59 protein-coding genes and 1 tRNA gene (2 of these 60 only partly in view) are annotated in these 55327 nt (G+C 61.6%); 16 read left to right on the forward strand and 44 right to left on the reverse strand.

Features of this window, described 5'->3' with window-relative positions; genetic code table 11:
• The 17 genes from HZC36_04460 to HZC36_04540 all read right to left on the reverse strand — a co-directional run.
• Positions 1-107, reverse strand: the 5' end (the start) of a protein-coding gene (locus tag HZC36_04460) for a hypothetical protein (protein ID MBI5706223.1). 637 nt of this gene lie to the left of the window's left edge; 107 of the gene's 744 nt are visible here — the first part of the coding sequence; it begins with the start codon at positions 105-107; its stop codon lies beyond the left edge, outside the window.
• A gap of 203 nt (positions 108-310) precedes the next feature.
• Complete coding sequence (locus tag HZC36_04465) at positions 311-2899, reverse strand: hypothetical protein (protein MBI5706224.1); 2589 nt, start codon at positions 2897-2899, stop codon at positions 311-313.
• Positions 2889-3530 (reverse strand): hypothetical protein, encoded by a 642-nt coding sequence (locus tag HZC36_04470; protein ID MBI5706225.1) that lies wholly within the window; start codon positions 3528-3530, stop codon positions 2889-2891. Before HZC36_04470 ends, HZC36_04465 begins: the two co-directional genes overlap by 11 nt.
• 88 nt (positions 3531-3618) lie before the next feature.
• A complete protein-coding gene (pilO, locus tag HZC36_04475) occupies positions 3619-4236 on the reverse strand; it encodes a type 4a pilus biogenesis protein PilO (GenBank protein ID MBI5706226.1) in 618 nt (205 codons plus the stop codon).
• Positions 4233-5531, reverse strand: a complete 1299-nt coding sequence (locus HZC36_04480; GenBank protein MBI5706227.1) for a PilN domain-containing protein — start codon at positions 5529-5531, stop codon at positions 4233-4235. The genes pilO and HZC36_04480 overlap by 4 nt, the downstream gene beginning before the upstream one ends.
• Positions 5528-6769: a general secretion pathway protein GspK gene (locus HZC36_04485; protein ID MBI5706228.1), complete on the reverse strand. Its 1242-nt coding sequence runs from the start codon at positions 6767-6769 to the stop codon at positions 5528-5530. The genes HZC36_04480 and HZC36_04485 overlap by 4 nt, the downstream gene beginning before the upstream one ends.
• Positions 6766-7545 carry a prepilin-type N-terminal cleavage/methylation domain-containing protein gene (locus HZC36_04490; protein MBI5706229.1) on the reverse strand — a complete coding sequence of 260 codons (780 nt, stop codon included), beginning with the start codon at positions 7543-7545 and terminating at the stop codon, positions 6766-6768. The genes HZC36_04485 and HZC36_04490 overlap by 4 nt, the downstream gene beginning before the upstream one ends.
• Entirely contained in the window at positions 7542-7919 is a 378-nt protein-coding gene (locus HZC36_04495) for a hypothetical protein (protein MBI5706230.1), read from the reverse strand. Before HZC36_04495 ends, HZC36_04490 begins: the two co-directional genes overlap by 4 nt.
• A gap of 32 nt (positions 7920-7951) precedes the next feature.
• Positions 7952-8548 carry a hypothetical protein gene (locus HZC36_04500; protein MBI5706231.1) on the reverse strand — a complete coding sequence of 199 codons (597 nt, stop codon included), beginning with the start codon at positions 8546-8548 and terminating at the stop codon, positions 7952-7954.
• Positions 8535-8966: a type II secretion system major pseudopilin GspG gene (gene gspG / locus HZC36_04505; GenBank protein ID MBI5706232.1), complete on the reverse strand. Its 432-nt coding sequence runs from the start codon at positions 8964-8966 to the stop codon at positions 8535-8537. The genes HZC36_04500 and gspG overlap by 14 nt, the downstream gene beginning before the upstream one ends.
• A gap of 103 nt (positions 8967-9069) precedes the next feature.
• Entirely contained in the window at positions 9070-10278 is a 1209-nt protein-coding gene (locus HZC36_04510; GenBank protein MBI5706233.1) for a type II secretion system F family protein, read from the reverse strand.
• Positions 10279-10366: 88 nt separating this feature from the next.
• Positions 10367-11935, reverse strand: coding sequence for a type II secretion system ATPase GspE (gene gspE / locus HZC36_04515; GenBank protein MBI5706234.1), 1569 nt, complete (start codon positions 11933-11935; stop codon positions 10367-10369).
• Between the two features lie 47 nt (positions 11936-11982).
• Positions 11983-13920: a glycoside hydrolase family 127 protein gene (locus tag HZC36_04520; GenBank protein ID MBI5706235.1), complete on the reverse strand. Its 1938-nt coding sequence runs from the start codon at positions 13918-13920 to the stop codon at positions 11983-11985.
• A gap of 177 nt (positions 13921-14097) precedes the next feature.
• Positions 14098-16077, reverse strand: a complete 1980-nt coding sequence (locus HZC36_04525) for a glycoside hydrolase family 15 protein (protein MBI5706236.1) — start codon at positions 16075-16077, stop codon at positions 14098-14100.
• 43 nt (positions 16078-16120) lie between these two features.
• Positions 16121-16207 (reverse strand) — tRNA-Leu (locus HZC36_04530).
• A gap of 127 nt (positions 16208-16334) precedes the next feature.
• Positions 16335-16691, reverse strand: a complete 357-nt coding sequence (locus tag HZC36_04535; protein ID MBI5706237.1) for an RNA-binding protein — start codon at positions 16689-16691, stop codon at positions 16335-16337.
• Positions 16692-17150: 459 nt separating this feature from the next.
• Entirely contained in the window at positions 17151-17456 is a 306-nt protein-coding gene (locus HZC36_04540) for a hypothetical protein (GenBank protein MBI5706238.1), read from the reverse strand.
• 109 nt (positions 17457-17565) lie between these two features.
• Between HZC36_04540 and HZC36_04545 the strand changes: the two genes are divergently transcribed.
• Positions 17566-18237: a uracil-DNA glycosylase gene (locus tag HZC36_04545; GenBank protein MBI5706239.1), complete on the forward strand. Its 672-nt coding sequence runs from the start codon at positions 17566-17568 to the stop codon at positions 18235-18237.
• Positions 18238-18381: 144 nt separating this feature from the next.
• Here the strand turns inward: HZC36_04545 and HZC36_04550 are convergent, their stop codons facing one another.
• On the reverse strand, positions 18382-19554 hold the full coding sequence (locus tag HZC36_04550) for a PDZ domain-containing protein (protein ID MBI5706240.1): 1173 nt from the start codon (positions 19552-19554) through the stop codon (positions 18382-18384).
• Positions 19555-19704: 150 nt separating this feature from the next.
• On the opposite strand from HZC36_04550, the gene HZC36_04555 reads away from it, so the two are divergent.
• From HZC36_04555 to HZC36_04575, 5 genes are all read left to right on the forward strand, one after another.
• Entirely contained in the window at positions 19705-20586 is an 882-nt protein-coding gene (locus tag HZC36_04555; GenBank protein MBI5706241.1) for an SPFH domain-containing protein, read from the forward strand.
• Positions 20587-20774: 188 nt separating this feature from the next.
• Positions 20775-20945: an Arc family DNA binding domain-containing protein gene (locus HZC36_04560; GenBank protein ID MBI5706242.1), complete on the forward strand. Its 171-nt coding sequence runs from the start codon at positions 20775-20777 to the stop codon at positions 20943-20945.
• Positions 20946-21118: 173 nt separating this feature from the next.
• Positions 21119-21781, forward strand: a complete 663-nt coding sequence (locus tag HZC36_04565) for a DUF2807 domain-containing protein (GenBank protein MBI5706243.1) — start codon at positions 21119-21121, stop codon at positions 21779-21781.
• A 203-nt stretch (positions 21782-21984) separates the two neighbouring features.
• On the forward strand, positions 21985-23103 hold the full coding sequence (locus HZC36_04570) for a M20/M25/M40 family metallo-hydrolase (protein ID MBI5706244.1): 1119 nt from the start codon (positions 21985-21987) through the stop codon (positions 23101-23103).
• 24 nt (positions 23104-23127) lie between these two features.
• A complete protein-coding gene (locus tag HZC36_04575; protein MBI5706245.1) occupies positions 23128-23769 on the forward strand; it encodes a hypothetical protein in 642 nt (213 codons plus the stop codon).
• Positions 23770-23862: 93 nt separating this feature from the next.
• On the opposite strand, the gene HZC36_04580 is transcribed toward HZC36_04575, so the two are convergent.
• The 3 genes from HZC36_04580 to HZC36_04590 are packed head-to-tail and all read right to left on the reverse strand — an operon-like array spanning position 23863 to position 26057.
• Entirely contained in the window at positions 23863-24591 is a 729-nt protein-coding gene (locus HZC36_04580) for a hypothetical protein (GenBank protein ID MBI5706246.1), read from the reverse strand.
• A gap of 9 nt (positions 24592-24600) precedes the next feature.
• Positions 24601-25269, reverse strand: a complete 669-nt coding sequence (locus HZC36_04585) for a hypothetical protein (GenBank protein ID MBI5706247.1) — start codon at positions 25267-25269, stop codon at positions 24601-24603.
• A gap of 26 nt (positions 25270-25295) precedes the next feature.
• Positions 25296-26057, reverse strand: coding sequence for an FKBP-type peptidyl-prolyl cis-trans isomerase (locus tag HZC36_04590; GenBank protein MBI5706248.1), 762 nt, complete (start codon positions 26055-26057; stop codon positions 25296-25298).
• Between the two features lie 250 nt (positions 26058-26307).
• Between HZC36_04590 and smpB the strand changes: the two genes are divergently transcribed.
• The gene (smpB, locus tag HZC36_04595; GenBank protein ID MBI5706249.1) at positions 26308-26790 is read left to right on the forward strand and encodes an SsrA-binding protein SmpB; all 483 of its coding nucleotides are present in this window, start codon (positions 26308-26310) and stop codon (positions 26788-26790) included.
• Positions 26791-26847: 57 nt separating this feature from the next.
• Complete coding sequence (locus HZC36_04600; protein MBI5706250.1) at positions 26848-27453, forward strand: PilZ domain-containing protein; 606 nt, start codon at positions 26848-26850, stop codon at positions 27451-27453.
• A 93-nt stretch (positions 27454-27546) separates the two neighbouring features.
• Here the strand turns inward: HZC36_04600 and HZC36_04605 are convergent, their stop codons facing one another.
• The 12 genes from HZC36_04605 to HZC36_04660 all read right to left on the reverse strand — a co-directional run bounded on the left by HZC36_04605 (position 27547) and on the right by HZC36_04660 (position 36940).
• The gene (locus tag HZC36_04605) at positions 27547-28338 is read right to left on the reverse strand and encodes a diaminopimelate epimerase (protein MBI5706251.1); all 792 of its coding nucleotides are present in this window, start codon (positions 28336-28338) and stop codon (positions 27547-27549) included.
• The gene (gene hfq, locus HZC36_04610) at positions 28338-28604 is read right to left on the reverse strand and encodes an RNA chaperone Hfq (protein ID MBI5706252.1); all 267 of its coding nucleotides are present in this window, start codon (positions 28602-28604) and stop codon (positions 28338-28340) included. The genes HZC36_04605 and hfq overlap by 1 nt, the downstream gene beginning before the upstream one ends.
• Before the next feature lie 15 nt (positions 28605-28619).
• Positions 28620-29525: a tRNA (adenosine(37)-N6)-dimethylallyltransferase MiaA gene (gene miaA / locus HZC36_04615; protein MBI5706253.1), complete on the reverse strand. Its 906-nt coding sequence runs from the start codon at positions 29523-29525 to the stop codon at positions 28620-28622.
• On the reverse strand, positions 29522-29911 hold the full coding sequence (locus HZC36_04620; protein ID MBI5706254.1) for a hypothetical protein: 390 nt from the start codon (positions 29909-29911) through the stop codon (positions 29522-29524). Before HZC36_04620 ends, miaA begins: the two co-directional genes overlap by 4 nt.
• Before the next feature lie 2 nt (positions 29912-29913).
• A complete protein-coding gene (locus tag HZC36_04625) occupies positions 29914-30435 on the reverse strand; it encodes an adenine phosphoribosyltransferase (GenBank protein ID MBI5706255.1) in 522 nt (173 codons plus the stop codon).
• A gap of 27 nt (positions 30436-30462) precedes the next feature.
• Positions 30463-32484 (reverse strand): DUF2207 domain-containing protein, encoded by a 2022-nt coding sequence (locus tag HZC36_04630; GenBank protein MBI5706256.1) that lies wholly within the window; start codon positions 32482-32484, stop codon positions 30463-30465.
• The gene (locus HZC36_04635; protein ID MBI5706257.1) at positions 32484-33059 is read right to left on the reverse strand and encodes a LemA family protein; all 576 of its coding nucleotides are present in this window, start codon (positions 33057-33059) and stop codon (positions 32484-32486) included. The genes HZC36_04630 and HZC36_04635 overlap by 1 nt, the downstream gene beginning before the upstream one ends.
• 5 nt (positions 33060-33064) lie before the next feature.
• The gene (locus HZC36_04640) at positions 33065-33670 is read right to left on the reverse strand and encodes an HD domain-containing protein (protein MBI5706258.1); all 606 of its coding nucleotides are present in this window, start codon (positions 33668-33670) and stop codon (positions 33065-33067) included.
• Positions 33663-34391, reverse strand: a complete 729-nt coding sequence (locus HZC36_04645; GenBank protein MBI5706259.1) for a hypothetical protein — start codon at positions 34389-34391, stop codon at positions 33663-33665. The genes HZC36_04640 and HZC36_04645 overlap by 8 nt, the downstream gene beginning before the upstream one ends.
• 89 nt (positions 34392-34480) lie before the next feature.
• A complete protein-coding gene (locus HZC36_04650) occupies positions 34481-35272 on the reverse strand; it encodes a hypothetical protein (protein MBI5706260.1) in 792 nt (263 codons plus the stop codon).
• The gene (locus HZC36_04655) at positions 35269-35862 is read right to left on the reverse strand and encodes a sigma-70 family RNA polymerase sigma factor (protein ID MBI5706261.1); all 594 of its coding nucleotides are present in this window, start codon (positions 35860-35862) and stop codon (positions 35269-35271) included. Before HZC36_04655 ends, HZC36_04650 begins: the two co-directional genes overlap by 4 nt.
• A gap of 100 nt (positions 35863-35962) precedes the next feature.
• Positions 35963-36940, reverse strand: a complete 978-nt coding sequence (locus HZC36_04660; GenBank protein ID MBI5706262.1) for a thioredoxin family protein — start codon at positions 36938-36940, stop codon at positions 35963-35965.
• 115 nt (positions 36941-37055) lie between these two features.
• On the opposite strand from HZC36_04660, the gene HZC36_04665 reads away from it, so the two are divergent.
• The 3 genes from HZC36_04665 (at position 37056) to rmuC (ending at position 42399) form a co-directional block, all read left to right on the forward strand.
• Positions 37056-38414, forward strand: coding sequence for a DUF2142 domain-containing protein (locus tag HZC36_04665; protein MBI5706263.1), 1359 nt, complete (start codon positions 37056-37058; stop codon positions 38412-38414).
• A gap of 139 nt (positions 38415-38553) precedes the next feature.
• Positions 38554-40845: a hypothetical protein gene (locus HZC36_04670; protein ID MBI5706264.1), complete on the forward strand. Its 2292-nt coding sequence runs from the start codon at positions 38554-38556 to the stop codon at positions 40843-40845.
• A 258-nt stretch (positions 40846-41103) separates the two neighbouring features.
• On the forward strand, positions 41104-42399 hold the full coding sequence (rmuC, locus tag HZC36_04675; protein ID MBI5706265.1) for a DNA recombination protein RmuC: 1296 nt from the start codon (positions 41104-41106) through the stop codon (positions 42397-42399).
• Positions 42400-42429: 30 nt separating this feature from the next.
• Here rmuC and gcvPA read toward each other — a convergent pair whose 3' ends face one another.
• On the reverse strand, positions 42430-43830 hold the full coding sequence (gene gcvPA / locus HZC36_04680) for an aminomethyl-transferring glycine dehydrogenase subunit GcvPA (GenBank protein MBI5706266.1): 1401 nt from the start codon (positions 43828-43830) through the stop codon (positions 42430-42432).
• Positions 43831-43876: 46 nt separating this feature from the next.
• Positions 43877-44260, reverse strand: a complete 384-nt coding sequence (gcvH, locus tag HZC36_04685; GenBank protein ID MBI5706267.1) for a glycine cleavage system protein GcvH — start codon at positions 44258-44260, stop codon at positions 43877-43879.
• A gap of 133 nt (positions 44261-44393) precedes the next feature.
• Here gcvH and HZC36_04690 point away from each other — a divergent pair, with 133 nt between their 5' ends.
• Positions 44394-45224 carry a hypothetical protein gene (locus tag HZC36_04690; GenBank protein ID MBI5706268.1) on the forward strand — a complete coding sequence of 277 codons (831 nt, stop codon included), beginning with the start codon at positions 44394-44396 and terminating at the stop codon, positions 45222-45224.
• 111 nt (positions 45225-45335) lie between these two features.
• Here HZC36_04690 and HZC36_04695 read toward each other — a convergent pair whose 3' ends face one another.
• The 6 genes from HZC36_04695 to HZC36_04720 all read right to left on the reverse strand — a co-directional run bounded on the left by HZC36_04695 (position 45336) and on the right by HZC36_04720 (position 48354).
• A complete protein-coding gene (locus tag HZC36_04695; GenBank protein MBI5706269.1) occupies positions 45336-45620 on the reverse strand; it encodes a response regulator in 285 nt (94 codons plus the stop codon).
• A gap of 42 nt (positions 45621-45662) precedes the next feature.
• Positions 45663-45965 (reverse strand): hypothetical protein, encoded by a 303-nt coding sequence (locus HZC36_04700; GenBank protein ID MBI5706270.1) that lies wholly within the window; start codon positions 45963-45965, stop codon positions 45663-45665.
• A 196-nt stretch (positions 45966-46161) separates the two neighbouring features.
• Positions 46162-46584 (reverse strand): hypothetical protein, encoded by a 423-nt coding sequence (locus HZC36_04705; GenBank protein MBI5706271.1) that lies wholly within the window; start codon positions 46582-46584, stop codon positions 46162-46164.
• 163 nt (positions 46585-46747) lie between these two features.
• On the reverse strand, positions 46748-46999 hold the full coding sequence (locus tag HZC36_04710) for a hypothetical protein (GenBank protein ID MBI5706272.1): 252 nt from the start codon (positions 46997-46999) through the stop codon (positions 46748-46750).
• Positions 46996-47256 (reverse strand): hypothetical protein, encoded by a 261-nt coding sequence (locus HZC36_04715; GenBank protein ID MBI5706273.1) that lies wholly within the window; start codon positions 47254-47256, stop codon positions 46996-46998. Before HZC36_04715 ends, HZC36_04710 begins: the two co-directional genes overlap by 4 nt.
• Before the next feature lie 165 nt (positions 47257-47421).
• Positions 47422-48354: a Mu-like prophage major head subunit gpT family protein gene (locus HZC36_04720; GenBank protein ID MBI5706274.1), complete on the reverse strand. Its 933-nt coding sequence runs from the start codon at positions 48352-48354 to the stop codon at positions 47422-47424.
• Positions 48355-48435: 81 nt separating this feature from the next.
• Between HZC36_04720 and HZC36_04725 the strand changes: the two genes are divergently transcribed.
• The 3 genes from HZC36_04725 to HZC36_04735 all read left to right on the forward strand — a co-directional run bounded on the left by HZC36_04725 (position 48436) and on the right by HZC36_04735 (position 50710).
• Complete coding sequence (locus tag HZC36_04725) at positions 48436-49167, forward strand: hypothetical protein (protein ID MBI5706275.1); 732 nt, start codon at positions 48436-48438, stop codon at positions 49165-49167.
• Positions 49168-49344: 177 nt separating this feature from the next.
• On the forward strand, positions 49345-50016 hold the full coding sequence (locus HZC36_04730) for a hypothetical protein (protein MBI5706276.1): 672 nt from the start codon (positions 49345-49347) through the stop codon (positions 50014-50016).
• Between the two features lie 10 nt (positions 50017-50026).
• Positions 50027-50710 carry a hypothetical protein gene (locus HZC36_04735; protein ID MBI5706277.1) on the forward strand — a complete coding sequence of 228 codons (684 nt, stop codon included), beginning with the start codon at positions 50027-50029 and terminating at the stop codon, positions 50708-50710.
• Between the two features lie 98 nt (positions 50711-50808).
• On the opposite strand, the gene HZC36_04740 is transcribed toward HZC36_04735, so the two are convergent.
• Complete coding sequence (locus tag HZC36_04740; GenBank protein MBI5706278.1) at positions 50809-51249, reverse strand: hypothetical protein; 441 nt, start codon at positions 51247-51249, stop codon at positions 50809-50811.
• Positions 51250-51422: 173 nt separating this feature from the next.
• Positions 51423-52388, reverse strand: a complete 966-nt coding sequence (locus tag HZC36_04745; protein MBI5706279.1) for a hypothetical protein — start codon at positions 52386-52388, stop codon at positions 51423-51425.
• A 174-nt stretch (positions 52389-52562) separates the two neighbouring features.
• Here HZC36_04745 and HZC36_04750 point away from each other — a divergent pair, with 174 nt between their 5' ends.
• A complete protein-coding gene (locus tag HZC36_04750; protein MBI5706280.1) occupies positions 52563-54872 on the forward strand; it encodes a DUF1592 domain-containing protein in 2310 nt (769 codons plus the stop codon).
• A gap of 240 nt (positions 54873-55112) precedes the next feature.
• Here the strand turns inward: HZC36_04750 and HZC36_04755 are convergent, their stop codons facing one another.
• Positions 55113-55327 carry the final stretch of a PEP-CTERM sorting domain-containing protein gene (locus HZC36_04755; protein MBI5706281.1) on the reverse strand. It continues 463 nt past the right edge of the window, so only the last 215 of its 678 coding nucleotides appear in the window; its start codon lies off the right edge, out of view; the stop codon is at positions 55113-55115.

A 55327-nucleotide genomic window follows, 5' to 3' on the forward strand; every position in this document is an offset into this window, starting at 1 on the left:
CCGCGGCCTTGGCCGCCTCCGCCCCCGCCTTGGGCGGCTGCGAACGCCGCGCAGGCCACAACGGCGATTGCCGCAACGAGCTTGGTCGTTACCATGATCCTGTTCATATGGTGTTTTCTCCTCCGGCCTCGCCATGCCGCCCGATTCGCCACTTGTGCAAACGCGACAGGCAGTTGCCTAGCAAAAGGACTTGACGAACCGTTCTTGGACCCGTTCAGCAAACTTCAGCCAATTTCGACAAGTCGGCCGAAAAAGAACGGGGCCTTCCGATAGGGAAGACCCCGCCCCAGCAAGGCTCTGCACCGTGAAACTAGCCTCCGGAGCCGTTTCCGCCGCCACCGGTCTGCTTGTTTTCGGTGGGTGGGGGCACGTGCTTTTTCACCTGGCCCATCGTAGGCGCAGAAAGCTGCTTTTCATGCTCTTCTCGAAGCTTGCGGGCCTCGTTCTCGTCTCGCACCACGCGCGGGCTCAGGAAGACCATGAGTTCGGTCTTGGTGTTTTCCTTGCTCGTGCTCTTGAAGAGTTCGCCAAGGATCGGAATCTGGCCGATCAGCGGGACCCGTTTGACGGTCGACTTGACCGTGTTGCGGATGATTCCGCCGAGGATCACCGTCTCACCATCCTTAACCGAAACCGTCGTGTCCGCCTCGCGGGTATTGATGATCGGCGCATTGAAGGACGTGAAGCCCTGGAGGTCGTTGGCCGTCTGCGTGATGTCCATCGTTACGTAGCCATTGCTTGTAATGCGCGGAGTCACCGTCAGTACAATTCCGACGTCTTGGAACGCGTAGGTGAAGGTCAGGTTCCCGTTCTGGTCTTCGCGCGTGCTGAGGACGTAGGGGACCCGCTGGCTGATGTTGATCGTGGCTTCCGAGTTGTTGCTCGTGAAGATGCGCGGCGTGGACAGCACCTGAAACTTGTCGTCGGTCTGAATGGCGTTCAGGAAAGCGGTCAGCGCTCCCCCGGAAAGCGTGTAGCGGAATCCCTCGGCGGGCACGGTCTGGTTTTGGAGCGAGAAATTGGTGTTGCCGTTGCCCTGGGTGCCGGGGGTGCCGAAGGGCCGTGTCTGCGAGTAGCTCCATTCGACGCCAAACTTCTGCGAGGCATCGATGTTGGCCTCGACGATGATGGTCTGAATCAAGACCTGTTCCGGGATGCGATCAAGCGAGGCCAGGATTTGCCGGATGAGGTCCATGTTTTCCGGCGAGGCTACGATGATCAGGCTGTTGGTGTTCTGGTCGGGGATAACGGAGATTTGGCCGGCGAGGTCGCGAGCGTTCACGATCCGGCCCTGGGCATCTCGAATCTGCTGGACGGCGGCCGAACCCTGCGTGTTGCGGTTTTGCTGTTGTCCACCACCGCCGCCGAAGATCTGGAAGCCGCCCTGAGCGACGTTGATGGCGGTCATCAGCTCGCCGTAGTTGGCTTCCGAATCTTCAAGCGCGAGGTCCAGCTCGGCGTTGGGGTTCGCCGGGTCATAGGAGGCGGAGGGCTCAGGCTCCCCGCCTCCAAGACCGCCACCAGTACCGTTGTTACGGTTCTGGTTGTTGCGATTCTGATTGTTCCTGTTCTGCGTGTTGGTGCGGTTCTGGTTGTTCTGGCCCATGCGCTGGCCGTTGACCTGACGCTGACCGAACGCTTGTCCCATGATCGTCGCGACGTCCTGGGCGCGCGCATTCTCGAGCGAGAACACCTGGACCATCGGCTCAAACTTGACTTCCACGTCGAGCTGTTTGATGACTTGATCCACCAGCTTGTGGTTTTCTTCGGTGCACGTCACCACGAGGGTGTTCGTGCGGTCGTCGCTGACAACGGAACCGAACGCGGCGTTCGCGTTGCCACCCATGCGGAAGGCTTGTTGAATGCGCTGCTCGAACGGCACGTTCTGGTTGCCGGCGGAGCCCCGGCCCTTGGGCGCGTTGGAGATCAGCACGTTCTGGACTGCAGGAAGCACGTCGTCCGCGATGGAGTACTGGAGCTTGTACACCTTGGGAGTCTGCGGCGTGTCGGTCTCCTTGTCGATCTGCTTAATCAGGCCCTCGACCTGGCTCTGCATGTTGCGCGGGGCGTTGACGATGACGGTGTTGCTATAGTCGTCGGAGGACGCTCGAACTGAAGCGGTGCTGGCCCTGCCAAAGTTCATGCCGCCAAAGCCTCCGCCTCCGAAGCCTCCACGGCCGCCAAAGCCGCCGGTATTGCCGCCGAATCCGCCTCGGCCCTGGTTGTTGCCGCCGAAACCTCCGCGTCCGCCGGTGTTGCCGCCAAAACCGCCTGGCTGTCGGCCGCCCATCGTGGGCATCGAGCCCATGTTGATGCCGCCGCCCATTGAGCCCATGGTCATCATGTTGATCATGTCTTGGATGGGGTCGCCAAACGCGAAGACCTCATTGACGACGCGGGCGATCTGCGAGGCCGCAGCGTACTTGATGGGATAGACCTTGAGGTCGTTCCTCGAGTTCTCCATCATGTCCTGCATGGCCTTCATTGCGTTCGCGTCAAGTACGCCGCCACCCTGGCCGCGATCGCCGCGGTTCTGCTTATTGCGGACAACCATCAGATTGCCTTCCTTCCTCAGCTCGAAGTTCCTCAGGCTGAGGGTGGTGTTCAGAATCTGAAAGGCGTCGTCGAGCGAGATCGGCGAGGCGCTGGTGAGCGTGAAGGCGCCCGTCAAAGCCGGGTCCTTGATGATCGTGATGCCTGAAGCCCGGGTAAACGTTGCCAGCACGGCGTCCACGCTGGCGTTGCGGAAGTCCAGCTTGATCCGAGTTTTCGGATTCAGCTTGAACTGCTTCCAGGCGGATTCGGACCCGCCTCCCACGTCGTTGCCCCACGTGAACTGCGCGCCCGCGATCACGGGGATCAGGGCGATGATGATGAGAATGCCAAGCTTAATTCGCATTGGTTGGCTCCTGAGTGCTGCGTGATTGCGCCGAAGCGCCAGTCCCTTCCGGCCGGATGGCGACGCCGCGGCCAATAGGTCCGCTAAGCGCCGGATTCACCGGCTGATTTCCTCCGGCGCCCCCGGCCGACGCCATTTGCTGAAATTCGTCGATGAGCCGAAGCTCTACGCGGCGCCCGGTGCGCCCGATGAGGGTGATCTTGCCTTCCTCGATTTGATGAACGGTACAGTTCTTCCAACGTTGGCCCAAGGGCACGAATTCGCTCTCGAACGAGACTTTGTTCTCAAGGAGCGCGCTGGCGTGGCCATCGATCTCAGAAGTGCCCGTGAAGACCCAGTTGGGGTCGCCGGCTGCAAAGTCTACGGGAACCACGTCGGGACCCATCAGGTCTTGGCTTCCAGACCGGGCCACGAGCGGAGTGAAGGAGTCCTTTACGCCCTTGTCCAAGCGCGCAAAGTGCGCGCTGTAGTCTTCTTTGGTGAAGAGCTCCGCTTTCTGCTTCTTGCTCACCCGGTTCAACGGCTTAAGGTTGGAACCGCTCTTCTTGCCGGGCCCACCCATGGTGGTATAGGCGGACACTCCGGCCGCGAGCACCAACATGTAGAGGACGGGGCGACTGACTTTAGCCATGGGATTCCTGAAGGGTAGAAACGTGTTCTCTAGTCAATTGTTTACTGTTCTTTAGTTCAGATCAGCGCGAATGGGACCCTTTTCCCGGTCATAGGTCCGTGGGCCGTACGGAAGTCTCCGTTTTTGGCCCGTTCGTCGGCGCTTTCCGGTCGGGAACGGCCGGGTCCTTCTTTGCCGCATTCTTGGTCTCGATCTTCTGGAAAGCGATTAACCCCAGGCTGGCGGCCACGTGGTTGGTTTTTCCGTCCGATGCCGAGATCTGCACCAGCCTTACGGCCAATCGGTTGGCGGGAGTTTCCAGGTCCTGCAGGAACTTTGCGACGTCCGTGAACGAGCCTTCGAGGCTGACCGAAAAAGGCAGCCTTCGCAGGCCCGAATCCTCCGTGCTTTTCTGCGGGCGAAAGGCCCCCAGGCCCACTTCGTGGCTCTTGGCGATCCGCGTCACCATGGCCATCGCCTCGGCCTCCGCCCTCTTAGCGTCCCCCGGCCAGAAGTACTTTGCCGAGAGCTCCTCATCCTTTACGGCCTGGGCCCTCGCTTTCTTGATGTCGGAACGCGTGTTGGCAAGCTCGATTTTCTTTCGTGTCGAGGTCTTCTTGGGCCTGGGCGAGGGATAGAACTGGGCAAAGGCCAGCGAGCCGATCATGACGGCAACGGAGGCCCAAAGGACTGCGTTCCAAGTGGAGAGCTGCGAGGGGTTCTTCATTTCTTTGCGGCCTTGCCCTCAACGATCGGCACGTTGCCGACGGGGAAGAGCTGAATGGAGAAGTTCACGATGGCGGCGTTCTCGATCTTGCCGTTGTTGGCAAAAGCGATCTTGACCTCACGGAAACGCGCCGCGCCGGTCTCCGGATCGCTCAAGGCAGTCAAGGCATCCAGGTATTCGACCACAGCCTCGTTCCGAACGGCGGACCCCCTGACAAAAGAAAGCTTGCCGCGATCGAAGGAAAAGCCCGTGATCCAAACGTCCTTCGGCACCGAGTTCGCCACGAGCCGAAGCACTTCGGATGGGTATTGGGCCGGTTCAAACGCCGACTTCAGGACTGCGGCGGTCTGTCCATGCTTGCGGCCCGACGAAATGGCCGCCGACTTTTCCAGGTTCAGCTTTTTGAGTTGCGTTGCATAAGCCGAGTCTGACTGCTGAACCCTTCGAACCTTGTTCATGCGCCCGGTCACCGCCACCGCGAGGCAAACCACCGCCGCCACCAGGGCCAGCATCGAAAGCCTGGACTTGCGGGCAGTCTGAGCTTGCGACTTGCGGGCCGCGATTTCGGGAAGCTCAAGGTGTACGCCCACCTTCGTGGCTCCACCGGCAGCCAGAAACCCGAGAGGGCTCGCGGCCAGAGAGCGGTCCGCGCCCTCAAGCAGAAGCCCATTGCACGCCACAATCGGTCCGCACTTGATCCCGGCGACGGTGAAGGTCCGGCAGACTTCGCCCTTGATCTCCTCGGGATCCGAAGTGTCGGGAATGACCCGGGTCGCGCGGAGTTCTCCACCAGAAACGATGTCGATGGCGATGCCTTCCTGGGTGCGCTCGACAATGGCGCAATCGGAAAGGCCCTCCGAAGCGGCGATCTGTGCCGAACCGAACGCGGTAGGCACGGCCAAGCTGTGGTGGAGCCCTACGTCGGCAAGCTCGGCGCGCGCCTTCTCCAGGATTTCGGTGGCACATGCGGCGACAATCGCGAGCCGGCCCTCGGCGGTCACATCCGAGGTCAGTCGAAAGGCAAACGTGAGATTTTTGCCCGCTAGGGGAAAAAGCTGGCCGATCTGGAGCCCGATCGCTCGCTGAACTTCGTCCGCCGAGGCGTTGGGAACCCTCAGCGGCCGAATGAACGCCGCTCGCCGAGAGAGAGCCAAGACCACCATTCCCGACTGGGGCAAGCCTGCAAGGGCTCCGACCGACTTCCCAGAGGTTACAGAGGACGCTCCGCCGGCGAAACGGGCGCCGAGTGGAGACCACTCGACGACGGGTTGTTGGAGGTAGGGGTTGCGGCTCATAAGGAGGTCCTAAGGTCGATATCGCTGACGGGTTCCAGGCTCCAATTCCAGAAGCTCCTTGGGTCGGCAAAGGCGGGCCGATTGCGCTGAATGAGGGCCACAGTGCCCTCGGCCACGGAGACCAGTGCCTCGATGGCGGTGCTCGTCCTGCCGGAGGGGCCGATGACGCGCACCAGAAAGGTCTGGGTCGTTGTCGTGAGGATGTCGGCGCATTGGGCGAGCAGTTGCATGGTCACCCCCGGCTGGCTTGCGAATTGGCCGAGGGAGGTGAGCCCCGTTTGTTGCGCCGAAAGCACACCTTGGGTCACGTCCGGCGTGAATCCGGGAATGGTGTTCAGCACCGCTTCGGAAGCCGTGTTGAGGTTGATCTTGCCGTCGCGTGTCGGGTTCGCACCGAACTGGAAGTTATCGAGGAGGATGGTTGCCGTGTTGACGTCGATGCCGGGCACGTTGAAGGCGTCTCCAAGCTTCTGGAACCCCCCACGAGCGTTTTGAATGGCAAGGGCTTGGCCCTGGGGAACGCCGAGCTGCACCAGCTGGACAGCCGTTGCCGTGGCGATGTCGGCTTTTGCGGCGCCGGCGCCGCCAAGTTCCGGCGCCGTGGAAAGCACCGTGACCAGCTGGGCCAGAACGGGCTGCAGCTCCTGCTGGGTGCCCGCCAGGTACTGCGTGTTCACTTGTTCGGTCGGCTGCCGGTAGAGCGTGGGACCCGTGAAACCCTTGATCAGGAGCAGCTCATCTACTGTCTGAAGGTTCGTAAGTGCGGCGTTATAGGGCTCGTAGAGCTGATTGTAGTACTCGTCTCGTCCGCCCTCGGGGCGCGAAGTGTCGTCGTTGGACCGCCAGTCCTGCAGGCTGTCGATCTGTTCGGTCGTGAGCGGCAGGCGGTAAAGCTGGTCTTCGGTGGCCGTATTGAGGTTGACCAGGGAGCAGGCATCGACGATCTCAATTCGGAAGCTGCCTCCATCCATCAGAAAGCGGTTGTTTCCGTATTGGCCGAGCTGCACCCAGGCGTCCTGGGGGGTCGTCGAGGCTGGGTTCTCCATAGGTATCGAGAGCTCGGCCAGCGCGCGCTGCAGCCCGGACTCCGCCAGCAGCTCGGCTCGAAGCTTCTCGACCCGGTTGGTCCGGGCTTTGATCTCCGCCGCTTCGGAGGCGGCAAACGAAGCCACGAGCGCCACCAGACCGGCAAGGATCGAAATGGTCAGGATCATCGCCGAGCCGCGCTGCCGGGTCATTGAGCGCCTCCCATCGTCGCCGCCGGATTCGTCGGGGTCACGTCGCTATGGGGAAGCCTGACCACGAAAGAGCGAACGACTCCGGTCTCTTCGGCCAGTTCGTAGTACACCCGGACCGCGGCCGGCAGCCTGGGAGGCTGCATCTGGCTGGAATCCCACTCCTGAACCCACGTCGTGCCGTCCCAGAACTCAAAGTTCAACCCAACCAGGGCGGCATCGGCTGTCTGCTCCCATCCGCCCTGGGTGGGGTCGCCGTCCGCGGGTCGCTGGGTCCTCAAGAAAGGTCCGGTCAAGTCGCCGGCGTCGCCGACGGGAGAGGCCTCGAATGCCACCTCCAGGACCCCGCCCTGGGGTCCATAGAGCTCATTTAAGGCAGCGAACTCGTCCTCGGCGGCATCGTAGGAGCTGGAATGGCCGACCCCGATAGACGTGAAGACAAGGGTGTCGGAAAGGTCCCCTAGGCCAGCAGTCCAGTTGCTCTCACCGGTTGCCTGAGCGATGAAGTAGGTCGCCGCGGTCGAGGCCGTGTTGGTGGTGCCGGAGCCGGTTTGCTGGGTTGACGCCTGGCCCAAATAGGCGCCTGCTAGGTACTCGCGAAGCTTGCTTTCGACCACTCGCGAACGATCTGCCTCCTCCATACGAGGGCGGACCTCGGTCTGGAACAGCACGGCAGCATTGAAGGAAGAGGTCGCCGCAATGCCCACGAGCAAGAGGATTCCCATCGAGATGATGAGCTCGAAGAGGGTCATGCCAGAGCGCCTGCTGCGTACGCTCATTGGCCGCCCCCCGCACCTGTCGTTTCGGTGGGTGCTTGGTAGATCAGCCCGGTGACCGTCGTGTCGAGCTTGGTGTCTCGCGTGTTGCTGACTGTTACGGTCATCGTCAGGAGGTTCTCCACACCGCTGGGCTCCACGCTGGCGGACCAAGTGTAGTCCGGTTCTCCTCGGTCTTCAAAGGTCCCGTTGAGGGGCGCTTGAGCGTAATCGCCCGTTCCGTAGATCTCGTCGTAGATGTCCGAAGCCATGCGCTGGATCTTTTCGCGTTCGCGAACGTCGACCTCGGTCCGTATCATCCTGCCGATCGCGGCAATCGAGGACGACACGCCGATGACGAGCAGCGCGGCAGCCGCCAGGGACTCAATGATCGTCACGCCTCGGCGGCGCCTGGAGCGAACTCCCAAGGTCAAGGAGTGCCTCCGTTCTGGCCCCGAATTTCAAGTTCACCGGCTTGCCACTTGTCTTCTTGTTCGATCTGAATCTGGCCGTCGGTGACCTTGGCCCTGCCCGTTTTGGGGTCAAATGTCGCGGAGAATGGCTGGTCCTCGCCGTCCCAGAACTCGATCGCGGCTTGATCGCAGGTCCCGTCGGCAAAGAAACGGACCGCCCACAGGTTGGAATCCACGGTCTCGCCCTGAATCTGGAAGTTGCGCTGGCTTACTCCCTCGGGAAGCTGGATCTGGTTCAGCCTGGAAACGGATTCCTCGCCTTCCGCGCCGACCTGGCTTTGACGAAGCTCCAGGCCGCTCTCCGAGGAGGAGATGGCGAGCGTCACGGTTGTGCCTGAGCTTACGGCTTGTTCGCGGCCGAGCAGTGCCAATCGCTTGACGTCGGCTTTGAATGCCCTGAGCTCCTCGCCTCGCTGGGCTGCCGCAATGCTCGCCACCGCAGTCATCGCACCGAGGACGACGATCACAATGATCGCACCCATTTCGATAAAGGTGAAGCCGCGCTGGCGACGCGCAAAGGCGGATCGGTGGGGCTGGGAGTTACCCAGTTCCATGCACGATGTCCTCGTTGTGTCCTTCACCGCCCTCGGCGTTGTCCGCGCCGTAGGACATCACAATGAAACCGTCGTCTCCGCTGGTGGAATACAGGTATTCGTTGCCCCAAGGATCGAGAGGGATATCCCCCTGAACATAGGGTCCTTTCCATCCGTTGACGTTGCCCGGGTCTGAAAGAAGGGCCTGGAGCCCCTCATCGCTGCCCGGATATTGGCCGGTGTCCATGCGATAGGTCTGGATCAGCTTGCTCATCGTGGCCAGATCGTCGGCGGCTTTGGCTCTCTTGGCATCGTCGATGCGCGCAAAATACTGCGGCACAATCATCGCTGCGAGAACAGCAAGGATCAAGATGACGACGAGAAGTTCAATAAGCGTAAAGCCTCTTCGCTTCCGAGTTGTTTGAGTTCGAGTTCTCATGAAGGGTTCACCGATCAGTTCCAATCTGCAATAACGAGTCTCAAGGCACAATGTTCGCATTTCTGAGGGGTTCCGAGGAATGGCAAGCGGGACCTTCGGCATGCTATTTGATCAGGCTCTGCGCCTGGAAGATGGGCAGCAGCACAGAGAGCACGACGAAGCCGACGATGGTTCCCATGACCACGACGATGACGGGCTCGAACATGGCGGTCAATCGCCTCATGCCCGTGTCCACTTCAAAGTCAAGGCTGTCTGCCACGCGGCCGAGCATCGTCGGCAGGTCGCCGGTCTCTTCGCCGATCGCCACCATGTGGGTCAATACCGGTGGAAAGGAACCGGCGTCCTTCATGGCCTGGTTGATCGCGCGGCCATCGCGAACGTCGTCGGCAACCGATTCCGAAGCCCGGACCATGGCCTTGTTTCCAGAAGCGAGCCCGGCCAGCCGCAGCGACTCCAGGATCGGCACACCACCGTAGAGCAGCGTTCCCAGGACCCGGGCAAAACGTGAGACCACGGCTTTCGCGATGACCTTGCCGGCGGAGGGCAGCTTCAGCAACAGGGTGTCGCGCTGAAGAGCTCCGGCTTCGGTGGCGATCCAGCCCCGATATCCAAGAATCGAACCCACGAGCACGCCCCCAATAAGGAGCACGTTCTGAGATAGGAAGTCGGTGGTCGCCAGCAGGATTTTGGTGGAAGTCGGCAGATTGGAGCCCAGGTCCTTGAAGACGCCCGAGAGCTTAGGGAGCACAAATCCAAACAAGAATCCGATGACGGCGACGGCGGTGAAGGTCAATACTGCGGGATAGATCATCGCCGAAACCACTTGGCTACGCCTTTCGACCTCGCGCTCCTGGAAGTCTGCAAGCCTGGATGCGACTTGTGGAAACTGGCCCGAGGCTTCACCGGCGCGCAACGTTTCTGTATACACCGGCTGGAAAAGCCTGGGATGCTTTGCAAGAGCGCTCGAGACTGGCAGGCCCCCACGGACATCTTCCAGGGCCTCCAGAGAGATCGTTGAGAGCTGGGGGCTCTCCGATTGCTCGGAAATCACCTGAAGCACGCGGTCGAGCGGCAAGCCTGCCCCTGAGAGGTCTGCCAAGCGCCGCGTGAACAGCGCGAGGTCCGATCGGCTTGCCTTGCCACGAACAGTGGCGATCGCCGACTGCTGAACAGCGGCCTCTTCTTTGATGTCGACGACATACCGGCCTTCAGAGGCCAGAAGCGCGATGGCCGCATCGCGGTCGGCCGCTTCGACGTGCCCGCTGCGCCTCTTTCCTGAAGGTTCGAGGGCCACATAGGCAAAGCTGCTCACCCTACAAACACCGCCCTACACAACCTCGCCCTCAAGTCTCGCCGCACACTGATCATCACGACTAGCTTTCTCTCCGCCGAGCACAATGTCACAGCTCTTCCCGCTGGCAGACGCGCAGCACCTCTTCGACCGTCGTGCGCCCGTTCATCACGGCGAGCTTTCCGTCACCAAGCAGGGTTCTCATGCCTTGGTTCTTGATCGCGTAGTCGCGCATCACTGAGGAGGACGCCCTTTCGACGGTAAGGTGCCTTATCTGCTCGTCGACCAAGAGCAGCTCAAACACGCCCTGCCTGCCTTTGAAGCCCGTGCCCTGGCACTTGTCGCACCCGACTCCGCGCCTGAAGGAAGCGGTCTTCGCCTCTTCCGCCGAAATCCCGATCGAGCGCAGGGCATCGGCGTTCTCTTCGCTCGGGGCGGCACAGTTCGGGCAATTGCGGCGCACCAGCCGCTGGGCGAGCACGCCGAGCAGGGAAGAAGCCACGAGGTAGGGCTCAACTCCCATATCCTCCAACCGGGGAATCGCGCCAGGAGCATCGTTCGTGTGCAAGGTGCTAAAAACCAAGTGGCCAGTGAGAGAAGCATGGACCGCAATCTCGGCGGTCTCAAGGTCTCGGATTTCACCGACCATGATCACGTCAGGGTCTTGGCGGACGATGCTGCGCAGGCCGTTGGCAAAGCTGAGCCCGATGTTGGCACGAACCTGAATCTGCCCGATGCCCGACACCTGGTATTCGACCGGGTCCTCGATAGTGAGGATGTTTTTGGTCGGGGTCCAGATCTCTTGAAGCGACGCGTACAGGGTCGTGGATTTACCCGAACCCGTGGGACCGGTGGAGAGGATGATTCCGTAGGGCATGGAGATCAGCCTTCGGTACCTGTCCAGCATGTCGGGGAGCATTCCGAGCTCCTCGAGGCCGATCATGGCCGTGGTTTTGTCGAGGATACGCATGACCACGCGCTCGCCAAAAACCGTTGGGACGATGGAGCATCGGATGTCGATCGTGCGCCCGGCGATCTGGATCTTGATGCGGCCGTCTTGCGGCAGACGGCGCTCAGCAATATTGAGCTCGCCAAGAATCTTGATACGCGATACCAGCGCGGCGTGCATCCGCTTGGGCGGTTTCATTACGTCGCGGAGCATGCCATCGACGCGGTACCGCACCTTGACTTCTCTCTCATAGGGTTCGATGTGGATGTCGCTGGCCCCGTCGCGTACCGCTTGCGCAAAGATGACGTTGACCATCTGGACGACGGCGGTTTCGCCCGCCATCTTCTGCAGGTCGGCGAGGTCAGTGGTGTCGTCGATCTCGGCGGGCAGCGACTCTTCGCCTGGGAGGGTCTCAAGCATGCCTTCGAGGAACCGCTCTTCGATCTTCTCGCGAAGCATCTGCGGGCTGGCCATCACCGCTCGGACGTGGCGTCCGAGCAGAATCCCAAGATCGTCGACAGCTTGAAGCGCGGCCAGGGTCCCGATCGCGACCACCAGCACGCCGTTTTCCTCGTGAATCGGCAAGAGCTGGTGCTTGAGCGCGAAGTCCCCTGGAGCCAAACTGACGGCAGCCGGATCGGGCTTGACCTCCTCCAGGTCGATGTGAGGCAGGCTTGGGGCGCCGTTCGATGCTGGTTCAACGGCTTCTCTTACGGGGGACAGGCTCATAGACTCACTCTGACTACGAAGGAAGGACGCAAAAAAGAGCCATCCGTTCAGAACTCGGGACCCGTTTGTGGAACGGCGGAGGGTTCAAACCACACCGCCATGCCATTTGGGCCCCGGTTGCACCAGGCGAAATAGGGGATGAACCTCGCGCTGGTTGGGACAGCGGTCGGAGGTTCAAAGTCCCCGTAGAGCTCGCCTGAAGCCACCTGGGTCAGGGTCTGGCCCTCGACTTGAAGGGTCCCGACGCCGTCCAGGAAATCAGGCTCGTAAGCGAACACCGGCTCGGCCGAAAGATCAGGCTGGAAGGCCTGTGGGGCATATCCAAAGTCCTTGTCCTCGAGACAGTAGACCAGGGGGCCATGGGTGAGGGCAGCCCGCCCGAAGTTGTCCAGCACCCTTGGGTCTGATCCGACCCACTTGGGGGCCATTTCGAAGCTGAAAGCGACTTGGTCCCCGGTCCGCCAGGTGCGCGTCAGGACCAGGTAGCCCTCCAGAAACGTGGATTCCGGCTCGCCGTCGGGCTGGTCCACCGTGCAGTTGCTGCACCAATCCGGCATCCGCACTCTCAGCGTCAGGTCGAGCGCCTCCTGGCTTTCGACGCTGACGACCACTCTTCCGGACCACGGATAGCCCGATTCGACCACCAGCCGCGCGCCAGGGATGATGGCCCCAAGATCGGCTTCGAGCCCGGCTGGGATGTGGAGCCAAATCTCGGGGCTGCCGGCCTGGGTCCCCACCGAGAGGATGCTGTCTGCGACCGAGAGCACCATGCGCGCGATGTTGGGCGGGCAGCATGCGCAGGCAAACCAGGGGACTCGCTGGTGCTCGCCCCGACTTTCGAGCGGGTTCGTGTAGAAGTAGCGGGTCGCGTCGAGCGAGATGCCGCTCATCGTTCCGTTGTAGAGGGCCCGTTCGACAGTGTCGGCGACCTCGCCGTTGCCCGTGAACTCCAGGAGCTTGCGACCCCAGAAGACTAAGCCGATGGCCGCGCAGGTTTCGGCGTAGGCCGACCGGTTGGGGAGGTCGAAATCGAACGTGAAGCCTTCGTTGTCGCCGCTCGGGCCGATGCCTCCGGTCAAGTACATTCGGCGCTGGGTCAGGTTCGCCCATGCGCGCTGCATCGCCTCTGCGATCTTGGGCCGCTTTTCGGCGAACTCCGCTGCGGCGATGTAGAGGTACATGGCGCGCACCGCGTGGCCCACCACGTCGCTCTGCTCCTCGACCGGGACGTGGTCCTGGAGATACTCGCCGGTGTAGACCTCGTCCTTGCAAAGCAGACCCTTGGCGAACGGCGCCAAGGCGTTGCTCACCGGATCAGAGAGCTCCTCTTCGAAGGGCGAGGGCCGGGTCCCGCGCTGAAGGACCATCCACTCCGACAGATCGCGGTAGCTTTCGTTGCCGGTGGCGTCGGCGAGCTTGATCAGGGCCAACTCGATCTCCTCGTGTCCGCAATAGCCTTTGCGCTTGCCTGGCCCGAAGATCGAGGCGACGTGGTCGGCGAAACGTATGCCGATCTCCAAGAGCCTGCGGTCACCCGTCGCATGGAGCATGGCCACCCCGCCCTCGATCAGGTGCCCGCCGCAGTACATTTCGTGCATGGAGTTCAGGTTTCGCCATTTGCCCTCGGGATGGTTAACCTGGACATAGGTGTTCAGATACCCGTCCGGCTCTTGAGCCTCCTCGATGAGCTGGACAACCTCGTCGATCCGCTCCCTGATGCGGGCGTTCGGGTCCACCGCAAGCGCATAGGCACAGGCTTCAAGCCACTTATAGGCGTCGCTGTCGTTGAACCGATAGCCTTCGAAGGTGCCGTGCTCCTTTCGCTTCGCTTTTCGGAAGTTCTCGATCCTGCCTGTCATGACCAGTTGCTGATACTGATGCTCGAGCCCTTGGCCGATTAGCGCGCGCTGTCTGGCGCCCCAAAACCGGTCCGTGATCTTGACGTGGGAGAGGGGCAGCGGGCGCATCCTGCGGCGGAAGTCCATGGGCGCAGTTTACAGGCGAGGCTTGGCCGGCCGCTGTGATGAGGCCAGGGTGGCTGGGGATGGGTGAGGGTGAATGAGGATGCGTGAGGATGAATGAGGGTGATGGAAGGTGAACCACCTAAGTGCCGGCGGAGAGCAGGAGATACGTCGGACGGTTTTCAGAAGAGAACTCACGAGCTACTCGCCGCCGAGACCCAACTCGCTGGCCGTCACGATGAACTCGCCGTGGGACCAGACCAGTGGGCTGACGCTCAAGTGCTCGCCGGTGAACGGGTGCACCTGTTCAGGCAAATAGCCTGTTTGGCCGCGCCTCGCCAGCGCCCACTCGAAGACCTCGACGGCCCGTGTGCGGTCCTGCGGCGTCCTGTTCAGCTTCCAAAGCGCCTGGGCGAGCCAGAGGGTGCAGATAATCCAGGGGTTTCCTGGTACGCCATGCGAGACTCGGCAGTAGTAGTCGTCGCGATAGCGGGCCATACCACCGATCGGGCCATCCACCCAAAGCCCCGCTTCAAGACGGTCTACAAGGCTGCCGGCGAGCGGGTCGTCCGGGCTCAAAAGCCCTAAAAGAACAACGTGGAGCATCGAGGAATCGGGTGTCAGGTCCTCGTGCCAGGCGCCGTCCCTATCCTGTGAGAGGTTTCTCACGACAAAACCCTCCCCCGCATGAACGAACCTGCTCAAGCAAGCCGAGCGGACCTCTTCGGCAATTGCGCCGTAGTGTTCCGACCGGCTGTCTCCGAGGGAAGCAGCCAGCTCTGAAGCGGCGCGCAAGCCCGCCACGGCCGACGCCACCGTGAAGGCATGAACGCCGCGCCGCTCCTCCCAAAGATCGTGGCTGGGCAAGGGAAGGCCCGACTGGGGATCGCGATAGGCGACCAGGAAGTCGGCCAATGGCACGGCAAGCTCCTGCCAAAGCCCCTCCAGCCCTTCCCAGCCGAACGCCGCCACCTGTGCGCCCATCGCGTGCAGGATGAGGGCGGACTCATCCTCCTGGAGCGGCAGTTCGGGGCTGCCGTTTCGGACCCATGGGTGCCACGAAGCCCCGAGCGTGCCATCGGGACGGTACTTTTGAAAGAAGAAGGGGTGGGGCCAGACTCGGGAGTTGATCAGACCTCTGCAGAACTGGAGCATCCGCCGTCCAAAGCCCGCCTCTTTGAACCGAAGAAACGCTTCCAGGGTGAGCGCGCCGTCTCTGGGCCAGAAGTTCGCGTAATGGGCGCGGTTTTCAGACATGATGTCCGAGTCCAGCGCCGCCATCAAGGCGCCGTTTGACGAGAGGTGGCTCTCGATGACCACCCGGCTGGGGGTCAGAAGGGAGCGGGGCTCAGGAGCACCCGGGAGTGACTGGCATTTATTGCCGTGTTGAGGCTCTGCATTTCCGATCTCCGACCCTAAGGAACCCAGGCGAGACGCCTGGGCTACATCTGTCTCGACAGATGCCAAGGCGCCGGCCTCGCGGTCAAGGCGCTCTTTGAGCTCATGAAGGCCCGTGATCGTGCTCGCACAGAGGATCGAGCAGCAGATGGTCCGGCCTTCTCCTGGGGCAAGGCGAAGTTCGACACTCATGCAGGAGTCGATGGAACCTTGCTCGATCGTCCGGTTCGAGAGCTCCCCATCCTCGGCGTCCGGCGCGGTCCCGGGCTGCTCCCCATAGCCCGTGATGCCTACCGCCACTTCGCTTGGCCCCGAGTCAACGCAGAAGCCAATGAAGGTCGGGCCCTTGTAGTGCACCATGCCGCCTAGGACAGGATCGAGCACAGCGGTTTCGGCGATATCAGACTCGTTCAGTTGCAGGGGATGGTGGAAGAAGACCCTGGTCTTGCATTCGTCGGCGCGGTGGCTCGTGACGACGATGTCTCGAAAGAAGGCGGGCTCGTCGGCATGAATCCGTTCCCGAACCAGAAGCTCGATCCCTTGGTGCGGGTTTCGCAGAGTGGTCTGTGATGACCCGTCGGCGAATTGAGGGGACTGATGCACCTCCCAGCCTCCTTCATCACACCACGTGAATGCTCCATCCACCCAGATCCCCATTCTCACGGCTCGGCCTGCGAGGTGGTTGTAGAGCCCGACGTACGGGTAGGTCAATTCGCGGATTCGGTGACGGCTGTCGAGGGCGACGAACAAGGAGCCGTTGCCAAACACTAGGGACCGGGGCATCGCTGAAAGTTAGCACAGGCCGGGCGCGTTAGGCTTGGGGGGATGGTGCCTTCGGGGAGACTCGAACTCCCAAGCCCTTGCGAGCACTAGAACCTGAATCTAGCGTGTTTACCAATTTCACCACGAAGGCAGGCCCATTATTATAGCGCTTTCCTCGACGGCACGCTGGCGCAGCCATGGACACAATCCAGGAGATGGACGCAAGTCGAAGGGCCCGGAAGATCGATCCTCTCCCATCTGAAGTCGAGAAGCAGGCGCTACCAGTCGCGTCCGCCGCGGTCCCGGCCTCCGCCGCCGCCACGTCCGCCACCGTAACCCCCACGGTCGCCTCCGTAGCCGCCCCGATCTCTGCCTCCGCCACCACCGCCGAAGCCGCCTTCGCGACGGTCCGGCTTTGGCCTCGCCTCGTTAACGTTGAGCTTTCGGCCCCCCATTTCCGATTGGTGCATCGCCTCGATGGCCGCATCCATCTGGTCGTCTTCGACTTCGATGAAGCCAAAACCCCTGCCCTCCACGATTCGCGCGGTCACGGGCTTGAAGTTCTTGAAATGATCGAACATATCGGCCTCGGTGGCCGAGTAGGGCAGATTCCCTACATATAGCGTCTTACTCATCGTTCCTCACCGCTCCATCCCATCTTGGAGCCCCGACAGACTTGCCCCGAACCCTTCGGGCCTGGAGTCGAGCGGATTGGCCAATGGGACAAAACAGATCGATCCCAGCGTCAAGCAGACGGTACAGGCCATTATAACAGGCGTTTTGGTAACTCGCAAGTGATTTTTCGTGAAATGGCATGCGAATGAATGGCTGCGGCAACGCCCCCTAATGCCCGTAGGCCCCCCCATTGATGGACGACTAGTGCACTGCCCGAAGTGAGCGCCTACCCTGTGTCATGAGATGGCACACGATCTCGGGATACGGCTCAAAAAGGCCGAGTCGGTGTTGGGCAGCTCGAGCTCTGCTTGGGTTGCCCCAGGTATCGCCCCTGCAGATTTCAGGCTGGACACGCGAACAGGGCTGTTCGCGGACCGGGATGGGGACAGAACGTCCGCGCTTCAACCAAGGTCAAGACCTTACTCATCCTCATCGCTCGGGTTGCCGATGTCGGCCCCGCCCGGGTCGGGATTGTCTGGACCCGCCACCTTTTCCCATGTTCCCTTTGAGACCTTTCGAAAGGTCGAGAACCCCTTTTTCGCCGCTTGGTCCGGGGTTTGCCGCTTGGAGACGGCGATGCTCGCTCTGCTAATTAAGCGTCGCACCTGGAGCCCACAATAGGGACAATACTCAAACGGCTTATCCTCCAAGGTCTGCAGCACCTCGATCCGCCCTTCGCAGATAAGGCATTCGTGTCCGACAGGTTCATACTCGTAGATCGGCATTGGAAGGGTATTTTTCCTGCAGCAAAGCTAAGGTGAGGCTAAAGGATAAGCGTACCCATAGATCGTCGAGAAGCAGATGAGAGAGAAGGAGAACAAGGGCCTAGGCATGATGGGAGGCAATGGAGGCGGGCCGGTGCTGGAGTGCGAGGTAGGTCTGTCCTCCTGCAGGCTCTGCCCTCGGCTCACGGGATGGCGAGAGGAGGTCGGCAGACTCAAACGCAAGGCCTATGAACACGAAGTCTACTGGTCCAAGCCCGTACCCAGCTTCGGTGATCCGGGCGCGACGCTCTTGATCGTGGGCCTCGCCCCGGGGGCGCATGGCTCCAACCGGACCGGCCGCATGTTCACCGGCGACCGAAGCGGAGAATGGCTCTTTCGGGCGCTCTTTCGCGCTGGGCTCGCCAACCAGGCGACCTATGAACGGCCCGACGATGGCTTGATCCTGAATGGGGTCCTCATCACGGCCGTGGCGCGGTGCGCCCCGCCCGGCAACAAGCCCGAGCGGGCAGAGATTGCGGCTTGCGAGCGCCACCTGTTGCCCGTGTTGAGGCTCCGGAGGTGGAATGGTGTGCTCTGTCTGGGTACTGTGGCGTTTCAGGAGGTCTGGCGGCATCTAGGGAGCGGCCGGGCGCCCTTATTCGGGCACGGTGCTTCGGCTGTCCTGTCGGATGGATCTCCGGTGCTGGCAAGCTACCACCCCAGCCAGCAGAATACGTTCACGGGCAAGCTCACGGAGGCGATGCTCGATGCGGTGATGGGAGTGTTTGCCTCGCGGCGGTGACATCGGGCGGCCTTTGGGTGTGTCTCACGGGCCGGTGTGTCGCCCCTTCAGGGCTCGGGTCGCAAAGGGGCCAGGTTCCAGGGCGTTGCCCTTCGCTCAATGAGGTCGGCCCGTTGGGCCTTCCGAGCCTTCTCACCACCGCCCTTAGTCGTTCACCAAGAGCTCGCGTTTCAGGTCCAGGCGCATCAGGTTGCCGTTTCGTGAAAGGACCAGCTTGACGGTGCTGCCGACGGCGCCCTCTAGGAGCTTCTGAAGGGCTCGGTGCCCCACGTTCAGTTCGTCGATCCCGTCGATGCTCAAGATGGCGTCGCGCACCTTGATCCCGGCTCGGGCAGCAGGGCTCTCCGGCGCGACGAAGACGACAATCGCGCGTTTGGTGTTCGGGTCGTTGGCGGCATAGATTCCAATCTCACCGGGGTCCTCGCTTCCTACCTTCCCGTTGAAATTCTCCAGCCAAACGCGCCGACGTTCGTAGTCCACAAGGACGTTGAAGTTCTTGAGGAACCCAAAGCCGATCGTTCCATCCGATTCGGCAGAACCCGAGGGAGCGTCGATGATGTCCCAGCATCCATCAGGCACAGGAACGCCGAACACCACCATGTTCTTGAGCCGCTTGGACCAGCTCGCAACCTCGCCTGACGCCACGAACGAGGCCTTCATGAATTTGGGCTTTGCCCCCACTTGCCAGGCGCCGATTCGCTCCAACACGTCCCGATGCGTGGTCGCGTAGAACGCGTTGCCCGTATCCAGAGCCATCGTCATCTTCTTGCCGTCGCTGGTCGAAACCTCCATTTCCATTGCGTTGTGGCCGGTGGGCAGGAGCTTTGCCAGGAAGGTCCGCTTGTTGTCCGGGACCCTCGTGGTGAAGTCGAACGACTTGGGATGGAGCACAAAGCGGCTCTTCTCCATGTTGATCTCGAGCACGTACTTCGTGAGGGCCTGGAAGCCCAAGATGCCGTCGCAGTGGGTGTTGTAGGACTGCGAATAGTCGCCTTCCGCGTTGTCCTTGACCGCGACCATCCCCTTGGGGTCGATCTCCACGCTGCCGAGCCTGAAGCTCTTGATGTCGGTGGTCTCCGCCTCGAACTCCCCAACGAAGTCGCGCAGGGTCATCTTTCCGGTCGCCTTTCCCAGGTTGATTCCGGCTGAGTGCACGATGGCGCCGCCAAAGCCGGTATCGAACATCAGCGAGAGCTTTCGGCCGTTGACCGTCGCGTCGACAATGATGGCGTCCGATCCGATGCGGAAGGGAACTTCGATAGGAGCCGAGGTTCCCTGGAAGGCAGCGAAAGCGGCAAGGGCGAGTAGTGCGGCCATAGAGTCCCTGTACTATACGACTCTCGCGGGCCCATCTGGGTACGGCGTTGCGAGAATCCTCCAGATTGAGAGCGGTACAAAGGTCCCAGACCTCTTCAAGCCGAGATAGCATTGTGATATCATTGTGATTGCAAGGAGTGTTTTAAGGAAATGCAACTCGAACGTGAAGTGCGTGCAACCAACGGATGGCTGATGCTGTTCGTAACGATCCTGATGTACGCTGCGGGCATCGCAGGGATCCCGTGGCTAGCCGCACAAGACAATGCTGGAACCCTGGGGGCCGGGCAGGTGGTGGCCTTTATCTCCGTCTGGCTGTTGGCGGGCCTTCTGTCCGGCGGCTTCTTCATCGTGGAGCCCAACGGGAGCAAGGTCTTGCTGCTGTTCGGCAGCTACAAAGGAACGGTCAAGAATGCTGGATTCCACTGGGTCATTCCGCTGATGCTTCGGCGCAAGATCTCGCTTCGGGCGAGGACGCTGAACGGCGAGAAGCTCAAGGTCAACGACCTGGCCGGAAACCCCGTGGAGATCGCCGTCATCATCGTCTGGCAAGTCACCGACACCTATGCCGCCAGTTTTGAGGTTGATAATTACGACCAATACGTGGCCCTGCAGAGCGAAACGGCGCTGAGGCACAACGCGAGCGCGTACCCCTATGACGCCGAGGACGACTCGGTCTCGCTTCGCCGCAACGCCGATGAGGTCTCCCAGCACCTGCTGACGGAGATTCAGGAGCGCGTCTCGCGAGCCGGAGTGACTGTGCTCGAAGCGCGTCTGTCTCACCTGGCCTATGCTCCGGAGATCGCAGGGGCGATGCTGCGCCGGCAGCAGGCGGCCGCGGTGATTGCCGCAAGGCAGAAGATCGTGGATGGCGCTGTCGGGATGGTGGAATTGGCGCTCAAGCGCATGGAGGACGAAGGCGTGATCCATCTCGACGACGAGCGCAAGGCTGCGATGATCTCGAACCTGATGGTGGTCCTGTGCAGCGAGCACGCGGCGACGCCTGTGCTCAATACGGGGACTCTCTATTCGTAGGCAGGGAGGATAGGGAATAGGGGATAGAGGACAAGGGATAGGCATGGGGGGATTGGGGAGGCAAGTTTCGCCGGATCTGGTCCCTCGCTCGTCCCTAACCTCTTGAACCCTCGACCCCTGACAACCTGACCACCTGAAAACCTGAGCACCTGAGCACCTGAGCACCTGAGCACCTTCTCACCACTCCCATGGCCGAAAAGAAGCCCCTCTTGATCCGCATCGACCCGAAGCTCTGGGAAGAGCTTCGGCGGCTTGCCGATTCAGAGCTCAGAAGCATGAACGGGCAAATCGAGTATCTGTTGGCAGAAGCGATCAGGAAGCGACGGTCTCAGGACTCTTCGGAGGAGGCGACGCGCTAGCTGGTCCCCCGGGCAGGGCTCCGATGGTGTAGGACGGGACCCCGCGCTGCGGGTCCGCTGCGGCCTCGATTCGGGACCTACGTCCCCTTCTTCCCGCTCGTGAAACCGGAATCCCGCCGACATCGCGTATCCTCTTGTGCATAGGCGGCATGCCGCCAACAGGAGGAAGTCAGATGATCAAGGCACTATTCATTGCGGCGGTTGTGGCGCCCCTTGCGGGATGCGCCGTCGTCGAGGCAATCGAGGGCCACGGCCAGGTGGTGCACGGCTCGGGCAAGGCCAAAACCGAAGCGCGAAAGGTCGGCAAGTTCACGCATATCGCAGTGAAAGGCGCCACGGACTGCGATGTCACCGTTGGCAAGGCGCAGTCCGTCGAGATCACGGCGGACGACAACCTTTTGAGCCACGTGACGACCGAGTTGGTGGGTGAGACGCTCGTGATCTCAACCAAAGGTTCGACCTCCACGCGTCTTGGCATCAAGGCCAAGATCACCGTCCCTGAGCTCAACGGGCTCGATATCTCGGGCTCCGGAGACTCCAGCATCCGGGGGATCAAGAGCAAGACGTTCTTTGTATCGATTTCGGGCTCGGGCGACGTACGGGCGGCTGGCGGAGCGGACAACGTGTCTGCGTCCATCGCGGGTTCCGGCAGCGTGGACTTGGCGGGGCTCAAGGCCAGAGTAGGAGATATTTCGATCACCGGTTCGGGTGACGTCAAGGTGAGCGCCTCGGAGAAGCTGAATGCCACGATCGCGGGTAGCGGCAATGTGACTTACTTTGGGAACCCCAAGGTTCGCAGAACGGTGATGGGTTCCGGCGAGGTGGTCAAGGGGTAATTTGAAGAGCCGCTGAGCGAGGGATCGCTCCACAGAGCCCCTCAGTTTGGCGAGATTGCAGCTCCGCCAAGCTGAGCGCGTCCCCCTCGTCCGGTTCGATAGCGCTCAACGACCTCCCCCCTCGGAGTGGGGAGGTAGACCATTTGAAGGCGTGAATGCGCTATGGGAAGTGCCCTGGCCCCCGCAACAGATAGAATGCAGCGATGATTCAGGAATCGCGGCTTGTCGGCCTCTTTAGGGAACTCTGCAGCATCAACTCCCCGGCTTTGGCTGAGCGCGACGTCGTGCAGCACGTCCAGAGGCTTCTGGAAGGCATCGGACTCGAGGTTAAGGAGGACGACGCCGGGGCGAAGATTGGGGGCAACGCCAACAACTTGATCGCCACGCTGAAGGGCAATGTTCCCCGCGCGCCGAGGATCTTCTTCTCCGCACATTTCGACACTGTTGAACCCACCGAGGGCCTTGTCATCGGTGAGAAGGACGGCGTTCTGTTCAGCGAGTCGGACACGATTCTGGGCGCGGACGACAAGGGGGGGATGGCGCCGATCATCGAGGCGGTGCGTTGCCTGATGGAGTCGGGAGTGCCGCACGGCGACATCCTGCTTCTGCTCTCTTGTGCCGAGGAGATCGGGCTCAAGGGGGCAGCGGCCCTCGACATCCAGTCCCTGAATCTCGACTTCGGCTACGTTTTTGACACCGGCCCGCCGGTCGGCTCATTCGTGACTCGTACGGCCACACACGACAAGCTGGACATCACAATCGTCGGCAAGCCGGCGCACGCGGGCAAGGACCCGGAAAACGGCCTCAACGCGATTCAGGTGATGTCCGACGCCATCCATGGCATGCGCCTTGGGAGGATTGGCCCAGAGACCACCGCCAACATCGGCATCGTTCACGGCGGCACCGCCGTGAATGTGGTCTGCCCTTCGGTCTCGCTCCGGGCCGAGGCCCGCAGCACGAGCGTCGCGGAGCTGGACCAGCAGGTGGACCACATGATCGCCAGGTTCACCGAAGCCGCCGAGAAGTGGGGTGCGGAGGTCAAGATCGACCACGAGCGGCATTACGACTCCTATCACGTCGCTGAGGATCAGAAGGTGGTCCAGGTTGCCCAAGCCGCGAGCAGGGCTCTCGGCTTTGAGCCGGCGCTTCGAACGACCCTGGGAGGGAGCGACGCAAACGTCTACAACACCAAAGGCGTGCCCTGCATCGTGGTGGCGACGGGTATGGAGAAGATCCACACACACGAGGAGTGCATCTCGATCCAGGGGCTTGTCGATACCGCGCGGCTCGCCTATCAGATCGCGATTGAGGCGGCCCGATAAACGGCAGCTTGGTAGACTGAGATCATGAGGCTCGCTCTCTGGGTTGCACTTCTGGCCGGGGTGGCCGCCGGTTGTGGCGGCGAGAAGCCTGCGGCGTCTCCGTCGGCTCCAAAGCCTGTGGCTTCCGTGTCCGAAGCGCCGGATGGCGGGCTTCGCACGAAGAGCGGGCTGTATCTCTCGAACGATCAGGCGCGGTTTTCGGTCAACGACTCGGTTGAAGAGGCCCTACGGCTTTTTGAGCGGCCCACGAAGGCCTATGACATTCGGGAGCTCCCGGAGCCACTTGTAAGCGAAAAGGGCCTGCGCGCGGCAGGCTGGGCAAAAGGTGGCGACGGCTATGGGCTAATCGTTTCCAACGATCAAGTGATCGCTGCCGTGGCGACGCGGGCCGGCCGTAATCGCACCGACGTGGATGCAGCCGTTTCTGTCTATAAGGAGCTGTTCTCAAGCGTGGAGGCGGCGCCGCTGGAAGGGAAGACGGCGAAGTACTGGTTCTTTGAGGACGGGAGCCACAGGCTGATGATCTGCGGCGCCAAGACGCGCAAAGGCGACTGGACCTTTACATTGGCGCTCGGCGAGCAATGGGTGATGGACCGGCTCCGCATGGACAAGACCTCGGCCCTCGAAGACCTAAAGGAAGCGGAGCGCCGCATGGCGGAGGAATAGGGGGTCTCCCTTTCCCGGTCCATTTCCCTTAGGGCCCCATAATCGTGCTCTGGGCAGGCTTCTCCGTTTGGCTTTCGCCGCCTGCCTTTCACCCTACTCAGAGATGCCCAGGGATTCTTCCAGGCCGCACATGACGTTCATGGCATGGACCATCTGAGCTGCACCGCATTTGCCATTCAGATCCGCCATCGCCTGAACAGTGAGGAGGCTGTTTGGGGCGTCTTCGGTGATGCGCAGGCGGTAGAGCGCATAAGGCTTGCCCAGGACCAGCTCCACGTCCCAGGGCGAGTCCGCATCGTTTCTGACGTACAGCGAGCGCCCATAGAACTCATCGAAGATCGCGTCGAGGTCTTCGATGCGATCGGGGGTCGGCACGACCGCCATCACCGTGCAGGCGGCCGCCCCGCGAAGGTCCATTGGATCACAATCCAGTGAGAACCCGCCTTTCCAGCCTTCATCGTCAAGAAACGCCTCAAACTCGTCCTCGTCGATCGGGATCGTGGCCTGCACCAGCGGGCTTTCCTGGAGCAGCCCGGATCGCGCCAACGGGGCAAGGGCGATCAGGGCCAACGTCGCCCCAGGGGAGGGAACCGACACCACGTCGGCGCACACCAAGGGGTTGTTGTCCAGCGTCTCGAGGAGCCCGGCCACTTCTGCGGCCTGGTTGCCGATTTGGATGCTTCGTCGCCAGCCATCCAGCGAGAACTCAAGCGTCTTGGAGCTTCCAGCGCGGACCTCATCGATCCTGGGATGGGCCCGAAGGAGGCCTTCAAGCCCGGGAATCGGCCCACAGACCGCAGCAAAGCGCTTGTCGCCAACCATCAAGCCAGATTACTTGGTCCGTCGAATCTTGGTGGTCGCGTTGGAGTCCATGGGCTTGCCGCCGCCCATGTTCATTTTCACGGTCAGCTTCATATCCAGGGAATGAAGCGATCCATCCGAGACGTTGAAGTACATCGTGCCGGCGCCGACGACATCCATGCCCGTCTCGCCGCCTCGATTCTTGGCCTTGGGGCTGATGGCCACCGCGGCCACCCTCTTGCCGTCCACGGTCTTCATTCCCGCCATTCCGCCCGTTGCCCCAGCCATGTTCCCGGGCCAGGACTGCCCGATGACGACAGGCTTCTCGGGGAACCCGATAATGCCGCTACCCGGCATCGATCCTTCGCCGACCGGTTTCCCTTTGGCATCCACTTGGACGGTGGAAGTCCGGTCGCCGCCTCCGCCGTTGCCCAGCGCAGGCGTTTTGACCTTGTACTCAAGCGTGGCGACGCCGTTCTTGACGCTTTTCACAGAGATAGAGAACGGCATGCTCACTGAAAACGGCTGCGTCGCTCCCGCAACGGCGACAGAAGTATCGTTTGAATAGCGGTACACCTGCCCGGCGGCGAACTTGTGCCGAAGCAGGAAACCACTGCCCTGTTGCGTGATCTGCCCAATGGCTCCCGAGGAGAGCGATAGTGCGGTGGCGGCGAAAAGAAGGCAGGTGTGTGACTTCATAGACTGGGAACCCCGACCGTGGTGGATCATCCCTTCTTGCCAGGGACGATCTTGATCATCTCAACGGTGTAAATGATCACTTGGTTCGGCGGTAGGAATTGAGTCCCAGCCGAGCCTTGGCACAGGCGGGGTGGAAGGCGCAAGATACGCTTGCCGCCGACCTTCATCCCCTTGAGGCCCTCGTCGATGCCCGAGATGGCGTCGCCAATGCCCAAAGTAAAGGTCACCGTCTTTCCGCGTTTGTAGGAGGAGTCAATCAGCTTCTTGTTGACCAGGCGGCCCTCGTAATGGACCGTCACCACGTCCTTGGCCTGAGCGGCGCGGCCCGTGCCCACTTTGACGTCGTTCGCGTCGTAGACGACGTCCTCGCCCACCTTCACGATGTCGAGAAGCGTGATCTCAAAGAAGAGGTCGCTATTCGCGGGAATCTTCTCGTTCGCCTGAGCGCCATATCCCAGCGCCGACGGCACCTTCAGCGTGCGCTTGCCGCCGACCTTCATCCCCTTGAGGCCGACATCCCAACCTTTGATGACCTTTCCCGCGCCCAGCACAACGGCGAGCGGGGTGGCGGCCATCGCGTCGTTCCGGTCAAAGATCGTGCCGTTCAGCAGCTTGCCGACGTAGGTCACATAAAGAGTGTCGCCGTCCTCAGCAGGCCTGCCTTTTCCAACGGTCTGGTCGATGATCTCCAGCTTTTGCAGCCCTCCGACCGCCTGGCCAAAAGCGCCGGATACCAATCCGAGCATCACAAAAGCAAGCCCAACGGGCCTCGCAAGGAATCGAATCATGAGTGGTACTTTACCTCTTCAGGGTCTGATGAGAACGGTGTAGCCCGGGCGTCTCGCCTGGGTGGATTAGGTTCAGTGATGATAGTTTCCGGGCACATGTACAGCATTTCTCGACGGTCCCCTTCAAGTTACAGACGCTCCTGCATCAGGGCAGGTGCGTCCTCATCAGTGGGACTCCGCCACGCTTCCAACGGCAAAGGGCGGGTGGGGAGTTCCCAGATAATGGTCGGCGGTACACTCGGCTCCCCGCATGGGAAAGAAGAGCCAAACCAAAGAGGAGCCACGAACGCCCCGGACCATCGAGAACCGGAGGGCGCGGCACGACTACGACTTCCTGGAGACCCACGAAGCCGGAATCGTGCTCGAAGGGGCGGAGGTCAAGAGCCTCTGGCTTGGCAGGGTGAACCTGACGGACGCTTTCTGCAAGATCGAGGGCGACGAGCTCTGGATCGTGTCGCTCGACATCGAGCCCTATGAGCATGCAACCCGATTCCAGCCGGAGCGGCGGAGAACGCGCAAGCTCCTCATGCACCGAAAGGAAATCGACCTGCTGCACCGCAAGGTGCGCGAGAAGGGGCTGACGTTGCTGCCTTCGCGGCTTTACTTCAAGAACGGCAGGGTCAAGGTTCAGGTGGCGCTCGCGAGGGGGCGCAGGGAGTATGACAAGCGCCAGCAGATCGCCGAAAAGGAGAAGCGGCTGGAAATCGAGCGGATGCGCTCTGAGCGGCGCTGACCGGTTCAGTTTGGGCTTGATACTGCCGATAACCTGAAGAAGGACGGTTGTTGGACCATGCAATTCCCGAATTCAGCCCTTGAGCGTGCCGCGATCACCGTAGTCGTCAACCTGGAGGGCGCACCACGCAGCCTGAGGGCCACCTATGCGTCGTCAGAGCCTTTCACCGTCGAAACCGAAAACACCTGGGCCAGGTCGCTCGCGCCTGAGACGAAATTGCTCTTTGTGGTGCAGTCGGGAACCGAGATCATCAAGGGCACGGGGCGCGTGATCGACAACGTCGAATCCGGACAGCGGTGGCGAATCGCCGTCGAGAACGTCCTCTGGGAGTCTGTGGATCGCCGGAGGCATTCGCGAAAGGCCGTTCACCTTCCCGTCGAGTACCGTGTGGTGGAGGAGGATCCTTCAGGCACGCGCTTGGAGCGGGGGTCCGCGATGACGATGGATCTGAGCGTCAGCGGCGCCTGCCTAAAAGCCGAAAAGCTGCCCAACGACGGTTTTCTGGTCGATGTCAGCCTTTCGCTGAACGGCTTTGATGCGACCCGCGCGCTAGGCGTCGTGGTCTGGGTCCGGCCGATCGCAGGCGAGTTTGGGATAGAGTTCCTCGACTACTTCGCGGACGCGAAGAAAGTTCTGGGTGAGTTCGTCGAAGCGGCAGCGTAGTGCTGGAGCCTTAGTCAGGTCCTTTGGCTAAGGCAGACTGAGAGTCTGCCCGTTGGAGCAGCGGGATTCACGTGTCCCTCGGTCCCTTTGTCCCTAGCCCCAGCTTCCTACAAAGACGGTCTCGGCGGGTCCTGTCATGAGGACATGCCCTGATTCCAGATAAGTCACGGACCTTTCCGTGAGCCCGTTCAGGAACCCAGCGACGGCGCAGGCGCAAGCGCCCGTGCCGCAGGCGAGGGTGATCCCCGCGCCTCGCTCCCAGGTGCGTTGGATCAGGTGCGTTGAGCATACGACCTGGACGAAGTGAACGTTGGTGCGGTTGGGGAAGTCCGGGTGGCGCTCATAGAGGGGCCCCCAGGTTTCCAGTGGGACTGCGGCAACGTCTTCGACGAAGAAGACCAGATGGGGATTGCCCATGGAGACAGCCGTCCCCTCCATGCAAAGGCTTTGAACGACCGTTGGGACGGCGATGTAGGATGAGGACGGGTCGCCCAAGACCGGGATTTCGGCGCGCGAGAGCCTGGCGGGGCCCATGTCCACCCGAACCTGGCCGTCCGGCATCGTTTCGAGCGTGAGCGTGCCCGCGCCTGTTTCGACGTCCACCCGGTCCGCGTCCCAGAGGCCCTGTTTCTTCAGGAACTGCGAGAAGCAGCGGATTCCGTTGCCGCACATCTCGCTCTCGGAGCCGTCAGGGTTGAACATCCGCATCTCAAAAGGCGCCGAGGCGCCCTTGCGGGCCAGGATGAGTCCGTCCGAACCCACCCCGAACCTCCGATCGCAGATCTTGCGAGACAGCTCGGGGAGGGACGCGTCGTCAATCGGATGGCGAATCGCGTCGACCATCACGAAATCGTTTCCGATCCCGTGCATTTTGGTGAACGGTATCACTCTTCTTCAGGTGCCGGCGCGCCGCCTTCATCGCCGTGCGGCCGGTAAGTGGAAATCTGCTTCGATGGGACGATGCTGGCAACGGCATGCTTATAGACGAGCTGCGTGGGCTTGCCCGGGGAGTCCAAAAGAACCGTAAAGGCGTCGAAACCGCGCACGTGGCCTCTGAGCTGCACGCTGTTCGTGAGATAAAAGGTGACCCCGATGCCCTCTTTACGCACCTGGTTTAGAAACATGTCCTGGAGATTAATAGACTTCGCCATTGAGAACCCTCAACTTCAATTCAATCGTTCCAAAGCAAACCCAAAGGCCTCTTCGGTATTCCCGAATCCCGCATATCGCTCGACTTTCGGTTCTTTTCGCAGCCACGTTCTCTGACGCTTCGCATACTGCGCCGTCTCGTTTACGACGAGTTCGACCGTTTCACCGAGCGAAAGCTCGCCATCGCAATGACGCCATAGGGCGGCATAGCCGATAGCCCGCATCGCCGGATCGCTTCGGCTGACCCCCTGCTTGCGCAGGCGCTCTGCCTCGGCAACCCATCCATTTTGCATCATTCTTTCCGCTCGTGCAACAATCCTTTTCCGCAATAGGTCCACATCTGGATCGAGGCCTACCTTTTGAATCTGAAAAGGCGGCAAAGTGAACCTAATCGGGGGGGTTGAGTCGAACAGCTTTTCGAGCGCCCGGGTTACGCGGGCTGGATTCTGAAGGTCCGCTTTGGCCGCAGCTTCAGGACTCCATTGCCGAAGCTCCTGCGCGAGCGCCTCCAGGCCCTCCGATTCGAGGCGCGAGCGAAGTCGGGCGCGGAGTTCGGGATCGGGCTGGCCGTGGAGCTCGCCGTACTCTTCCAGCAGCGCGCGGACGTAGTAAGCAGTTCCGCCCACAAGGACGACGTTTCGGCCCCGGGCATAGAGCGGTTCGAGGAGGCTGACGGCCCTTTGGACAAAGTCGCCCACTCCAAACGGCTCGGCGGGATCCAGGATGTCGATCAGCTCGTAACGCTCGGTGTTCAAGGGTTTTGCCGTCCCAACGTCGAAGCCGCGATAGACCTGAAACGCATCGGCGCTGATGAGTTGGGCTTGGAGCCTATCGGCGAGGCGCTCAGCGAGCTCCGTCTTGCCGGCTGCCGTCGGGCCGAGGACGGCCACCAATCGGGGCCGATCTGGAGGGGGAAGACTCACTTGATCTCTTTGACGCCGAACTTCTTGCCCTCTTTGGCCGAGCAATCGATCTCGTTCTTGAAGACGTTGTCGCCGACCTTGTTCTCGGCCCGGAAGAGTCCAGACACCTGGACTTTGGCGCCCTCTTTCGGGGTGGGCTCAAGGGTTCCACGCCCATACACGCTCAGCTCTTTGTCGCCGTCTTTCAGCTTGAGCGTGTAGTACTTGTTGCCGATCTTGGAGGTCCGCTGCTTGAAGTCCTTGACGGTGCCATTGACCTCGACCTCCTTGCTGTCGAACTTCTTGGGGTCCTTGAGGATGTCCGCGACCGTTGCCTTCTCGGCCGCAAGGGCCAGCGCGGGCAGAGCGAGGACGAGGAGCAGACGAAAGAGGTGGGTTCGACGCATGGTCAATATTGTATCAGTGCGTTCACATCGTAGCCAAGTAGGTTGGATCGGCCTTTCAAGAACGTCAGCTCCACCATGAAGCCAAAGCCGCAGACGGAGCCGTTCAGGCGCTCGACGAGCCTCGCGACGGCTGCTGCCGTGCCGCCGGTGGCGAGCAAGTCGTCGATCACGTACACGCGCTGTCCCGGGCTCACTGCGTCGGTGTGCATCTCAACCACGTTGGTGCCGTATTCTAGGGCGTACTCCTCAGAAATTCGGTCATAGGGCAGCTTGCCGAGTTTGCGGGCCATCGAGAACGGGATGCCAAGCGCCATCGCCACCGGCACTCCAAAGAGAAAGCCTCGGCTCTCCATGCCCACGATGATCTCGGCGCCCCTGGCTTTGGCGTCGTCTTTCAAGAGGTCTACGACCTCTTGCAGCGCCGCCGGATTCTGGAGCACAGGGTGGACGTCCTTGAACAGGATCCCAGGTTTGGGAAAGTCGGGAACGTCCCGGATATACGATTCAGCGAGAAGCTTCGGCATGCCGCAGGGAATATACCCGTGCAGTCGCTACCAGCTGCTCCCGCCTCCGCCTCCACCACCGCCTCCAACGCTGCCCCCTCCTCCTCCTCCACCACCACCGCCGAAGCTGCCGCCGCCAAAACTGCTTCCTCCACCGAAGCCGCCAAACAACGAAGAGCCGCCGCCAAAGCCGGACCCGCCATCCCCAAACCGGTCGCTCGAATAGACCGGTGGAGGCGGCGTCATCGCGACGATCATATGGCCGGACCACGAGGACACGCCATCCACGAGGGTCTCGGACCAACTGGAGGTCCAGGCCCCAGGTTGCACGTCGAACCAGGCTGGAGGATGAGCGCCCAGGCCCTCGAATGCCTGGGAAAGTGGGCGCACGAGGTTGAAGGCCACCGCGTAGGGCAGGAGCTGCTCGAAGAGGGCTTGAGCGGGCATCGACTCCACTGCGGTCCGGAGCAGAGGCGCCTCGGCTCTGGCGATGAATTCGTAGAGGCCGCGAATCTCCTGGTAGGCGGCCGCGCCCTTAGGGGTTCTTCCGTTAACCGTCGAGGCGATAACCACGGTTGCCAAGAGGCCCATGGCCAGGCCTGCCGCCATGGGCACAAAGAACCCCATGCCGAGGCTCCCAAGCGCAACAGCCAGGCCGGAAACAAGGATCAAGCTGGTAAGAATGCTCCAAGCGGTGACTGTAGAAGCTACCTGCTCTGGCCTGAGGGAACAAAACCCCTCACTGACCGACCAACTGGAGAGTCCGTACTTGAGCGTCTCATAGGGCCAGGAGAAGGTCGACCGAAGAGACTCAGGCGTGAACGTGGGGCCATAAGGCGCCAGATTTCGGTGCAACGCAAGCTCGAATTCGGTCAGATTGACGCCACTTTCTTCCGGCAAGAGTGTGACTTCCACCTCGCCCCAGTTCTGCTGAGCGGCGCTACCAAGCTGGATGGTGGCGGCTCCCTTCTGGGCGAGGCTGACGATCCCAGCGACGACGTCGCGAGCATCCAGCGAGTTGTCGATCACGAAGCCACACTCGCCAGGCCCGAAGCCCTCGGGCGGGCTGTAGCGCACGACCAACGGCGTGTTGGAGTTTGTGTTGTAGAAGGACCGGCACAAGAGCGCGATTAGCACTGGAAACAGGCCAACCCAGGCATAAATCCAGTCAAATCGGGTGGGCGCATAGGTGCCTGGATCGTTGTCCGGGGAAGAATTCGGGTAGCTAACGCCCTCGGAAGCGCGCTGACGCAGTTCATCCTGCCTAGCCTGCGCAAGGGGACCTTGCCAGGCGACGGAGCCTTTCGCGATCGCCAGGCCAACCGTTAGCGACTCTCCTCGCGTCAGGGTGCGCTTGACGTCCACCGTCGCCTTTCCTGCAGTTCCCTTGCCGTCAAGCTTGAGCGAAGCCGTCACGCCCGCCAGCTTCCCGATCGCCCTCTTTCTGGGCGCGGGGATCGTGATGCCCTGCGTCGAGCCCAGACGGCCAGCCAGGGCGCGGAACATGGGCGGCGTCTTGCCTTTGGCATTGGGGAAGGCCACCTCGACATGGGCCGCGGGAATCTGGGTGGGCCATTCGGTGGGCAGGACGTTCCAGTAGAGCTCGGTGCGCGCTTTCGATTTGGCGTCGCCGTCGAAGTCTGTGAGACCGTCGTACACCAGGTACTTGAGCGTGTAGCGGACCCTGCCTGTAAGGGTGACATAGGGATCACCGATCTTTAGGCTGAGCTTGTCGCCTTCGTCGCTCGCGCCCGCTTGCCCAGGCTGCCCTTCACCTGGGGTCCAGGCCTCTTTGGAGCCTGACGTCAGGCGGCGATAGCGGACGAATTGAAAGGCCACGTTGGCGTAGCGGTAGCGCCCGGCTCCGGCGAGATAGGCCGTCGGGACCCAGCGGATGATCCCATGCTTTGGCTCGGTGAACGTGACGTCGATGACCTCGACGATTGAGAGCGATCTGTTGGGCTTGACGGTGACGTAAACGTCGAAACGGTTGGTCCTGAAACCGGCTTGTGCGCCGCAGAGGGAAGCGAGGAGAAAGACATAGATCGTGACCCAGAAGCGGGTTTTCATCACAGGTTGGCGTTCGGGACCTCGCGTTCCGAGGGGGTGTCCACCTCGAAGAATTCCGCCTGTTTGAAGGACCCGATCGAGGCCACGATGTTGCTTGGGAACGCTTCGATCTTCGTGTTGAAATCCCGGACGCAGGCGTTGTAGTACTGTCTGGCGCTCGCGATGACCCGTTCGGTCTCCGAGAGTTCCTTTTGCAGGTCCGAGAAGTTGGCGCTGGCCTTGAGTTCGGGGTAGTTCTCGGCGACGGCGAGCACTCGGAACAGGCTCTGGCCCAGGTGCTGCTCGGCTTCGGCGCGCTGGCCCAGGGAGGCGGTCGCCACCGCGGCGTGAGCCCTGGCCTCGGTAACCGCCATCAGCACCTTTTGTTCATGAGAGGCATAGGCTTTGACGGCTTCGACCAGATTGGGGATGAGCTCGGACCGCCGCTTCAGGTTGACGTCCACGTCCGACCAAGCCCCTTTGACGTGCTGCCTCAAAGAGACAAGCCCGTTATAGGCAGCGATCATCACCAGGAGCCCCAGCCCGGCCAAGACGGCAAGGACGATCAAGACGGGTCCGACTGCTTCTCCGTTCATTGTCACTATTCCTTCGTTGCCGGAGCCAAAAAGGATGCAACGGGCTGCAGAATCCACCGGACCCGGTCCAGAGATTCCACGACTTGCGGGTCAAACTTGCTTCCGCTCTTCCGCTGAATGGCCTCGAACGCCAGGGTCCCGGGGTCGGCCGACGAGAGTTCTGCCTGTGCGAGAAACGCCTCGGCCACGGCCAGAATGCGCGCCCCGATCGGGATCTGCTCGCCCGCCAGGCCTTGAGGAAAGCCGGAGCCATCAAAGGCCTCGTGAGCGGCGAGCACCATGGGGGCCGCGCGCTTTAGCCAGTCGTGCGATTCGAGCATGCGCACCGAGAACGAGGCTTGAAGCTTGAGATCCTCAAGTTCGAATTGCGTCAGGCCCGACTTGCCGTGCAGGTCGTTCATCGACACCGATAGTTGGCCCGCGCCGTGGAGCAGGGAGGCGCAGCGCAGGTCGATAAGCTCGGCATCGCTCAGGCCAAGGTCTTCGCCGATGGCAACGGTGTAAAGAGCGATCTGCTCAGCTCGGAGCCCTTCACCTGGAAAGTGGTCCTCCAGCGCCTGGACGAACGCGCGCAAAGTGTCGTTTCTTTCGATGCGCTCGAGATCATCCAAGCGGGCGATACTCCGCTGCTGCCGAATGGATGCTGAGCTGGGCTTGCAAGAGCTCGGCCTTTTTGCGCGTGATGCCCGTTAGGAGCGTTACCGGCACCTCGTCGAGAAGTTGCTTAACCTGGTTTCGGTTCAAGGCGAGCATGTGCTGAAGCGCCGTGATCAACTCCTCTTTGTGCCCGGCATGGCTCACAAGGACCAGTTCGTAGAGGCGCTCGTCGTCGGTTACGGCGTAGGCCTTGGGGACGTGCCGGATCTCCTTGCCCTCATCCTCGCCGACCAGGGGGATTTCGTGGTCGCACTTCTCGCAGATCAGTACGTCATTCTTCTCAGAGTAGTAATTCAGCTCGTTGCAGTAGCCGCAGCGAACCTGGAACACGGGCAGCGGCTTTTCGTCCTTGATCGGGATGACCCGGTGGCACACGAAGCACTTGAAGTCGTCGTCGGGCGGCTCGACCAGCACGTTCTTAGCCGAGCAATAGGGGCAGGTGACGTGGTACCCGGTGACCTGCTTCATCTGCCACGAGGCATAGATCGAAAAGGCGATCAGCCCCAGCCCACCCAAGATCATCACCCAGGCGATACCCGTCAGCATGCCGCCGTATTCGTAGCGCTGGTAGTTCCGGAATAGAAACCCAATCGCGGCCGCGACGACGCCAAGCACACTGAAGCCGACGGCTTTTTCGCCGATGATCTCGATAACATCCGACTTGCGCAACGGCATGGCTTGAATCTACCCCCCAGGAATCCTTGCGGGGAAGTATATCCGCAGGGAGCCGTGCCGACGTTGCCTGTCCGGGCCTTTAGGAACGCTTACTGATCGGGCCTGCCGTCGGCAATGGTCGGCTTGCCCGACGCTTTCGGTGAGGAGGCGTCGCTGTTCGTCTTGTATTTCACGGTCGGCGCGGCGCCTCCCGACTCCTCGATGGCAGGGATGATGAGAACCTTGCCGCTGCCTTCATCAAAGGAGGTGAACCCACAACGCGGGCCGAGGTCTTCGAGCATTTCGAAGCCGGTCATGTTCGCATAGTTGATGGAAACCCGTGTCTCATTGACTCCCGGCGCGACCTCCAGCTTGAGGCTGCAGGTTCGGGCGATCAGCTCCAGAGCTTCGGATAGCGTGATTCCCGCAGATGACACCGATTGTGGTTTGAGGTAGTCGGCGATCTCGGGTTGCGCGGGGGTTGGGCTGTTCGGGTCGTATTTCGGGGGTTCGTAGGAGGGCCCGCGGTAGGAGACGGTTTCGGGGGGCGCAGTCTGGCTTTGGACAACTCCGGAATCGGGCTTCGTTCCTTGTGAAGAAAACGCCCGGCTCGCAAAGAAGAAGCTGGCGACGCCCAAACATGCCAGCGCCGCGAACCCAAGGACCCACACGTAGCGTGACGGTGGAGGCGCTGCCTGAGCGGGCGCGCGGAATCGTGGCGGCAAGGCGTCATGGCTCACGCGGCGCCCCGCGCCTTTGAGATCCCTGACCATCGCGATGCGCTTTCCGAGTTCCAGCGAGTGCTCGGGGAATCGGCCGTTGAAATCGGCGACCGCGTGGGGGTCGTCGCTCTCGGCCACGAGCCACAGCATCTTGTCCACGTCCGGGTGGATCCGCCTCATTCGGGCTCCTCCTCGTAGAAGGCGCGGAAGCGCTCGCGGGCGCGGTAGAGGCGGGTCTTGGCGGCGTTGACGCCACAACCGACGCTGTCGGCGATCTCTTGAAGCGAGAGCTCCTCCCAATAGAAGAGCACGAGAAGTACGCGGTCCTGGGGCGAGAGCCTCGCCATGGCCGCCTGGACGCGAGGGTCGGCGGGCTGCTCGGCGGGCTCAGCGATCGCGCCGGCTGCTTCGTTCAGGGGGCGGTTGCGCTGGAGGCGTTTGTTGCGGCGCGCATACTGGATCGTACGGTTCACCGCTACTCGGAAGAGCCAGGTCCCGAACCGGGAGCGCCGATCGAAACGGGCCAGGTTTCTGTAGAGCAAGGCGAAGACTTCCTGGACGGCATCGGCGGCTTCGTCGGCGTCGCCGAGCACCCCCCGAGCCATCGCATAGACGCGGTCGTAATAGCGTGCGTACAGCTGATCAAACGCGTGGGAATCACCTCCCAAGAAGCGCTCGACGAGGACGGAGTCTTCGTCGAAGGCCGGGGTGTTGCTGCGCTCGATCACTGCCGAAACCGACACAGCCTTTGGACGCGCCTTTAGGTTCAACGGTTACTCCACATGAACAGACATTGACGGCAGATGGTTCGGTTCAGACGAAAAACTGCGCCCCCATTGTGCGAGGGCGCAGTTCTTTAGGGCAGACCACTTACCGGCCCGCCAGTTGCAGGGCTTTCTTCATCTCACCCAGCACCTGGTCGGGGTTGGCGTAGCCGACGAACTTATGAAACACATTGCCGTCGGGGGTCATGAACTTGACCAGAGGGATCGAGCTTGCTTCGTACTTCTTGGCAAGTTCGGGGTTCTCGTCCACGTCGATCTCGCAAAACACGAACTGCTTGCCGAACGCCTTGAACTCGGCCATTGGATAGACCTCGGCCTTCATCTTTTGGCACGGGGTGCACCATGTGGCGTCGAAGTCGACCATCACAAGGCGGTTCGTCCGCTTGGCGAGCGCGAGCGCTTCATCCAGGTTGTGGAGCCACTTGTCCGAATAGCGCTCCTCCTCCGAAAGCTCTCGGGAGCCCGCCGGGGCGTTGAACGCAAACGCGGAGTCGTTGGCTGCGCCAAGGGTGAGGCTCTTGGTGACGATGACTTTCTGATCGTTGGAGTCGCCGTAGGTGATCTCCGCCTGTCTGGCGAGGCCGGCCGCGTCGAGATAGTAGCTCACCTTGCGCTTGCCGCCGCTAAAGGTGGCTTCGACGACGTTGAACTGCTCGCCCTTGCGGGTCTTCACGCCGAGGGACTTGGTTGCCGCGCGATCCAGCGCGTGCGCATCGAAGAACGGCGCCCAGAGGGCGACCGCTTCATCCTGGAAGAGGGCAGCCAGCGAGCCGGGGTTCTGCGGATCGCGGTAGTAGGTCTTTGCCTGCTTGTCGTAGGTCAAGATGGTCTTTCCGTCCGCGACGATGATCGACACGGGGGTCTCGATCCGCGCCTTGTCGGGCTTGGCGAGGGTCACGTCGAAGCTCGCCATGGTGCCGCTGACGCTTCCCGCTTGATAGGTGGCCTTGAGGCCTTGTGCGCCGTTCAGCGCTTTGACGAAACCCGAGAGCAAGCCGCCACTCTGCGCTGCAAGGGCAAGGGCCGCCGTTCCAAAAATGCTCAGACCAATGAACTTTCGCATCGTTCCCTCCTCGGCGCAACAGCAAACTTCGGCGCCGAACCGTTGAATTCATGATACATGACGTCTTGGCGGTTGGAGTGACATTCTGAAAACTTGCGCGGGCCATAATTCGGGTGTGGCCAACTCAGGGAAGAGACTCGGCTGGTTCATCGCGGGGCTTGCAGCGCTGCATTTCGTTTTGGCGCTGGGGTTCGCGTCGGTCACGCCGTACCGTGCTGCGGGAGTACTAAGGTTCCAGGGTGGCCAGCAGGTGCCCGACGTCGGCGCGCCTGACGAGCGACAGCACGCGAACTACATCCAGCACCTTTTGGACGGCAAGGGATTGCCAACGCTGGTGGCTGGGGACTTCGAGAACTATGAGTCTCACCAGCCGCCGCTTTACTACCTTACCGCCGCCGGCTGGGCCAAGGCGCTGGGTGTTTCCGACGTTTCGGACCGCAGCGCGGGCCTTAGGCTACGAAGCCTGAACGCCCTCATCGGCGCTGCAGGGGTCGTTGGTGTTTTTTTTCTGGCTTGGTGGGGTCGGCGGAACCTTGGGATCGCCTTCGGGGCGGCGGGATTCGCGGCGCTTCTTCCCTCGAACCTTGGCCTGAGCGGCTCGGCGTCGAACGACCCTCTGCTGATCGCTCTGTGTACTTGGACGCTTGCGCTTTGCGTTCTGTGCATCCGAGATGGCTGGTCTTTGAAACGGGCCATCGGGATCGGCTTGTTGGCGGGTCTTGCTGTTCTTTCGAAGACTTCCGCCGTAGCGCTCTTGCCGATTCTCGCCCTGGTGTGGTGGCTTTCCGCGAAGGCCGGCAAAGGGCCGAACTGGAAGTGCGTCGCGGCCGTATCGCTTCCGCTCTTGGTGCTTGTCACACCCCTGTTTCTGCGCAATCAGTCACTCTACGGCGACCCGTTGGCGCTGAGCGCGTTTACCAAGGCGTTCCCCAATTCGCCCTCCCCTCAGAGGGACGCCCCCGTAACCTTGGCTCCTTTGTTTGACCAGGTCGAGCCCGCGTGGGCGCCCGGTTGGCTCAAGTACTGGTCCGGCTTCAACGAAATCGGTTTGGGCGTCGGGTGGTGGACGCTTCGAGGCTTCTTCGGAGCGTTCGGCTACATGGACATCTTCATGCACGGCCGAATCTACGGCGCTTTGGGGCTGTTGCTGTTGTTGGTGTTCGTCGCTTCTTGGTTGCCAGATCGTTCGGAGGAGGCGACGGCCGCGAAGTCGGCAAGGCTACTGGGGCAGTTGTTTGCCGTTTTGATTGTCCTGTTCTTCCTTAGGTTCAACACGCAGTACTTCCAGGCACAAGCGCGGTATCTGTTGCCCGCGCTGGGGCCGATTTCGCTTGCCGTGAGCATCGGTGTGGTGCGGCTCGCCAAAGCCAAGGCGGAGGTCGGTGCCTGGATCATCGGGGCGCTGCTGCTCGCCATCGACATAGGGCTGCTTACGTGGCTCCCTGGAGAGTTCGCCAAGCGCGTGACGCCGTAGACGGGGCGCAGATTGAAAGCGACGGTGGCCGGTCTGGTTTCAGGACCAAAGCCGGAAACAGGGTTGACGCGCCGTTTGGAACCTATTGAGCGTCGTCTCAGGTAGAAAAGACTAGCTTTCGACGAAGGTGTCATTCACGATGTTGTTCGCACGCTTATCTTTAGGTTTGGCCACTGCCCTTGCCGCCTCGTCCGTTCTTGGGCAAGACACAGGGAAGGTCGTCGACTTCGAGGCCAAGGCTACGACGGTCAAGTCGCTTCTTGCCCAGTTGTCCAAACAGACTGGCGTTGCGCTCTCTTGCTCGAACCAAGTGCAGAACGACGTCGTCCTTCTGCGCGCCAGGGGCCAGTCGCTGGACGCGCTGATGGCCAAACTCGCGGAGGTCACCACAAGCAGGTGGGAAAGGAGCGGCAACGGATTCAACCTAAACAGGGACCTCGACAAGGTGAAAATCGAGGACGCCAAGTACCTCGACTACCGAGCCCATGCGATCCTGCAGGAGCTGGACAAGAGCGCCCAGGAGCTCAAGAAACAGGGCGGATTCGACGCGAATAAGGCCGCCAACGACACCTCTCCCGGCCGCGCCTCGATCGAGACCAATGAAAACGGCAAGACGACCCAGTTTAGGCTCCCCAACCCCAACGAGGCGCCGATCGGCCGCGCCTTGATGCGGATTCTCGCGTCTCTGAACGCCCGCGACCTCGCGGCCATCCCGGAAGGCTCGCGAAACGTATTCGCAACCAATCCGACGCGCATGCAGCGCCCCATGCCCGCGGCGGCCAATCCGGCTCTGCAGACGTTCCTTCAGGAGCAAGAGGCCTACGTCCGCGCGGCGGGCCAGCCCGAATCGGGCAACTCGGGCAGCGAGATTCTTTTTCTCGGCGGCGAGTCGCGCCCACTGTCGTTCCAGGGCGGGTTTGGGAAGGCGCTGCTGATCTTCTACAGGGCGCCGGGGCAGGAGGGGCTTCAGGTAGAACTCAAGATCGCCGATTCGACAGGGACCATTCGGGCGAGCCACTCCAAATATCTTGGGCCCAGGGGTGACAGCCGCAAAGCCGGCCAAACGCCTGCTGGGGCTGCCGGGGAATCGCCGATCGCCATCTCCGATCTTTCGAAACAGATCGCGGAGGCTCTGGGGGGTCCGATTCGGAACGGCCAGGGCGATACTTTTTCTTTCACGGCGACGTCAGGCGGCGGGGGCGTCATGCGTGTGGTGGGTTCGCCTTTCGGCGCCCCGCAGGCCACCAAGCCGCTTACCAAGGAACTTCAGGCGTGGTTCTCGCGCCCCGACCAGAACGATCCGTTGTCATCGTTTGTGGCCGAACTCATCACCGGACTGGACGCGAGCGGAAGCCTTGTGGCGCTCTTGCCGGACTCGCTGCTGATGCCCTTGGCGAGCCTCGCGAGCAAGCCGCTCAAACCTTCGGAGCTGAGGGAGTTGTTGTCCCGAGAGCAGTTGATGGCCGTGCGTCAGGATGGCGGGTGGACGGTCGTGCAGCCCCAATATCCGAGCTTGGCGAGGATAAGGCGGGTTGATCGGACGGCGTTCTCGAACATGCTCAGGGCGATCGAGAAGGATGGGATGCTCAGTCTGGATACGGCTGCGGCCTATGCGTCGGGCCGGACGCAGCCGATGGCGAGCGGCATCGAGAGCCAGTGGGTGAACTTGGCGTACCCGCACGCCGCTCCAGCGTTCTCGAATGCGATCGGAAGCTGGCGCATGTACCAGTTCTACGCGGTGCTCGATCCGGGGCGAAGGGCGATGCTGAGGGATCGCGGAGAGGTGGCCGTCGGCGGGCCCTCTGTGAATCAGCAGGCCGCACTCTCGACGATGGTCTTTCACGACCCAATGGGTCCGAGCAGGAGGCAGATCGAGGCTCCGATGCCGACTCAGGGAGCTCAGCGACAACGAACCCAAGTGGCGACCCGATCGATTGTGGCTACGGGCTCCGACGCGATGGAGTTCATGCCGATGTTCGACCTCTCGATGAATCTCTCCGATGAACGGACCGAGATGCTCCCGAACGGCTTGAACCCGAACGGGGTTGCCAAGCTGAACGGCGACGTCCAGGAGGGTCTCTATGCCACCCAATCGAGCGGTGGCGGGCGTTTCTTTACGGCGCAGGAATATGGGATGTATATGGGCCTTGCGGGCGGTCCCGCAGGGCAGTACTTCCCTCAGTACAGCCACTTCAGGCCGGCGCGGATCACTAGGATGAACTTCATGTTCGAGCTGAGCGACATCGCCACGCTTGCGAAGTCCCTCACCGAGGAGGCTGTGGATCTGAAGCAGCAGGCGGTGGCTTGGAACCTCGTGAATCCGGCGATTCGTCGGGCGGCCGAGGAGCACAAGGCGCAGATGGACAACGCCAACCGGAAGATGGACCTCCGGATAGGCGGAGTGGCGATCCCGCCCCCGCCGGCCCGGTAGCGGTGCCGGCCCCTTGGTCTGTCAGCGGCCTGACGCCCTCACCCGGTTCACTGCGTTCCCCGATGGAACCGGGGCGGGCACCGATTTCTCCCACGGGTGGAGAGGTGGTACACCGGACTCCAGACCCCAGACCTCGCACATCAGACCTCGCACCTCGGACCTCGGACCTCGGACCTCTGCTTCGACAAAACCGGTCGACACAAGTGCGCCGATCTGCGTTACAATGATTCTCCGGGCCCTGGGCCTATAGGGCGCAAGATGAATGACCAATTGATGATCCTGCTCGCGACGCTGATTCCGCTTGGCGGCGTGATAGCGATGCTGATTTCGCTTTGGTCGAAAGATCGAAAATCGCTTACCGAGGCGGTCGAGGGCCGCGCCAAGGCGGAGGCAGAGGTCGCCGCCATCCGGAAGACAACCGACGACGCCCAGAAGGCGTTTGAAGCTGTTGCCGCCGAAGCGCTGAAGAGCAACAGCACGGCCTTTCTCGACCTTGCCAAACGGGAGCTTGAGCGAAGCACCAAGGACGCAGCCGTCGGCTTCTCCAAGGAAACCGGCGAGGTCAAAAAGCTCGTGGACCCCCTGCAGAAGGCGCTTGAGAAGTATGAACAGCAAATCGGAGACATGGAACGGCGGCGGCACCACGCGTTCGGCGAAATTAAGGAGCAGCTTGAAAACGTCGTGCTGCGAAGCGGGGAAGTGGCGAAGCAGACGGAAGGGCTGAAGGCCGCGCTGACGAGGCCGCATGTGCGGGGGCGTTGGGGCGAGATCCAGCTCAAGAACTGCGTGGAACTGGCCGGCATGTCGGAGTATTGCGATTTCAGCCTGCAGGAGTCCTCGCGTAACGATGACGGCGCCTTGCTTCGGCCCGACATGGTCGTCAAGATGCCTGCGGGGCGCAGGATTGCCGTGGACGCCAAGGTCTCGATGGCAGCGTTTGAGTCCTATATTGATGCCCGGACCGACGATGAGCGACGCGCGGCGCTGGAAAGCCACGGGAGGCACATTCGCGACCATGTGACCCGGCTCTCGCGAAAGGAGTATTGGCTGCTGGCCGAAACGCCCGATTTCGTGGTGATGTTCCTGCCGAACGAGTCGTTCCTTTATGCGGCGCTTGAGACCCAGCCGGACCTGATCGAGACGGCTCTCCGCGACAAGGTGCTCATCGCCTCGCCGCCGAATCTGGTGGGGCTCCTAAAGGTGATTTACTTCGGCTGGCACGAGCAAAAGCTCGCGCAGGACGCGAAGAAAATCGCCGATGCGGGTAAGGAACTGCACAAGCGGATCGCCGACCTGATGACGAACTTCCACAGGCTCGACAAGGCGCTGGACCAGGCGCGCGAGGCCTATAACACCGCGGCACACAACCTGAACCACAAAGTGGCCGCCAGCGCGCGCAAGCTGGAAGTGCTGGGCGCCAAGAGCGACAAGGTGATCGAGGAGTTGGCGGTCGCCTCGCTGCCGCAGAGTTCTTTCGACGGCGTGCTCGAGGGCGATGTGATCGAGCTTTCCGATGAAGCGATCCTGGCGCTTGAAGAACCTGAAGCGACTTAATCCAGCTTGGCGCCTTGGCCCGTCTTGCCGCTACAGAACCGCTTTAAGCTCCTGGGCGAAGTGGTCAATCTGGGACTTTGTCCGAGTCTCCGTGACCGCAATGAGCAGGCAGTTCTCCATGCCGGGATAGAACTTTCCGAGGGGGAGGCCGGCGAGGATGCCCTTCTGGAGGAGCGCATCGCGCACCTCTCCCGCGTTTTTGGGCAGTTCGAGGACGAATTCCCCGAAGACCTTGCCGGGGAAGCGGAGCTTGGCAGGTCCGAGGTCCGAGGTCCGAGGTCCGTTTTCAGACCCACCAGTCAGCTTCGAAATCGCATATTGGGTGTTCCGCACCGTGCTTTCAGCGACTTGCCTCATGCCGTTCTTGCCGAGGGCTGACATGTAGATGCAGGCCGAAAGGGCCATGAGGGCCTCGTTCGTGCAGATGTTGCTGGTGGCCTTCTCGCGGCGGATGTCCTGCTCGCGGGTGCGAAGGGTCATGGCGTAGCCGGGCGTGCCGTTTGCATCTTCGGTCCGCCCGACGATGCGTCCCGGAATCCGCCGCACGTGCTCCTGTTTACAGGTGAAGAGACCCAGCGCTGGCCCACCGAAGCCCATGGCGATGCCGAGCGGCTGACCCTCGCCAACGACGAGATCGGCATCGAATTCGCCCGGCGCCTTCAGCAAGGCGCAGGCGATCGGGTCGGCGACGACGATGAACATGGCGCCTGCCGCTCTGGCCGCGTCGCGAGCGGCGGCAAGGTCGTCGATGACTCCAAAGAAGTTGGGATATTGGACGATCACGCAGGCCGCGCCGTTTAGCTTGTCTGACAAGTCGGACCTGTCGGACGAGTCGGACTGGGAGGATCCCGAGAACGCCGCCCCTCCCGACGCCGGAAGCTCTTCGACCTCCAAGCCCATCGACCAGCAATAGGTCCTCAGAAGCTGGCGGTAGTGGGGGTGAACCGCCGAGCAGACGACGATCTTCTTGCGCCCGTTCACCGCATGTGCGAGCAGCGCAGCTTCGGCCATGGCGGTCGCGCCGTCGTACATCGAGGCGTTCGCAATGTCCATCCCGTAGAGTTCGGCGACCATCGACTGGAACTCGTAGATGGTCTGCAGGTAGCCCTGCGACATCTCAGGCTGATAGGGGGTGTAGGCGGTCAAGAACTCGCCCCGCGAAATAAGGGCCCCGACGGTGGAGGGGATGTAGCGGTCGTAGATTCCCGCTCCGAGGAAGCAGACCAGGTCGGTGACGATGTTCTTGTTCTTGCGGGAGAGTTCGAAAAGCCTCCCGAGGAGCCGGTGCTCGTCGAGGGACTCGGGGATGTTCAGTTCTCTTTTGAGCTTGACGGCGTCAGGAACGTCCTGGAAAAGCTCGTCGATGCTGCCGACGCCGATGGTCTTGAGCATCTCGCGTCGGTCTTCTTCGGTATGGGGGATGTAGGGCATTGCGAATGACGATTGACGAATGACGAATGACGAATGGGGTGCCGGGCTAGTGTCCGCCGGCTTCTGCGACGGCAGCATAGGCGTCGGCGTCGAGCAAGTCCCCGGGAACGGCGGCTGCCTTCACTTTGACAAGCCAGCCCGCGCCGTAGGGGTCCGAGTTGACCAGCTCGCTCTGTGCGCCAAGGGTCTCGTTGACTTCGGTGACCTCACCCCCAACGGGCGAATAGAAGTCGGAAACCGTCTTGACGCTCTCCACGCTGCCGAGCGAATCGCCCGCGCCGACGGCCCTTCCGGGTGCAGGGAGGTCGAGGTAGACGATGTCGCCGAGTTCGGACTGGGCATGGTCGGTAATGCCGATGGTGGCGGTGTCGCCTTCGATGCGGACCCACTCGTGGGTCTTGGTGTATTTGAGATCGGATGGTACGTTCAAGATAGGCCCTCTCGATGGGGATGAGATGGTGGGATATTACCGGGAAGGGGTGATTGGGCGCAGGGGGAACACGCAGAGTGCACAGGGATAAGTCGAACAGGACCTTTAGGTCGTATAGGTCCTATAGAACTCCATGAGAACCCTCCGCTCCAAAACCGCCGTCAGGCAGCTCAAGAAGGACTATGCCGCCGAACACCCGAGGCAGCGGCAGATCTGCTTCCTGCTGCAGGACTGGACCGACCCCTACAATGTCGGCGCGATGTTTCGGGTGGCGGATGCTTTGGGGGCTTTGGAGCTGGTGCTGACCGGCGACACGCCCGAGCCGGGGGAGGAGGGTCCGAAATCGAGAGATTCAGGTCCGAGGTCCGAGGTCCGAGGTGCGAGGGACGGAAACCTCTCCTCGATCACACCAGACTCCAGATCCCATCCTCAGACCTCGGACCTCGGACCTCTGGACATCCGCTCCGACCTCAGACCTCAGACCTCGGACCTCGGACCTCTGGACATCCGTTCCGCCCTCAGACCTCAGACCTCGGACCTCGGACCTCTGGACATCCGTTCCGCCCTCAGACCTCAGACCTCGGACCTCGGACCTCGAAAGAAGACCAAAGGTTGGCAACAGCGGGTGGTCGGGAAAGCCCAGATCGCGGTGACCTCGCTCGGTGCACACCGACGGATACCCTGGCGCAAGATCGTAGCGCATGACGAAGCCGCGCTCAAGCTGATCGAGGAGGGATGGACGCTGGTGGCGGTGGAGATCGCCGAGGGCGCCGTGCCCTACACCGAGTTTGAGTACCCGGAAAGGGTTTGCCTGGTGCTGGGCCAGGAGCAGCGCGGCGTCTATGAGAAGGTGCTCAAGCACTGCGCGGCAGCGGTGTACATCCCCATGGCCGGCAAGGGAAGGTCCCTAAATGTCACCCACGCCGCGGCGGTCGTGGGGTTTTGGGTTGCTGGTGAGAGGTGACTATCTTTACATCGCTCGAAGGTACTCTGAGATCTGAACAGGGCTAAAGGGCTTCGCCAGGAACATGGCAACCCCCGTCGGGCCGTTGCCGTCACCATCTGTCCAGTCATCTTACTTTCCAAGCATGATCACCGGGATTCCGGCCAGATCCGGGTCCTCTTGCATGGCCTGCCAAACTCCCTTTCCAGACATCCCGGGCATGTCTGTATCGAGAACAACCAGGTCAGGACGATCGGCCTTCATCTTCTCGAGCGCTGCCCTCCCGTCAAATGCGGTGTTAACTCGATATCCTTGGCGTTCGAGGTTGACTTGAACAAGTCGCACGATGTGCCGCTCGTCATCGCAAACCAAGACGCGCATTCGTTGGCTCGGATCTGATCCCACCGCCGTGCGCATGGCTCAAGTTTACGCAGATCCGCGTCGGGTCCGAACGACCGATCACCCCCACACCAACATCTTCGCCACCGTCTCTCCCCGCGCCCGGGCGGAGACCACCTTTTTCACGGTCAGGCTCAGGCCGTCCCAGGCGACCGTGTCGCTGAGCGCAGTGGCGTCGTCGTGGGGCACATAGGCCAGGCGCATCGGCTTGGCACTGGCGTCGATGTCGGCCTGAGGCAGGAAATCCTTGGCGCGCTCGCTGGGCAAAATCGTGACGATGGCCTTGCGGGTGTTGCCGGAGACGAGATAGTCGTCACCGATCAGCTCGATGACGCCCTTGAAGCGTTTTGGGATGATGCTCATGGGTTTGTGAGTGGGTGAGTGGGTGAGGAAATGAGAGGGCGAAAGGGAGATAGGGTGAAACGGTGAAAGTGACGCGTAGGGCAGACTCTCAGTCTGCCTGTTCCGGAGAACACTCGATGGATCGCCACGAGCAAGTGACCTGTAGGGCAGACTCTCAGTCTGCCTTTCTCAGTTGGGCCCGATGTGGCCGAGCGGCTTAGGCTGTTGCTCCGCCGGCCGGCTTTCCACCGCCAGATGCCACGCCGGCCGAGCGGCCCGACAGGTCCGCTTTCAGAAACGGCTTGAGCCGCGCCCAACCCGCCTCCTTCAGCCCAAGCGGACCGGGAGCATCCTTCGCTATCACCGGCCAGAGCTCGAAATCGCCCAGGCGGACGTGCTCCATGGCTCCCGTCTCCCGGCGAATTTGGTCCAGAATCTCGCCGCAGACGACCTCCAGCGCGCCGAGGTTCAGAGTTGCCTGAAGCCCCGTGTTGCCGGTATCGGCGATGTGCTCGTCTCGGATCGCGTAGGTGATCACCGGCACCTGCTCGGCGATGAGGTTGTCGATGGTGGTGTCGTAGGTCGTCGAAGCGATCGAACACTTTTCCTTGATTCGGGATCGGGTAACGCTGAGTGCCATGGGTCAATCTCCTTGAGATAGTGCGGTGGGCGGAGCGCCGCGTTCACGCGGCTCCCCGGCGCAGGAAGCTTGAGCTTCCGACTTTTGAGGAAAGTGCCGGCAGGCTGAAGCCCGGCTTGCCTGGGTGCGGGGTGAACCCGGCGCTCCGTTGGGATGCTGCCTGTCAGGAAGAGGGTCCGAAACGTTCTGCCATTCGAGCGATGACCGCAGAGCTCTCCCGCACATTACACGCGAGCGTCTCCAGCGCCGCTTCGAAGTTGGCTGTCGATTCCTCTTGCCGCCGAAGCGATTCTTCGAGGAACCCGACGAACCGCTCGGTCAACGCGCGTTGGTGGCCGAGGGCCAGCCGCACCAACGCGAAAGCCGCCGCGATGAAGCTCCCGAGAAGAGCCAGAAGCTCGAGCGAGAAGCTCATCGGATCCGTAACGCCCTCCTGAGCTTTTCAAAGGCGCTGGCCAACCCGGCGATCGCGACCTCAAAGGCGACAAAAGCCGAGCGGACCCTGCGGCTCTCGGGGTCCTCCCTGTCACCAAAGTAGCCCTCAAATACGGCTTCGAACTCGGCAAAGGCCGCCGCGACCCGGCTGCCCGCCGAGACGGCGGCCGCGGCGGCTCCGATGAAGCCGCCAACACCTAGCGCGCTGAGCAGCAGCGCGATGCTTGAAATGTCCATGAATGCCTCCTTTTGGGAAGGAGCGTGAGAATGGTGGGTGATGACAAAGACGTGAGAATGGAAAGGACGGTGAGAATGGTGAGAGTTGTCCCGAACGATTCTCACAACTCTCACCAAGTTCTCAATTCTCACAAGTCTCACCAATCTCACCATTCTCACTCTCTCCTACAGAATCGCCCCGTACGCCGTCTGCCACAGGCCGTAGCCCACGTTGTAGCGGGCGCGGACGCCGTAGTAGTAGCGGTCCCGCATGAACGCCGAGTCGCTGTTCCCCGACTCCAGCGCGCTGAACTCCACCGGCACGTCCGATCTCTGCTGCAGAATCACGCCTCGGATCGGCCGCTTCGTGTCCAGCAGGAACCAGTAGTCGTCGAACGTCCCCTGAAGGAATGGCGAGACCACCAGCTTCAGCCGGCCCTGCAGCGCGTTCTTGTAGTTCGTGCTGGGCGCGTTGTCGCTGGCGTTGCCCTTATAGACCACGACCGGGCTCTCGACCAGTTCGCTGGCCGCCCATTGGAGTTTCGGACCGACCACCAGCGTGTCCGGCGAGACCCCCAGAGGCGTGCCCTGATCGTCCGGCACCAGCATCATCGCGTTGATGCCATCCGCCAGCGAGGTCGCGCTGAGTGCCGAGGTGGTCTTGTTGGAGACGTTCGCGCCGTTCACCACGTGCGCGGTGTGGAAGAAGCTCAGCCCGTCATAAGCCAGCCCCGAAAAGCCGCCCGCGAGCGCCTCGACCACGATCTGGTGACGATGCCCCGCCACGCGATACGCCAGGTCGCGGATGCGCAGCCGGATCAGGTCGAGCTGGTCGTCCTCGATGGCCTTGCGGTCCACCGCGATGGTGCTCTCGAAGGTCTTGTCTTCGATGGTGACGGTGTTGGCGGCCAGCCCCGAGGCGCGGCGCTCGTCGAGGAACTCCCGCATGGGCGGCACGGTGCCGAGCCAGGGATATTTCTGCACCGGCATCGTGGTGTTGATGACAGTGGCGATTTTCTCGGTGGTGCTGGCGTCCAGCTCGGCCTTATAGGCGATGGCGAATTCGGCCTTCAGGCCGGGAAGCAAAAGATCCGGTATGTCGCTCTTGGTTAGAGCCATGTTTGAAACCTCCTTGGGTTTGTTGGACAGAAAGGTCGGTTGTCAACCACGTCTTTGGGTTGACAGGTCTATACTTGTTTCATGGACAAGCTCGCGCGAATCGGTTTGACAGGGCTCGCGGCAGTCCTTTGCGGCTGCGGCGGAGGTGGGACAGGCGGGGGTGGAGGCATCGCCGGATACTCAATGTGGATTCGAGGCATGGTTGGGGACCCCAGCCCAACACTTCAGTACGGCAGACGCTACTTCACTGACCTCTACTACAACAATCAACTCCTAGCGAATAACGGTGCCTTCACTCCTTCGGGACCTGGCTACTCCGACAGTAGCGGCCAGATCGTCCCTAGACAGGTCGGGGGCATCCTACAGATGAAAGGGAAGGCGTTCATCAACAACCAGTGGACGACCGTTGCCTCCATGAACTGCACCTATGCCTCCGGTCCCGTGTACTCATATGAGGTCACGTTCTTGGACGGCAACACGCAACAACCGTTGAATCTGGCCGGCTGCAACTTCTACTACCCGCAAATCACCTTCAGCGGAGGCTTCCATCCGAGCGTCGTACTTTTCACGAACGAGCTAACCGTCGGATCGACGACATATGTCGGGCTCTTCAGCGGGGCTAATGGAAAGGTCTTGGCGACCCTACCAACCGCTGACCTCAAGTTCATCGCCATGCGGGGCCAGGCAGGGTTTCAGTACAACAACTACCGGTTCAACGGACAGACATACGCAATGGGCGATCAGCCCGACATTCCGGTGCCAACGCAGCCGCCTGGGAGCCTCGTCCAAGTGACGGTGGAATTCCTTCCCTGAGCCGGTTGTTGCAGTGAGTCGCCCGTTTGGGGACACGATCCCCCCACCTGAGTGGATCATCCCCTCACCTGGGGGATTCATTCCCCCAGACCAGCAGGAGAATCCCTCGCGTGTGGCGAAGCGTCCCTGATACAAGCGGGCGAATCCCCCGGATGAATCGAAGGAGGACACAGCAGAGTGGGCTACATTCCTGATCGCGACGACCAATTCGACACCTGGCAAGGCAACATCAAGACCTACGTCAATGCGAACCTGGCGAACCTGGGCCTTTCCGCATTGCCGCTCGACGCCGACGTCGCCCTGATGAACTCATCGCAGACCGACTGGGTCGCCAAGTTTGCGGCGCACATCGCCGCGCAAGCTGCGGCTCAGGCTGCGCGAGAAGCGAAGGACATCTCGCGAGCGGCCTACGAGGTGGTCTTGAGGCGGCTGGTCCAACGCCTACAATCCAGCAGTTCGGTTGACGACGCCGAGCGGGCGGCGATGGGCATCACCGTGCCGGACCGCATCCCGACGGCGGTCGGCGCCCCGACGAGCAAGCCCGTGCTGCAAGCCGACACCTCCCAACGGTTGAGGATCACGGTCGGCTTCGCGGATGAAGGCACACCCACGAGCAAAGCCAAGCCCGCCGGAGTGATGGGTTGCGAGATTTGGGTCAAGCTCGGTGGCCCACCTCCCACGGATTTGACTGAGTGCAGCTTCCTGGCGCTGGACACTAAGACGCCTTACACCGCGAACTTCGACGGCTCGGAGGCCAACCAAACGGCGCACTTCATCGGAAGGTGGGTCAGCACGCGAGGCGACAAGGGCCCCCTGAGCGAGACGGTAAGCGCGACGGTTCCGGGATAGGGGCACTTGGTTGTTCTTCTTCTTCGCCTCTCCGCCTGTTGACCCATGGGCTGGCTTCTGGCCCAAGGTGCTAGAAGCCGCTCTCGGATCGCTGTTGCCTTTTGTTGCGGCAATTGGGGCTGTTTTCCTCGGCTCAACGCTCGCAAGACGAAAGGACGCCGACGACCGGAGAGTTCAGGCGCGCAAGGACTACTATCTTGCTCGCCTCTCGCACCTAACCGAAGTGCTGGGCCACCTTTACACGATTCAGTCTGCTGCGTTGAGGGCGAGACATGCCGCCATCAACAAGGTCGCAATGAATGCTGTCGGATTGGGAACTCAATATGCGCAATTCATGGACGAGTTGGGCACAGCTGCGCTGCGAGCAATTCCGCTCGCCGAACGGTACGGACCGCTGCCCAAGGAAGTCGGAACCGGGATTCAGGGCCTTGCTGGGTCGCTTGAACAGTTCTTCCATCACCTTCTCGAGGGGCTGAATTATGAAGTTCCCGCTGATGAGGAAATCCTCGTTCGATCGATTCAAGCGGTCCGGCGTGACCTGCGCACTCTAGTGGCATGGGAAGAGCTTTGTCTCGCCGAGGTAACAGGCGACACAACGCACCTGCTCTTGAATCGCAGCGTACTTGCTGAAAGTCAGCTTGCTCTTCCCTCTACTCAAACACTTGATGGCCTTGCTGCCTCAACGCCTGAGTAAGTCATCAGAGCGTTGCGACGTGTCTCGCCCTAGCGCATTCGCCTCATCCTGTGAGGCGAATAGCGGTCCTAATCGCCTCAAGTGCTGCGGCGAATAGCTTAGCTCACATACCCATCCACCCTCACCCGGACGCCGGGTGCGCCGGTGCTGGTGTTCTCCAGACCCGTCACGCGCCCGACCTTGTACTGGTTCGTCAGCCCCGCCGTGGCGGCCTGGACCTCCCAGTCGGTGTTGGCGTAGACCTCCGCGCCGACGTCGCCCTGGGCCGGGGTGTAGCCGCTGACGGCCTTCAGCACGAACGAGCCGCTTTTGGTCACGTTGATGCTCTTGTCGCCCGCCGCGCCCGCCAAGTTGTCCACGGTCTCGTTGGCGACCCCGGCGAACTTGAGGCTCGCCGTTCCGTGGGCCATGGGGATCGCATAGCCGCTGGAATTGATGCCGACCATCGCGCCCTTGTAGATCTTTACGTTCGAAGCCTTGTAGCTGATCACGAGGCCCGGCTTCTCGAAGGCTTCGTAGCTGGTGGTTAATGCTGCCAAATTGGGTTACTCCTTGTTGGATTGGTGGTGAAGGGTGAGAATGGTGAATGTGGTGAGAATGGTGAGAGTTGAGGGGACGTGAGAGTTGAATGAATGGTGAAAATGGTGAGAATTGCCAGTGAGGTCCGAAACCATTTTCACCACTCTCACAAGTCTCACCAATCTCACCATCCCTAGCGTCTGCGCGTCGCAATCTCCTCCAGACTCACGTCGGGGAAGTGCTTGCGGTAGAACGCCGCCTCTTCGGGGAGCATCAGCGCTTCGCCGGCCTCACGGTCGGCCTCGGGCGCCAGAGCAGAGAAGAGCATCATCGGCGGCTGCCGCTCGATCATCGCCAGCAGAAGCTGCCGAAGCGGCTTCGACTCCCCGTCGAATTCGATCGTGTCCTCCGCTTGAAGCAAGGCCTCGGCGAACGGCGCCTGGGCAGGGCAAAGCCGCCCCTCCTTCACAAGGCTCTCGACCGTTCGCTCTGCGTCGACTCGTCGCTGATCTGTGCTCAGCTCCTCGAAGCGCCGGCGCCAGTTTTCCTCTTTGGGAGCCACTTGAACCTCGTTCGACTGGTCTGACTTCTCCGACATTAAGGTCTGAACTGAGGCTCCCTCCGCGTCGCACTTCACCACTCGCCCTTCGCCGCTCTCGGCCAGCTCTCCGCAGAAGCACACTCCAGAGAAGAGCTGAGCGTCGGAAACCCTAGGCTTCCTCACCAAACTCACCTCGCGAATGCGACAAAGGTCTTTGGAGAGGCCGAGAGAGAGCGATCGTGCACCCGAGGCCTCGACCAGCTCGTTGGCTTCCTTGGTGAGCGCAACGGTGCCAAAAAGCTCGGGCCCAAGCGCCTCCACATTAGTCAGGAACCCTAGCTGAAGTGGCGAGTCGGCGTGCTCGATGAGCACTGGCACGGGGTCCTCAAACCCCTCCACCAGCACTCGGAGCTGGTCCTGCGTGATTGTCACGCCCTTGTCTGGATAGTCCCCCGCTTCAAAGAGCTTGGCGCGTCGCTCGATCCACTCGCGGCCAGAGGAATCCCTTGAGGCTTCTGGCGATGGATCCGCCCGACGCCAACTCACGGCGCAAAGCAGAGGGCCGTCCCGAGGTGGACGCTCGATGGTTGCGGCTTGAACCTGCAAATCATTTGTCATCGCAAGGAACACCAGACATGTGTCTATTATGTCAACCCTCGACTCCTAAATCTCGAAGCGAAATCTTCGCATGAAATCTGAAGCGGGATTCGACTGCGCCCAACGCTGAGTGCCTGGGATGCCCCATCATAATGAGATATGGCCCAAAGGTCTGGACGAAGGAAAAGGATAGGCATGGGTCGCCCGATCGTGCTCACGGCAATCTCCTTTGCCGCTTTTGGCGCCGGACTACTTGGAGCGGAGGGCGGACAAGCGTCCACGGGCCAAAGTGGGGCGCCGCTTCAGGCCTTTAGGAGCTTCGTCGCCAAATACTGCGCCCCTTGCCATGGCTCGGCTTCACCCATGGGGGGCCTCAACCTCGCGGGTCTCAAAACGGAGCAGGACCTCCTCGCCGCCCGCGCAGCCATCAACAAAGCCGTCGCAAGGGTCAAAGCGCGCACGATGCCGCCTTCGGGAGCGGTGCAGCCATCTCAGAAGGAAAGGGACTCCGTCGTCAGGGCGGTCCAGACGGTCTTTGCCAAGGCGCCACCACCTAGGCCCGACCCCGGGAGACCGACCCTCCGCCGCCTGAACCGGGCCGAATACAACAACACCGTCAGGGACCTCTTTGGGCTCCCGGCCGACTTCCATCCGGCAGAGGATTTCCCATCGGATGACGTGGGTTATGGCTTCGACAACATTGGCGACGTGCTCTCTGTCTCGCCGCTGCTCCTTGAAAAGTATCTGGACGCCGCCGAGAAGATTGCGGACCGCGTGATTCCCGTCTCTTCGATCAAGCCGGTGACGTTCGATCCGTCCACGATGTCCACCGACAACGGAATCGTGGGCGAAGAGGGCATCAAGCTGTTCACGGTCGGCCGGGTCTTTGCCGAAGCCACCGTGAAAGAACCGGGTTCCTACCGCATCCGCGTGATGGCCTTCGGCGAGCAGGCGGGTCCTGAAGTCTGCAAGATGGAGCTTAGGCTCGACGGCAAGCTCTTGGACACGTTCCAAGTGAGGGCCGTCCAAAAGGCGCAGGTCTACGAGCTCCCGCCGGTCGAGCTTGTGCCAGGGAAGCACAGGCTGGCTGCCGTCTTCACGAACGACTACTTCAACGAGAAGGACCCCGATCCGAGCAAACGCGACAGGAACCTTATCGTCAGCGGCATAGAGATTTTTGGCCCGCTGAAGTCCCAACCGGCTCCAAGCGCGGCCTACAAACGGCTCTTGGTGGTGACGCCCGGCGATGGGGACCCGGCGCCCGCGGCACGCGCGGTTCTCTCGGCGTTCCTGAAGCGGGCGTTCCGTCGGCCCGTGCCGGCTGAGGAGACCGAAAAGTACGTCGCGCTCGTCACCAAGTCCGTGCGCGCCAAGGAGACCTTTGAGCAGGGCATCAGGCTGGCGGTCCAGGCAGCCCTCCTTTCACCCAGCTTTCTGTTTCGCGTGGAGATCGACCCTCCCGCTCCGGCCGGCACACGGAACGCTAGGTCCCTTAACGACTGGGAACTGGCATCTCGGCTAAGCTACTTCCTTTGGTCGTCGATGCCTGATGGCGAGCTTTTTGCTTTGGCTGAGTCTGGCAAACTCAAAGATCCGGCATCTCTGGCCGCTCAGGTGGCCCGAATGCTTAGGGACCCTAGGGCGTCTTCGCTGACTGAGAACTTCGCCTCGCAATGGCTGAACCTGCGCAAGCTCGACCGCGCGACGCCTGACCCCGACCTGTTTCCAATGTGGTCCGAAGACCTTCGCGATTCCATGCGCGAGGAGACCGAGCGCTTCTTCGCGGGGGTGGTCCGAGAGGACCGCAGCGTGCTCGACTTTCTCGATGCGAACTACACGTATCTGAACGAGCCTTTGGCACAGCTTTACGGGATCCAGGGGATCTCTGGCCAGCAGTTTCAGAGAGTGCTTCTCACTGACAAACGCCGCGCCGGCATCGTCACCCAGGGCGCCCTGCTCACCCTCACCTCAAATCCCAACCGAACGTCGCCGGTCAAGCGGGGAAAGTGGGTCCTGGAGAACCTCCTCGGCGAGCCTCCTCCTCCCCCACCGCCTGGCATCGCGCCCCTCCCGGGTGACACCGACAAGGTGCCCACGATGACGGTCAAGGAGCGTCTGCGTCTGCATCGCCAAAACCCGGAGTGTGGGGTATGCCACGTAAAGATGGATGCCATCGGCTTTGGGCTGGAGAATTTCGACGCCATCGGCCGATGGCGAACCAAAGACGGCCCGTTCACGGTCGATGCCAGCGAGAAGATGGGCGACGGCACCTTGATCGCGGGTCCAGAAGGTCTGCGCGGCTACCTGCTGAAGCGCAAGCACGACTTCGTGCGGACCCTTGCCGACCGGCTGCTCACCTTTGCCCTCGGCCGAGGCATGGAATCCAGCGACGAAGCTGCCATCGGCCAGATCGCCGCGCGGGCGGCCAAGGAGGGCTATCGCTTCTCCTCGGTCGTTTCAGCGGTCGTAACCAGTGAGCCGTTTCTCAAGCGCCGTACCCGGTAATCCTCACGTCAATGGCCGGCAGGAGAGCACAAGGCACAATCGGCTCCACCAGGCCCAATGGGCCGACGGATTGAAGCGCAGGGAAGGGCCTTGGAACTAGGGCCAGAGGGAAAGCACTGGACCTGAAAGGTCGCACTTCAGACTAGGGAGGTGGCCTCCACGTGGGCCCACAAATAGAAGAGACAGTGGCCCTGCTGCATCGCAGCTGGGCCACTGTCTCTTCTCAAGTCGCTGAAAGAGCTACTTGCGTCGTCGTCGGGCCATCGCGCCAAGGAGCGCCACGCCGAACACCGCCATGGTGGAGGGCTCGGGAACGATCCCAACGTTGTCGATGCCGAAACCGCTCTTGCGGAGCATGTCGCCGGCATCGCTGACGACGAACTGCACGTTCACCGTCATGCCCATGAAGTCGGAGACGTCCGCAGAGAACGTTCTCCAGCCCGTGGCAGCGTGGA

It is taken from the genome of Armatimonadota bacterium, from assembly GCA_016223145.1.
Lineage (GTDB): Bacteria > Armatimonadota > Fimbriimonadia > Fimbriimonadales > Fimbriimonadaceae > Nitrosymbiomonas.

Excerpts from the sequence above, each read along its gene's own strand:
- HZC36_04525 (MBI5706236.1), bottom strand. The coding sequence starts at position 16,077 with ATGCCCCGGTCCCTAGTGTTTGGCAACGGCTCCTTGTTCGTCGCCCTC.
- HZC36_04710 (MBI5706272.1), bottom strand. The coding sequence starts at position 46,999 with ATGAGCTTCTCGCTCGAGCTTCTGGCTCTTCTCGGGAGCTTCATCGCG.
- HZC36_04670 (MBI5706264.1), top strand. The coding sequence starts at position 38,554 with ATGTTGTTCGCACGCTTATCTTTAGGTTTGGCCACTGCCCTTGCCGCC.
- HZC36_04600 (MBI5706250.1), top strand. The coding sequence starts at position 26,848 with ATGCAATTCCCGAATTCAGCCCTTGAGCGTGCCGCGATCACCGTAGTC.
- HZC36_04470 (MBI5706225.1), bottom strand. The coding sequence starts at position 3,530 with ATGGCTAAAGTCAGTCGCCCCGTCCTCTACATGTTGGTGCTCGCGGCC.
- HZC36_04645 (MBI5706259.1), bottom strand. The coding sequence starts at position 34,391 with ATGCCGTTGCGCAAGTCGGATGTTATCGAGATCATCGGCGAAAAAGCC.
- HZC36_04565 (MBI5706243.1), top strand. The coding sequence starts at position 21,119 with ATGATCAAGGCACTATTCATTGCGGCGGTTGTGGCGCCCCTTGCGGGA.
- HZC36_04745 (MBI5706279.1), bottom strand. The coding sequence starts at position 52,388 with ATGACAAATGATTTGCAGGTTCAAGCCGCAACCATCGAGCGTCCACCT.
- HZC36_04720 (MBI5706274.1), bottom strand. The coding sequence starts at position 48,354 with ATGGCTCTAACCAAGAGCGACATACCGGATCTTTTGCTTCCCGGCCTG.
- HZC36_04715 (MBI5706273.1), bottom strand. The coding sequence starts at position 47,256 with ATGGACATTTCAAGCATCGCGCTGCTGCTCAGCGCGCTAGGTGTTGGC.
- HZC36_04625 (MBI5706255.1), bottom strand. The coding sequence starts at position 30,435 with ATGCCGAAGCTTCTCGCTGAATCGTATATCCGGGACGTTCCCGACTTT.
- HZC36_04555 (MBI5706241.1), top strand. The coding sequence starts at position 19,705 with ATGCAACTCGAACGTGAAGTGCGTGCAACCAACGGATGGCTGATGCTG.
- HZC36_04535 (MBI5706237.1), bottom strand. The coding sequence starts at position 16,691 with ATGAGTAAGACGCTATATGTAGGGAATCTGCCCTACTCGGCCACCGAG.
- gspE (MBI5706234.1), bottom strand. The coding sequence starts at position 11,935 with ATGAGCCTGTCCCCCGTAAGAGAAGCCGTTGAACCAGCATCGAACGGC.
- HZC36_04705 (MBI5706271.1), bottom strand. The coding sequence starts at position 46,584 with ATGGCACTCAGCGTTACCCGATCCCGAATCAAGGAAAAGTGTTCGATC.
- HZC36_04725 (MBI5706275.1), top strand. The coding sequence starts at position 48,436 with ATGGACAAGCTCGCGCGAATCGGTTTGACAGGGCTCGCGGCAGTCCTT.
- HZC36_04630 (MBI5706256.1), bottom strand. The coding sequence starts at position 32,484 with ATGAAAACCCGCTTCTGGGTCACGATCTATGTCTTTCTCCTCGCTTCC.
- HZC36_04485 (MBI5706228.1), bottom strand. The coding sequence starts at position 6,769 with ATGACCCGGCAGCGCGGCTCGGCGATGATCCTGACCATTTCGATCCTT.
- HZC36_04560 (MBI5706242.1), top strand. The coding sequence starts at position 20,775 with ATGGCCGAAAAGAAGCCCCTCTTGATCCGCATCGACCCGAAGCTCTGG.
- HZC36_04575 (MBI5706245.1), top strand. The coding sequence starts at position 23,128 with ATGAGGCTCGCTCTCTGGGTTGCACTTCTGGCCGGGGTGGCCGCCGGT.
- pilO (MBI5706226.1), bottom strand. The coding sequence starts at position 4,236 with ATGAAGAACCCCTCGCAGCTCTCCACTTGGAACGCAGTCCTTTGGGCC.
- HZC36_04700 (MBI5706270.1), bottom strand. The coding sequence starts at position 45,965 with ATGAGCATCATCCCAAAACGCTTCAAGGGCGTCATCGAGCTGATCGGT.
- HZC36_04580 (MBI5706246.1), bottom strand. The coding sequence starts at position 24,591 with ATGGTTGGCGACAAGCGCTTTGCTGCGGTCTGTGGGCCGATTCCCGGG.
- HZC36_04570 (MBI5706244.1), top strand. The coding sequence starts at position 21,985 with ATGATTCAGGAATCGCGGCTTGTCGGCCTCTTTAGGGAACTCTGCAGC.
- gcvPA (MBI5706266.1), bottom strand. The coding sequence starts at position 43,830 with ATGCCCTACATCCCCCATACCGAAGAAGACCGACGCGAGATGCTCAAG.
- HZC36_04650 (MBI5706260.1), bottom strand. The coding sequence starts at position 35,272 with ATGAGGCGGATCCACCCGGACGTGGACAAGATGCTGTGGCTCGTGGCC.
- HZC36_04695 (MBI5706269.1), bottom strand. The coding sequence starts at position 45,620 with ATGCGCACGGCGGTGGGATCAGATCCGAGCCAACGAATGCGCGTCTTG.
- HZC36_04490 (MBI5706229.1), bottom strand. The coding sequence starts at position 7,545 with ATGAGCGTACGCAGCAGGCGCTCTGGCATGACCCTCTTCGAGCTCATC.
- HZC36_04545 (MBI5706239.1), top strand. The coding sequence starts at position 17,566 with ATGGGAGGCAATGGAGGCGGGCCGGTGCTGGAGTGCGAGGTAGGTCTG.
- rmuC (MBI5706265.1), top strand. The coding sequence starts at position 41,104 with ATGAATGACCAATTGATGATCCTGCTCGCGACGCTGATTCCGCTTGGC.
- HZC36_04585 (MBI5706247.1), bottom strand. The coding sequence starts at position 25,269 with ATGAAGTCACACACCTGCCTTCTTTTCGCCGCCACCGCACTATCGCTC.
- HZC36_04465 (MBI5706224.1), bottom strand. The coding sequence starts at position 2,899 with ATGCGAATTAAGCTTGGCATTCTCATCATCATCGCCCTGATCCCCGTG.
- HZC36_04635 (MBI5706257.1), bottom strand. The coding sequence starts at position 33,059 with ATGAACGGAGAAGCAGTCGGACCCGTCTTGATCGTCCTTGCCGTCTTG.
- HZC36_04750 (MBI5706280.1), top strand. The coding sequence starts at position 52,563 with ATGGGTCGCCCGATCGTGCTCACGGCAATCTCCTTTGCCGCTTTTGGC.
- HZC36_04520 (MBI5706235.1), bottom strand. The coding sequence starts at position 13,920 with ATGGACTTCCGCCGCAGGATGCGCCCGCTGCCCCTCTCCCACGTCAAG.
- HZC36_04540 (MBI5706238.1), bottom strand. The coding sequence starts at position 17,456 with ATGCCGATCTACGAGTATGAACCTGTCGGACACGAATGCCTTATCTGC.
- HZC36_04500 (MBI5706231.1), bottom strand. The coding sequence starts at position 8,548 with ATGGAACTGGGTAACTCCCAGCCCCACCGATCCGCCTTTGCGCGTCGC.
- HZC36_04690 (MBI5706268.1), top strand. The coding sequence starts at position 44,394 with ATGAGAACCCTCCGCTCCAAAACCGCCGTCAGGCAGCTCAAGAAGGAC.
- HZC36_04480 (MBI5706227.1), bottom strand. The coding sequence starts at position 5,531 with ATGAGCCGCAACCCCTACCTCCAACAACCCGTCGTCGAGTGGTCTCCA.
- gspG (MBI5706232.1), bottom strand. The coding sequence starts at position 8,966 with ATGAGAACTCGAACTCAAACAACTCGGAAGCGAAGAGGCTTTACGCTT.
- HZC36_04620 (MBI5706254.1), bottom strand. The coding sequence starts at position 29,911 with ATGCGTCGAACCCACCTCTTTCGTCTGCTCCTCGTCCTCGCTCTGCCC.
- HZC36_04550 (MBI5706240.1), bottom strand. The coding sequence starts at position 19,554 with ATGGCCGCACTACTCGCCCTTGCCGCTTTCGCTGCCTTCCAGGGAACC.
- hfq (MBI5706252.1), bottom strand. The coding sequence starts at position 28,604 with ATGGCGAAGTCTATTAATCTCCAGGACATGTTTCTAAACCAGGTGCGT.
- HZC36_04660 (MBI5706262.1), bottom strand. The coding sequence starts at position 36,940 with ATGCGAAAGTTCATTGGTCTGAGCATTTTTGGAACGGCGGCCCTTGCC.
- smpB (MBI5706249.1), top strand. The coding sequence starts at position 26,308 with ATGGGAAAGAAGAGCCAAACCAAAGAGGAGCCACGAACGCCCCGGACC.
- HZC36_04590 (MBI5706248.1), bottom strand. The coding sequence starts at position 26,057 with ATGATTCGATTCCTTGCGAGGCCCGTTGGGCTTGCTTTTGTGATGCTC.